Annotated in this window: 64 protein-coding genes (2 of these 64 running past the window's edge); 7 read left to right on the top strand and 57 right to left on the bottom strand. The window is 52.2% G+C overall.

The window, feature by feature from the left end:
• The 4 genes from buk to BJU60_RS00855 form a co-directional block, all read right to left on the bottom strand.
• Positions 1-702, bottom strand: the 5' portion of a protein-coding gene (gene buk / locus BJU60_RS00870) for a butyrate kinase (protein ID WP_070327066.1). It extends 390 nt beyond the left edge of the window; only the first 702 of its 1,092 coding nucleotides appear in the window; its start codon is at positions 700-702; the stop codon falls past the left edge of the window.
• 1 nt (position 703) lies between these two features.
• A complete protein-coding gene (locus BJU60_RS00865) occupies positions 704-1,825 on the bottom strand; it encodes a Glu/Leu/Phe/Val family dehydrogenase (protein WP_070327065.1) in 1,122 nt (373 codons plus the stop codon).
• A 24-nt stretch (positions 1,826-1,849) separates the two neighbouring features.
• A complete protein-coding gene (yqiS, locus tag BJU60_RS00860; RefSeq protein WP_070327064.1) occupies positions 1,850-2,746 on the bottom strand; it encodes a phosphate butyryltransferase in 897 nt (298 codons plus the stop codon).
• 122 nt (positions 2,747-2,868) lie between these two features.
• Positions 2,869-4,506 carry a sigma 54-interacting transcriptional regulator gene (locus tag BJU60_RS00855; protein WP_070327063.1) on the bottom strand — a complete coding sequence of 546 codons (1,638 nt, stop codon included), beginning with the start codon at positions 4,504-4,506 and terminating at the stop codon, positions 2,869-2,871.
• A 132-nt stretch (positions 4,507-4,638) separates the two neighbouring features.
• On the opposite strand from BJU60_RS00855, the gene BJU60_RS00850 reads away from it, so the two are divergent.
• Complete coding sequence (locus BJU60_RS00850) at positions 4,639-4,887, top strand: DUF2627 domain-containing protein (RefSeq protein ID WP_016510497.1); 249 nt, start codon at positions 4,639-4,641, stop codon at positions 4,885-4,887.
• A gap of 617 nt (positions 4,888-5,504) precedes the next feature.
• On the opposite strand, the gene spo0A is transcribed toward BJU60_RS00850, so the two are convergent.
• From spo0A to nusB, 10 genes are all read right to left on the bottom strand, one after another.
• Positions 5,505-6,236, bottom strand: coding sequence for a sporulation transcription factor Spo0A (gene spo0A / locus BJU60_RS00845; protein WP_016510942.1), 732 nt, complete (start codon positions 6,234-6,236; stop codon positions 5,505-5,507).
• The gene (recN, locus tag BJU60_RS00840) at positions 6,237-7,934 is read right to left on the bottom strand and encodes a DNA repair protein RecN (protein WP_070327062.1); all 1,698 of its coding nucleotides are present in this window, start codon (positions 7,932-7,934) and stop codon (positions 6,237-6,239) included.
• 13 nt (positions 7,935-7,947) lie between these two features.
• Complete coding sequence (ahrC, locus tag BJU60_RS00835) at positions 7,948-8,397, bottom strand: transcriptional regulator AhrC/ArgR (RefSeq protein WP_016510386.1); 450 nt, start codon at positions 8,395-8,397, stop codon at positions 7,948-7,950.
• Positions 8,398-8,545: 148 nt separating this feature from the next.
• On the bottom strand, positions 8,546-9,367 hold the full coding sequence (locus BJU60_RS00830; protein ID WP_070327061.1) for a TlyA family RNA methyltransferase: 822 nt from the start codon (positions 9,365-9,367) through the stop codon (positions 8,546-8,548).
• A 6-nt stretch (positions 9,368-9,373) separates the two neighbouring features.
• Positions 9,374-11,266 carry a 1-deoxy-D-xylulose-5-phosphate synthase gene (dxs, locus tag BJU60_RS00825; RefSeq protein WP_070327906.1) on the bottom strand — a complete coding sequence of 631 codons (1,893 nt, stop codon included), beginning with the start codon at positions 11,264-11,266 and terminating at the stop codon, positions 9,374-9,376.
• A gap of 124 nt (positions 11,267-11,390) precedes the next feature.
• Positions 11,391-12,266 carry a polyprenyl synthetase family protein gene (locus BJU60_RS00820; protein ID WP_070327060.1) on the bottom strand — a complete coding sequence of 292 codons (876 nt, stop codon included), beginning with the start codon at positions 12,264-12,266 and terminating at the stop codon, positions 11,391-11,393.
• Entirely contained in the window at positions 12,263-12,493 is a 231-nt protein-coding gene (gene xseB / locus BJU60_RS00815) for an exodeoxyribonuclease VII small subunit (RefSeq protein ID WP_016510387.1), read from the bottom strand. Before xseB ends, BJU60_RS00820 begins: the two co-directional genes overlap by 4 nt.
• Positions 12,462-13,811 carry an exodeoxyribonuclease VII large subunit gene (gene xseA / locus BJU60_RS00810; protein ID WP_070327059.1) on the bottom strand — a complete coding sequence of 450 codons (1,350 nt, stop codon included), beginning with the start codon at positions 13,809-13,811 and terminating at the stop codon, positions 12,462-12,464. Before xseA ends, xseB begins: the two co-directional genes overlap by 32 nt.
• Positions 13,804-14,640 carry a bifunctional methylenetetrahydrofolate dehydrogenase/methenyltetrahydrofolate cyclohydrolase gene (locus tag BJU60_RS00805; RefSeq protein WP_070327058.1) on the bottom strand — a complete coding sequence of 279 codons (837 nt, stop codon included), beginning with the start codon at positions 14,638-14,640 and terminating at the stop codon, positions 13,804-13,806. The genes xseA and BJU60_RS00805 overlap by 8 nt, the downstream gene beginning before the upstream one ends.
• Before the next feature lie 87 nt (positions 14,641-14,727).
• The gene (gene nusB, locus BJU60_RS00800) at positions 14,728-15,111 is read right to left on the bottom strand and encodes a transcription antitermination factor NusB (protein ID WP_070327057.1); all 384 of its coding nucleotides are present in this window, start codon (positions 15,109-15,111) and stop codon (positions 14,728-14,730) included.
• A gap of 252 nt (positions 15,112-15,363) precedes the next feature.
• Between nusB and BJU60_RS00795 the strand changes: the two genes are divergently transcribed.
• Complete coding sequence (locus BJU60_RS00795; RefSeq protein WP_070327056.1) at positions 15,364-16,479, top strand: RNA-guided endonuclease InsQ/TnpB family protein; 1,116 nt, start codon at positions 15,364-15,366, stop codon at positions 16,477-16,479.
• Between the two features lie 281 nt (positions 16,480-16,760).
• On the opposite strand, the gene accC is transcribed toward BJU60_RS00795, so the two are convergent.
• The 5 genes from accC to aroQ all read right to left on the bottom strand — a co-directional run bounded on the left by accC (position 16,761) and on the right by aroQ (position 20,770).
• Positions 16,761-18,104, bottom strand: a complete 1,344-nt coding sequence (accC, locus tag BJU60_RS00790) for an acetyl-CoA carboxylase biotin carboxylase subunit (protein WP_070327055.1) — start codon at positions 18,102-18,104, stop codon at positions 16,761-16,763.
• Between the two features lie 7 nt (positions 18,105-18,111).
• A complete protein-coding gene (gene accB, locus BJU60_RS00785) occupies positions 18,112-18,558 on the bottom strand; it encodes an acetyl-CoA carboxylase biotin carboxyl carrier protein (protein WP_070327054.1) in 447 nt (148 codons plus the stop codon).
• Positions 18,559-18,672: 114 nt separating this feature from the next.
• Positions 18,673-19,239, bottom strand: coding sequence for an elongation factor P (efp, locus tag BJU60_RS00780; RefSeq protein WP_070327053.1), 567 nt, complete (start codon positions 19,237-19,239; stop codon positions 18,673-18,675).
• Between the two features lie 30 nt (positions 19,240-19,269).
• On the bottom strand, positions 19,270-20,337 hold the full coding sequence (locus tag BJU60_RS00775; RefSeq protein WP_070327905.1) for a M24 family metallopeptidase: 1,068 nt from the start codon (positions 20,335-20,337) through the stop codon (positions 19,270-19,272).
• Entirely contained in the window at positions 20,333-20,770 is a 438-nt protein-coding gene (gene aroQ, locus BJU60_RS00770) for a type II 3-dehydroquinate dehydratase (RefSeq protein ID WP_070327052.1), read from the bottom strand. The genes BJU60_RS00775 and aroQ overlap by 5 nt, the downstream gene beginning before the upstream one ends.
• 141 nt (positions 20,771-20,911) lie before the next feature.
• On the opposite strand from aroQ, the gene BJU60_RS00765 reads away from it, so the two are divergent.
• Both BJU60_RS00765 and BJU60_RS00760 read left to right on the top strand, forming a co-directional pair.
• Positions 20,912-21,853, top strand: a complete 942-nt coding sequence (locus BJU60_RS00765) for a DUF1385 domain-containing protein (RefSeq protein ID WP_070327051.1) — start codon at positions 20,912-20,914, stop codon at positions 21,851-21,853.
• Between the two features lie 16 nt (positions 21,854-21,869).
• Positions 21,870-22,283, top strand: a complete 414-nt coding sequence (locus BJU60_RS00760; protein WP_016510385.1) for an SA1362 family protein — start codon at positions 21,870-21,872, stop codon at positions 22,281-22,283.
• A 26-nt stretch (positions 22,284-22,309) separates the two neighbouring features.
• On the opposite strand, the gene hpt is transcribed toward BJU60_RS00760, so the two are convergent.
• Both hpt and mntR read right to left on the bottom strand, forming a co-directional pair.
• Positions 22,310-22,837, bottom strand: a complete 528-nt coding sequence (gene hpt / locus BJU60_RS00755) for a hypoxanthine phosphoribosyltransferase (RefSeq protein WP_070327050.1) — start codon at positions 22,835-22,837, stop codon at positions 22,310-22,312.
• A gap of 174 nt (positions 22,838-23,011) precedes the next feature.
• Complete coding sequence (gene mntR / locus BJU60_RS00750) at positions 23,012-23,440, bottom strand: transcriptional regulator MntR (RefSeq protein WP_070327049.1); 429 nt, start codon at positions 23,438-23,440, stop codon at positions 23,012-23,014.
• A 164-nt stretch (positions 23,441-23,604) separates the two neighbouring features.
• Between mntR and BJU60_RS00745 the strand changes: the two genes are divergently transcribed.
• The gene (locus tag BJU60_RS00745) at positions 23,605-23,985 is read left to right on the top strand and encodes a rhodanese-like domain-containing protein (RefSeq protein WP_016510373.1); all 381 of its coding nucleotides are present in this window, start codon (positions 23,605-23,607) and stop codon (positions 23,983-23,985) included.
• A gap of 59 nt (positions 23,986-24,044) precedes the next feature.
• Here the strand turns inward: BJU60_RS00745 and BJU60_RS00740 are convergent, their stop codons facing one another.
• The 16 genes from BJU60_RS00740 to BJU60_RS00665 form a co-directional block, all read right to left on the bottom strand.
• Positions 24,045-24,272: a thioredoxin family protein gene (locus tag BJU60_RS00740; RefSeq protein WP_070327048.1), complete on the bottom strand. Its 228-nt coding sequence runs from the start codon at positions 24,270-24,272 to the stop codon at positions 24,045-24,047.
• 13 nt (positions 24,273-24,285) lie between these two features.
• Complete coding sequence (locus tag BJU60_RS00735; protein ID WP_070327047.1) at positions 24,286-25,230, bottom strand: permease; 945 nt, start codon at positions 25,228-25,230, stop codon at positions 24,286-24,288.
• A complete protein-coding gene (locus BJU60_RS00730) occupies positions 25,223-25,534 on the bottom strand; it encodes an ArsR/SmtB family transcription factor (RefSeq protein ID WP_236633684.1) in 312 nt (103 codons plus the stop codon). Before BJU60_RS00730 ends, BJU60_RS00735 begins: the two co-directional genes overlap by 8 nt.
• Before the next feature lie 167 nt (positions 25,535-25,701).
• The gene (gcvPB, locus tag BJU60_RS00725) at positions 25,702-27,177 is read right to left on the bottom strand and encodes an aminomethyl-transferring glycine dehydrogenase subunit GcvPB (protein ID WP_070327045.1); all 1,476 of its coding nucleotides are present in this window, start codon (positions 27,175-27,177) and stop codon (positions 25,702-25,704) included.
• Positions 27,177-28,514, bottom strand: a complete 1,338-nt coding sequence (gene gcvPA, locus BJU60_RS00720) for an aminomethyl-transferring glycine dehydrogenase subunit GcvPA (RefSeq protein WP_070327904.1) — start codon at positions 28,512-28,514, stop codon at positions 27,177-27,179. Before gcvPA ends, gcvPB begins: the two co-directional genes overlap by 1 nt.
• 25 nt (positions 28,515-28,539) lie before the next feature.
• Entirely contained in the window at positions 28,540-29,613 is a 1,074-nt protein-coding gene (gene gcvT / locus BJU60_RS00715; protein WP_070327044.1) for a glycine cleavage system aminomethyltransferase GcvT, read from the bottom strand.
• A 147-nt stretch (positions 29,614-29,760) separates the two neighbouring features.
• Entirely contained in the window at positions 29,761-30,099 is a 339-nt protein-coding gene (locus BJU60_RS00710) for a hypothetical protein (RefSeq protein ID WP_070327043.1), read from the bottom strand.
• Positions 30,096-30,581 (bottom strand): shikimate kinase, encoded by a 486-nt coding sequence (locus BJU60_RS00705; protein WP_236633366.1) that lies wholly within the window; start codon positions 30,579-30,581, stop codon positions 30,096-30,098. The genes BJU60_RS00710 and BJU60_RS00705 overlap by 4 nt, the downstream gene beginning before the upstream one ends.
• On the bottom strand, positions 30,574-30,834 hold the full coding sequence (locus BJU60_RS00700; RefSeq protein ID WP_145963149.1) for a hypothetical protein: 261 nt from the start codon (positions 30,832-30,834) through the stop codon (positions 30,574-30,576). Before BJU60_RS00700 ends, BJU60_RS00705 begins: the two co-directional genes overlap by 8 nt.
• A gap of 5 nt (positions 30,835-30,839) precedes the next feature.
• Entirely contained in the window at positions 30,840-31,334 is a 495-nt protein-coding gene (locus BJU60_RS00695; protein ID WP_131504703.1) for a hypothetical protein, read from the bottom strand.
• The gene (locus tag BJU60_RS00690; protein WP_070327040.1) at positions 31,270-31,506 is read right to left on the bottom strand and encodes a hypothetical protein; all 237 of its coding nucleotides are present in this window, start codon (positions 31,504-31,506) and stop codon (positions 31,270-31,272) included. Before BJU60_RS00690 ends, BJU60_RS00695 begins: the two co-directional genes overlap by 65 nt.
• Positions 31,493-31,930 (bottom strand): prepilin-type N-terminal cleavage/methylation domain-containing protein, encoded by a 438-nt coding sequence (locus BJU60_RS00685; RefSeq protein ID WP_070327039.1) that lies wholly within the window; start codon positions 31,928-31,930, stop codon positions 31,493-31,495. Before BJU60_RS00685 ends, BJU60_RS00690 begins: the two co-directional genes overlap by 14 nt.
• Positions 31,927-32,250, bottom strand: coding sequence for a prepilin-type N-terminal cleavage/methylation domain-containing protein (locus BJU60_RS00680; RefSeq protein WP_083273936.1), 324 nt, complete (start codon positions 32,248-32,250; stop codon positions 31,927-31,929). Before BJU60_RS00680 ends, BJU60_RS00685 begins: the two co-directional genes overlap by 4 nt.
• Positions 32,251-32,264: 14 nt before the next feature.
• Positions 32,265-33,242, bottom strand: coding sequence for a type II secretion system F family protein (locus tag BJU60_RS00675; RefSeq protein WP_070327037.1), 978 nt, complete (start codon positions 33,240-33,242; stop codon positions 32,265-32,267).
• The gene (locus tag BJU60_RS00670) at positions 33,212-34,030 is read right to left on the bottom strand and encodes an ATPase, T2SS/T4P/T4SS family (RefSeq protein WP_254281611.1); all 819 of its coding nucleotides are present in this window, start codon (positions 34,028-34,030) and stop codon (positions 33,212-33,214) included. The genes BJU60_RS00675 and BJU60_RS00670 overlap by 31 nt, the downstream gene beginning before the upstream one ends.
• A gap of 59 nt (positions 34,031-34,089) precedes the next feature.
• Positions 34,090-34,461: a Spx/MgsR family RNA polymerase-binding regulatory protein gene (locus BJU60_RS00665; RefSeq protein ID WP_016510368.1), complete on the bottom strand. Its 372-nt coding sequence runs from the start codon at positions 34,459-34,461 to the stop codon at positions 34,090-34,092.
• 265 nt (positions 34,462-34,726) lie between these two features.
• Here BJU60_RS00665 and BJU60_RS00660 point away from each other — a divergent pair, with 265 nt between their 5' ends.
• Positions 34,727-34,990, top strand: coding sequence for a DUF2626 domain-containing protein (locus BJU60_RS00660; protein ID WP_070327035.1), 264 nt, complete (start codon positions 34,727-34,729; stop codon positions 34,988-34,990).
• A gap of 39 nt (positions 34,991-35,029) precedes the next feature.
• Here the strand turns inward: BJU60_RS00660 and BJU60_RS00655 are convergent, their stop codons facing one another.
• Positions 35,030-35,650, bottom strand: coding sequence for an MBL fold metallo-hydrolase (locus BJU60_RS00655; protein ID WP_070327034.1), 621 nt, complete (start codon positions 35,648-35,650; stop codon positions 35,030-35,032).
• Between the two features lie 157 nt (positions 35,651-35,807).
• Between BJU60_RS00655 and BJU60_RS00650 the strand changes: the two genes are divergently transcribed.
• Positions 35,808-35,987 carry a DUF2759 domain-containing protein gene (locus BJU60_RS00650; protein ID WP_070327033.1) on the top strand — a complete coding sequence of 60 codons (180 nt, stop codon included), beginning with the start codon at positions 35,808-35,810 and terminating at the stop codon, positions 35,985-35,987.
• A gap of 91 nt (positions 35,988-36,078) precedes the next feature.
• Here BJU60_RS00650 and BJU60_RS00645 read toward each other — a convergent pair whose 3' ends face one another.
• The 19 genes from BJU60_RS00645 to BJU60_RS00555 form a co-directional block, all read right to left on the bottom strand.
• Entirely contained in the window at positions 36,079-37,992 is a 1,914-nt protein-coding gene (locus tag BJU60_RS00645) for an LTA synthase family protein (protein WP_083273935.1), read from the bottom strand.
• Between the two features lie 223 nt (positions 37,993-38,215).
• Positions 38,216-39,178 (bottom strand): ROK family glucokinase, encoded by a 963-nt coding sequence (locus tag BJU60_RS00640; RefSeq protein WP_251139060.1) that lies wholly within the window; start codon positions 39,176-39,178, stop codon positions 38,216-38,218.
• A 93-nt stretch (positions 39,179-39,271) separates the two neighbouring features.
• Positions 39,272-39,466 (bottom strand): YqgQ family protein, encoded by a 195-nt coding sequence (locus BJU60_RS00635; RefSeq protein WP_070327032.1) that lies wholly within the window; start codon positions 39,464-39,466, stop codon positions 39,272-39,274.
• Positions 39,467-39,468: 2 nt separating this feature from the next.
• On the bottom strand, positions 39,469-40,485 hold the full coding sequence (locus tag BJU60_RS00630) for a M42 family metallopeptidase (RefSeq protein ID WP_070327031.1): 1,017 nt from the start codon (positions 40,483-40,485) through the stop codon (positions 39,469-39,471).
• A gap of 15 nt (positions 40,486-40,500) precedes the next feature.
• Positions 40,501-41,559 carry a rhomboid family intramembrane serine protease gene (locus BJU60_RS00625; RefSeq protein WP_070327030.1) on the bottom strand — a complete coding sequence of 353 codons (1,059 nt, stop codon included), beginning with the start codon at positions 41,557-41,559 and terminating at the stop codon, positions 40,501-40,503.
• 148 nt (positions 41,560-41,707) lie between these two features.
• Positions 41,708-42,664 (bottom strand): L-lactate dehydrogenase, encoded by a 957-nt coding sequence (locus BJU60_RS00620; RefSeq protein WP_070327029.1) that lies wholly within the window; start codon positions 42,662-42,664, stop codon positions 41,708-41,710.
• Between the two features lie 169 nt (positions 42,665-42,833).
• Entirely contained in the window at positions 42,834-43,604 is a 771-nt protein-coding gene (locus BJU60_RS00615; RefSeq protein WP_070327028.1) for a DUF92 domain-containing protein, read from the bottom strand.
• On the bottom strand, positions 43,583-44,137 hold the full coding sequence (locus tag BJU60_RS00610; RefSeq protein WP_070327027.1) for a 5-formyltetrahydrofolate cyclo-ligase: 555 nt from the start codon (positions 44,135-44,137) through the stop codon (positions 43,583-43,585). Before BJU60_RS00610 ends, BJU60_RS00615 begins: the two co-directional genes overlap by 22 nt.
• 56 nt (positions 44,138-44,193) lie before the next feature.
• A complete protein-coding gene (gene rpmG / locus BJU60_RS00605; protein WP_016510885.1) occupies positions 44,194-44,358 on the bottom strand; it encodes a 50S ribosomal protein L33 in 165 nt (54 codons plus the stop codon).
• An 84-nt stretch (positions 44,359-44,442) separates the two neighbouring features.
• Positions 44,443-46,644 carry a 1,4-alpha-glucan branching protein domain-containing protein gene (locus BJU60_RS00600; protein ID WP_070327026.1) on the bottom strand — a complete coding sequence of 734 codons (2,202 nt, stop codon included), beginning with the start codon at positions 46,642-46,644 and terminating at the stop codon, positions 44,443-44,445.
• Positions 46,645-46,656: 12 nt separating this feature from the next.
• On the bottom strand, positions 46,657-47,421 hold the full coding sequence (locus BJU60_RS00595; protein WP_070327025.1) for a DUF4912 domain-containing protein: 765 nt from the start codon (positions 47,419-47,421) through the stop codon (positions 46,657-46,659).
• Between the two features lie 118 nt (positions 47,422-47,539).
• Complete coding sequence (phoU, locus tag BJU60_RS00590) at positions 47,540-48,202, bottom strand: phosphate signaling complex protein PhoU (RefSeq protein ID WP_070327024.1); 663 nt, start codon at positions 48,200-48,202, stop codon at positions 47,540-47,542.
• A gap of 15 nt (positions 48,203-48,217) precedes the next feature.
• On the bottom strand, positions 48,218-48,979 hold the full coding sequence (pstB, locus tag BJU60_RS00585; protein WP_254281653.1) for a phosphate ABC transporter ATP-binding protein PstB: 762 nt from the start codon (positions 48,977-48,979) through the stop codon (positions 48,218-48,220).
• Positions 48,980-49,082: 103 nt separating this feature from the next.
• Entirely contained in the window at positions 49,083-49,994 is a 912-nt protein-coding gene (pstA, locus tag BJU60_RS00580; protein WP_070327023.1) for a phosphate ABC transporter permease PstA, read from the bottom strand.
• A gap of 1 nt (position 49,995) precedes the next feature.
• Positions 49,996-50,940: a phosphate ABC transporter permease subunit PstC gene (pstC, locus tag BJU60_RS00575; protein WP_016508080.1), complete on the bottom strand. Its 945-nt coding sequence runs from the start codon at positions 50,938-50,940 to the stop codon at positions 49,996-49,998.
• An 84-nt stretch (positions 50,941-51,024) separates the two neighbouring features.
• On the bottom strand, positions 51,025-51,963 hold the full coding sequence (locus tag BJU60_RS00570) for a PstS family phosphate ABC transporter substrate-binding protein (protein WP_070327022.1): 939 nt from the start codon (positions 51,961-51,963) through the stop codon (positions 51,025-51,027).
• Between the two features lie 152 nt (positions 51,964-52,115).
• Positions 52,116-54,173 (bottom strand): peptidoglycan D,D-transpeptidase FtsI family protein, encoded by a 2,058-nt coding sequence (locus BJU60_RS00565; RefSeq protein ID WP_083273933.1) that lies wholly within the window; start codon positions 54,171-54,173, stop codon positions 52,116-52,118.
• Between the two features lie 153 nt (positions 54,174-54,326).
• The gene (locus BJU60_RS00560) at positions 54,327-54,935 is read right to left on the bottom strand and encodes a superoxide dismutase (protein WP_070327021.1); all 609 of its coding nucleotides are present in this window, start codon (positions 54,933-54,935) and stop codon (positions 54,327-54,329) included.
• An 84-nt stretch (positions 54,936-55,019) separates the two neighbouring features.
• A protein-coding gene (locus BJU60_RS00555; protein WP_070327020.1) for an alpha-amylase crosses the window boundary here: on the bottom strand, positions 55,020-56,001 show its 3' portion. It continues 488 nt past the right edge of the window; 982 of the gene's 1,470 nt are visible here — the last part of the coding sequence; its start codon lies off the right edge, out of view; its stop codon occupies positions 55,020-55,022.

The raw sequence follows: 56,001 nt of genomic DNA, 5'->3' as shown, positions 1-56,001 counted from the left end.
TTTATTATACCTGGTACTATAACATAGTTCTACTACCTGTCCAACAGGAATCGAGCCGGCTCGTTCCGGTGCGAGCGGACCGTCCCCATCGAGTCCATTGTTCACATCGATGACGTTCCCGGACGCGTGCGCCCCGACCGTGATGCCGCCCCCGAGATGCGCGATAATCAAGTTGAGCTCGTTGTAATCGCTTCCATTTTCTGCTGCGAAGCGCTTGCCCACGGCTTTTTGATTCAAGGCGTGGAAGATGCTCCGTCGATTGATTTCCGGCATGCCCGTCGCTCGAGCGAGGTCATGCATCTCGTCGACGACTACCGGGTCGACGATAAAATTCGGTACTTGAAATAATTCTCCGAGCTTATAGGCGATCAAGCCGCCCAAGTTGGATGCGTGCACGCCGTAACGCCCGCTCGTGAGATCTTCGCGCATGAGTTCATTGACGGCATACGTCCCCGAAGTCATTGGGGCGAGCAGTCCGCCGCGACCGACGATCGCCGACAACGATTCGCCGGCGATGCCCGATTCAATTAACAAGTCCCGTACTTCTTGCTCCCGGTGAGGCAATTGTTCCGGGAGTGACAATCCTGTGACATCTTCTCCGTGGCGGACCGTTTTCGACAAAATTTCGTCTGAGCCCTCAAATAAACCGACTTTCGTTGACGTCGATCCCGGGTTGATCGCTAGAACGAGCTGTCTCGTCATGTTAGCGCCCACCTAACAGGCTTTTTTCGACTTTCAAGAACTGGCTGCGCGAGCGCGACATCATCTGGATGCGCTCTTCGGCCATCTTCTCTGCCGCGACGTGAGTCGGTACCCCGTCCCGTTCAGCGATTTCGAACACACGCTGCATGTTGTCATAAATCAAGTCGACTTTCTTCATGGCCCGCTCGCGGTTGTACCCTTCGAGCTCATCGGCCACGTTGATGACACCGCCGGCATTGATGACGAAGTCTGGTGCGTACAAGATGCCTCGCTCCTCTAACACGTCGCCGTGACGGTCTTCAGCGAGTTGGTTGTTGGCCGCACCGGCCACGATTTGAGCTTTCAGTTGCGGGATCGTCGCATCGTTGATGACCGCACCGAGCGCACATGGCGCGAAGATGTCACACTCGACCGCATAAATCTCATCCGGTTTGACGACTGTCGCCCCAAAGTCCGTCTCGGCCCGTTTGAGCGCGTCTTCGTTAATGTCCGTGACGATCAGATGCGCGCCTTCCTCATGCAAGTGGCGGCACAAGTTATAGGCGACGTTCCCGACACCTTGGACGGCGACCGTCTTGCCGGCGAGCGAGTCGGAACCGAACTTCCACTTCGCGGCCGCTTTCATGCCGCGATAGACACCGTACGCGGTAACAGGAGACGGGTTGCCGCTCGAGCCAAACGCAGGGCTGACGCCCGTCACGTAGTCGGTCTCCATATGGATGAAGTCCATATCGGCGACGGTCGTGTTGACGTCTTCAGCCGTGATGTAGCGACCGCTGAGCGACTGGACGTAACGGCCAAAGGCACGGAACAACGCTTCCGATTTGTCCGTCTTCGCGTTCCCGATGATGACGGCTTTCCCGCCGCCGAGGTTAAGTCCCGCCGCCGCATTCTTGTACGTCATCCCTTTGGCGAGACGTAGCACGTCTGTGAGCGCCTCTTCTTCTGATGTATAATTCCACATCCGCAGTCCGCCGAGGGCTGGTCCGAGCGTCGTATCATGAATCGCGATGATCGCTTTCAAGCCTGATGCTTGATCTTGGCAAAATACGATCTGTTCATAGTCCTCAGCCTGCAATACGTCAAAAATTCGAAAGCGTGGTTCCATGTTTGTTTCCATCATTTTTTATTCCTCCTGAGTCATCAGTTATTTTTTAGCGTGCAGTAGGGCGAACGCGAGCGAATAAAGTTTCGCCTCGGCCGTATCGGCCCGGCTCGTCAAGACGACGGGGGCACTGGCCCCGACGACGATCGCCGCAACGCTGGCCCCGGCGAAGTACATGATCGATTTATAAAGGACGTTGCCGACCTCTATGTATGGGACGAGCAATAGGTCGGCTTGTCCGGCAACTTCACTAGCGATCCCTTTTTGTTTGGCGGCAATCATGTCGACGGCGTTGTCGAGTGCGAGCGGTCCATCGACGACGCAACCCTTGATTTGGCCGCGCCGGTTCATCTGGGCAAGGAGCGCGGCGTCCATCGTCGCGGTCATTTGCGGATTGACCACTTCAACTGCCGCGATTGCAGCGACACGCGGCAACTCGTAACCGATGTCTCGCATCGCGCCGACCGCATTATGAATGATATCGACTTTTTCTTCGAGCGTCGGAGCGATATGGATCGCCGCGTCGGTCACACCGATCAACCGCTCCCGATTTGGAATTTGGAACAAGGCGACGTGGCTTAGCGTCCGGCTCGTCCTGAGTCCCGACTCCCGACTGAGCACCGCCTTCATGAAGACCGAGGTCGACACCATTCCTTTCATGAGGACATCAGCTTCACCGTTGCGAACCGCGAGCGTCGCTCGTTTGGCGATATCGGCTTCTCCCTTGACGTGCAAAATATCGATCGTCGACTCGGCAATGTCATGTTCATCACACAAGCGTTTAATCTCCCGGGCGTCACCGAATAGGATAAATCGTGACAATCCATGGTCGGTCGCAAGTTTGACGGCGCGGATCACTTCCACGTCGGCCGCCCCAGCAATCGACACGGTACATCCATCTAACCGTTTTGCCCGTTCGAGCATCCTGTCAAAGTTCATCGTTGTCCCCCCTAACCTGTCTACACTTTATATTATGCAAGTTTGTTTCCATTTTTGAAAGCGCTTTAAACAAAGAGCCACCCTGCAATACATTGCATAGTAAGCAGAATTATGCATGCATATTACTGCAGACGTTCAAGTTTATTATACAGCGTCCGGATCGAGATGTGTAACCGCCGCGCTGCTTCTGATTTGTTCCCGTCCGCTTCAGCGATCGCCCGGTCGATCAAATCTCGTTCATAGCGAGCGACGGCGTCTTGAAGCGATACGGCTTCGACTGATCGCGCCGTGACGGTCCGTGTCGATAGTTGAAGGTGATGGGGAGCGATCCATTGCTCAGAACTCGCCATATAAATCATCGCCCGGCCAATCACATTCTCAAGCTCACGGACGTTCCCTTTCCAGTATTGACTCTTTAATAGTTCAATCGCAGCTTGATCGACCCCGTGGACGAGTCGACCGTACTCTTGATTTAGTTTACGGATGATCCGCTCGCAAAGCGGCTCGATCTCTTCAAGTCGGTCACGGAGCGGCGGGATGTGGATCGGCATCCGGTTGATCCGATAATATAAATCCTCGCGAAACGTCCCATCCGCCACTTTCTGTTCTAAGTTCGCGTTCGTCGCCGCGATGATCCGGACATCGACCGGGATCGCGTTCGTGCCCCCGACTCGAACGACTTCATGTTCTTGGAGGACACGGAGCAGCTTGACTTGAACGTCGACCGGGAGTTCGCCAATCTCGTCTAAAAACAAAGATCCGCCGTCCGCCTCCTCGAAATAGCCAACTTTCCCGCCGCGCCTTGCCCCGCTGAACGCACCATCCTCATACCCGAACAGTTCGCTCTCTAACAGCGTCGGCGAGATGGCTGCACAGTTGACCCGGACAAACTTTTTAAACTTCCGCGGCGATTCGCCGTGGATGGCGTGGGCGAACAGTTCTTTGCCGGTTCCGGACTCGCCGCGTATGAGCACGGTGACCGGCGTGAGTGCCGCTAGGCGGGCTTGTTCGATGACGAAGCGCATCGCTTCGCTCGTCGCAATGATATCTGTAAATTGATATTTCGCCTCCAAGTTGCGAATCCGCGTCTTCGCTTCCTTCAACTCATCACGCAACGCCCGAATTTGGGACACGTCGCGAATGACGCCGACGGAACCGCGCAGCTTCCCTTCGACCACAATCGGTTCGGCGTTGACGAGGATGTCTCGGCGCGTCGCCCCGATCTGCATCCGAATATCACGTACGCCTTGACCGGTCGATAAAACTTTCAAGTGCACGCTCTCCTGCATTCCAATGTCGGCCGTCGCCGGTTTATCAACGACATCTTCTTTTTTAAATCCGGTCAAGCGGGTATAGGACGGATTGATTAAAATCGTATTCCCGTTATGGTCGGCGACCGAGATCGCCTCGCTCGTACAGTCGATGATCGCTTCGAGCATCTGTTGGTTCTGCTTCAGCCGCTCGACGACGATCCGGATAAACTCGCCTGGTAGCACGACCGCCTCCGAAAAGTGGTCCTTCAGTTCAACGAACGTCTCGCTCTGTCCGGTCGTCTCGATCACAAAGTCGACTTTTTTGTCGGCACACGCGCGCCAATCGCTCGAAGTCTGGATCCCCCAACTCCGTGCAAGCTTCAATCCTTCTGCCTCTATGTCCGAGTCGATGACGGCAGCGACGGTGACGAGCGGGGAATCAAGGAGCATCTTGAGCACCTCGGTCCCGCCTTTCCCCGCTCCGACAATCAACAATCGTTTATTCATTTTTAAAATCCCCCATTTTCCTAATCTATATTCATGCTACTCAACCGCCTTCCTTTTCGCAACTCTTCGAAAAAGGCAGTGTCTCCGCTCTCGTTTTCTGTTAAAATAATGAGTGGAAAAGGAGGAGATACTATGCGTGTGATCGCGCTTCTGATCCTAATCATCCCAGGCCTATTCGGCGTTTACGGCATCAAGCTTTTACGTGACAGCTTCTTTTTAAAAACGAGTGCCCCATTCACATGGATCGAGTCGGTTGCTGCAGCATCGATGTTGCAAGGAACGTTCGGTCTGTTACTGGCAATGGGCGGTATCGGTTTCGTTGCAGGGTATATCTTTAATCGCGACAAAAAGACAGGAAAAGTCCCACGAATAGATTCTTGAACACACAAAAAAAAGGTTCCCTAACTTGACTTCATTTCAAGTGCGGAACCTTTTTATTCATATTGAATTGTGATCACTACGGATGATCTCCTTTCAGACTTGCTATACTGCTTTGACATGAGATCCAATGGTCTTCTTAATGAAGAAGTTTGAAAGAAATTAGTAACTGCCGTCTTGCGTGAACGGAAACGTACTCATTCGAGTTACTAACAAATGTTCATCGGGTCATGTCCAACCATCCATTGTGAAGTCGAACGCTTGCCATGAGATGTTCAACGATTGACAACACTCCTTTTGGTCAACTGAACGATTCGTTTTACCCTGACATGGGTCCCTAGCTTCGAACCGATGTCGGAATCGTCTCGCAAATGAGCGAATGTCGCGACCTCTCGTCGGAACAATAACGATTTGAGATGTCGTTCGCACCTCTGAGCTATTAACGGATAGCGAGCCGAGATGATTTCTTGCTCTAACCTGTTCCGGAACATGTTAGAAAGCGTTCATCTGACGCTCGTACAAGTAACTTGGTACACCTTTATTATAACAAGAATCATCAAAAATGCAAGCGCTTTCTTTATAAAAAAAGAAAAGAAATCAGGGGGATTCCCCTGACTCCTTCACTGTTGTTTGAACGATTGGTACGTTACGAAATACGAAATAAATTCTGAGTTTTTCGGGCTGCGCTCTCGCTCCGGACGACCGTCAAACATCTCGTGATCCCGCATCCCATTTTCCCAAGCCGTCTTAATCGCGTGACGCATCGCCCGCTCGACCCGAGACGACGTCGTCTCATGTTCTTTGGCGATCATCGGATACAATTCCTTTGTGATCAACCCTAAAAGTTCTTGCCGCTCCCTCACATAGACGACCGCTTGGCGGATATACTTAAATCCTTTGATCCGCGGCGAGATGCCGAGCTGTTGCAACAAGAGCGAGATATCGAGTTCTTCTGGCGACATCGGCTCGAACTCGCGGCTTGAACCCGCAGCCAGCTCGCGAATTTTAGAGATCAGTTGTTGAATGTTGAACGGTTTGACCAAGAAATAAGAAGCACCCAGTTGAACGGCTTGTTTCGTGACTTCATCTTTCCCGAAAGCGCTGAGCATGATCACTTCCGGCTTCGTGTTCGGAAAGTCTACTTGAAGCCGTTCTAGCACACCGATCCCGTCAAGATGCGGCATGATGATATCTAGCAGTAGCACATCCGGCTGGTGTGTCTTGACGACGTCTAAGCATGCTTCGCCGTCGAAAGCGGTCCCTACGACTTTCAAGTCGGACTCGGACTCAAGTTGTCGAGTCAACAAGTCGACGATTTCACGATTGTCGTCCGCAATGCATAATGTAATCAATTAAGACACTCCTTCGATAAACTTCCGTTTTAATTGGAGGGACATATCAAGCAGCTCCTCCACATGCTGTTTCGTCAGATCGGTCATTTGCGCACCGGCAATCATTCTTCCGAGTTCATCGATGCGGTCCTCATGGCTAAGCGCGGCGACGTTTGTCTTCGTCCGTTCGTCCGTCTCGGTCTTCGTAATATACAAGTGATGATCCGCCATGGCGGCCACTTGGGCCAAATGCGTGATACAAAGCACTTGTGAACCGACCGACAAGCGGAAAATCTTCTCCCCCATCGCTTGGGCAACCCGTCCCGAGACACCCGTATCGACTTCGTCAAAAATAATTGACGCGACACCGACCGTCCTTGAGAAAATCGATTTTAACGCGAGCATGACCCGTGATAGCTCTCCGCCTGAGGCGACTTTCGCTAGCGGCTTGAACGGCTCTCCGACGTTCGTCATCATATAGAATTCGACTTGATCGAGCCCGTCCGCCTTGCACGACACTTCTTTGAATCGGACCTCAAACTTCGTCTTCTCCATATAGAGCTCTTTCAACTCACGCTGAATTGCCTTCTCAAGCTCGCCGGCTGCTCGTTTCCTTGCTGCCGACAACTCGAGGCCGGCCGAACGCATCAAATGTTCGAGCCTGTCGAGACGATCTGTTATTTCTTGAAGATGTTCTTCCCGATTTGTCATCGTTTTTAACTCTTCTGTGATTTTTTCTCCGTACGTGATGACGTCGTCAATCGTCGCCCCGTATTTCCGTTTCAATTGTTGGAACAACGCGAGGCGCGTTTCAATCTCATCGAGCCGGATCGGATCAAATTCAAGCGAATCGAGTTGGTCGCGCAATTGGAACTTGGCGTCTTCAAGCAGGAAGTATGCGTTCGAGATCATCTCGGCCATCGGCGCAAGTGATGCCGTGAGCGCCGAACCTTCTTCCATCTCCCGCATCGCGATGCCGATTTGATCAATCCCTTTCCCCTCGTCCGCAACGGCGTCGTAGGACAAGCGGACGTGCTGATGAATCCGTTCAAAGTTTGCAAGTTCGTTCCGTTCTTCAGTCAACGCCTGCTCTTCCCCGACTTTGAGCTCGGCCGCGTCGATTTCATTCGTTTGAAACGATAATAAGTCCATTCGTTGGGCCAATTCCTGCTCGCTCTGACTGAGTCGTTTCAGTTCATCAGCGACACGTTTCCAATCGGTGTACGTCTCGTGATAACGCGCTAACAACGGGGCCAGATCCGTTTCGCCGAAACTGTCCAATATGCCGAGATGATGCTCGGCATCCATCAAATGTTGGTGCTCGTGTTGTCCATGAATATCGACCAAGAGACGTCCCAACTCACGCAACGTCGACAGCGGCATCATTTTGCCGTTGACACGACACACACTCTTACCGCTACTATGTAAATCACGGCGCAAAATGACGGTCCCTTCCTCGATCTCGATTCCGTACTGCGTCGCCGCCTCGATGATCAAGTGATCGGGTTCGACTACGAACAGCCCTTCGATTTCCGCTTTATCTTGACCGTAACGCACGAATTCACTCGAACCTCGTCCTCCGACGAGCAGTCCGATCGCATCCAAGAGAATTGATTTTCCCGCCCCGGTCTCTCCGGTCAATACGGTCATCCCGCGCTTGAACGTGACGTTCAATTCATCGATGATCGCAAATTGTTTGATCGATAGTTCTGCTAACATCTGATAATTCACCTCATAACATTCCGAGTAGTCGTTCGATGATCTGCTTCGCCTGGTCCTCATCCCGTGCAATCATCAAGATCGTATCATCCCCGCACACTGTCCCGATTAATTCATCCCATGACAAGTGGTCAATCAAGACGCCGATCGCGTCCGCATTACCGGGCAACACTTTCATGACGACCAAGTTTTGGGCCGAGTCGACTGAGACGAAGCTGTCTCCGAGTATCCGTTTCATCTTGCCATACGGGTTGAAGCGCTGGTCGGCCGGCAGACTATACTTATAGCGGCCGTCGTTGAGCGGCACCTTGACGAGATGAAGTTCTTTAATGTCACGCGACACTGTCGCCTGCGTCACTGGGTAACCAGACCGATGGAGTTCGTCCACGAGTTCATCTTGGGTCTCAATTTCACGATTCGTAACGATTTCTCGAATTTTAATCAATCGTTGTCCTTTGTTCATACGCCCTGACACCTCATTTTTCGTTTCACATATACAGTATCATTCTAAAGTATTGACGAAAAAAGGTCTACCATTCCAAGGTTGAAAAGGAAAGATATGGTGAGCAACCACCTTTAAAAACAGCTGCAGACAAATCGTCTGCAGCTGTTCATACGGTTTTCTTCAGTTGAGTATGTGCCTTGTCGATGACCGCTGACACGTCGAGAGCTGGTTCGACCCCACCGATCCCCGTGTAACGGGCGAACAGCAAGAATTCGATATTGCCGTCACCGCCAGTGATCGGTGAGAAGTCGAGCCCTTCGACCCAGAACCCTTCAGATGCGAAGTAGCGGACCATCTCATTGACGACGCGTTCATGAATCGACCGGTCCCGAACGATGCCTTTTTTTCCGACATCCGCTTTACCGGCCTCAAATTGAGGCTTGATGAGCGCCATGACGACACCGTCCGGTTTTAAAATTTGTTTTAACGGCGGAATCATCAGCCGAAGCGAGATGAACGAGACGTCAATCGTCGCAAAGTCGGGTTGAATCGGGAACTGCTCGTTCGTCGCGTGCCGAAAGTTCATCCGTTCCATGACGACGACACGTTCGTCGCTCCGAAGCTTCCAAGCCAACTGATTGTAACCGACGTCGACCGCATACATTTGCGTCGCCCCGTTTTGAAGGGCACAGTCGGTAAAACCACCCGTCGACGAGCCGATATCGATCCCGATCCGCCCGGAGACGTCGAGCGGGAACACTTGGAGTGCTTTTTCAAGCTTTAGCCCGCCACGGCCGACGTAAGGCATTGTCTGCCCTTTGACTTCGAGCGGGATGTCGTCAAACACTTTATCGCCGGCTTTATCGAGCCGCTCCGTCCCGCTGTATACGATTCCGGCCATGACGGCCCGTTTCGCTTTCTCTCTCGTCTCCGCTAATCCGCGATCGACGAGCAATACATCTAATCTTGTTTTATTTCGTTTTTCCATAATTCCTCACACATTCTGTCGATTTGTCATTTGAATGAACTGCTCTACCGATTCCGCGATTTGAGATGGTCTGAGCCCGATCTCTTCTAGCAGTTGATTGACCGCGCCATGTTCAATATAACGGTCCGGAATCCCTAGACGAAGGACGCGCGGGAACTGTCTCGCATCACTCGCATGCTCGAGCACGCTGCTTCCGAATCCTCCGGCAAGAACGGCCTCTTCGAGCGTGACGAGCGGGATGCCTTCCTCATAGAGCGCGGTAAGCATCGCATCGTCGAGCGGTTTAATCGTACGGCAGTTGATGACCCGTACGCTCCGTTGTCCTTCGAGGAGCGTTCTCACTTCTAGCGCATCTTGTACTTGCGGCCCGAACGTCAAGATAGCCACGTCCGTCCCGTCAGCCACGACTTCCCACTCATCGAGCGGAAGTTCACGCAACGTCTCACTCATCGGGGTACCGATGCCTTCTCCACGCGGGAACCGCACAGCGATCGGTCCATCATCGTATTTTAACGCCGTGTAGACGAGATGTTGCAATTCTTCCTCATCTTTCGCCATCAAAATCCGAATGTTTGGCACATGGCGCATGAAGGCGATATCGAACACGCCTTGGTGCGTCTCCCCGTCGGCGCCGACAAGGCCCGACCGGTCAATCGTGAAGACGACGTTCAAGTTTTGGCGGCAAATATCGTGCACGAGCTGATCATATGCGCGCTGGAAGAACGTAGAATAGATCGAAACGACCGGTTTGAGACCTTGTGTCGCTTGACCTCCGGCGAGCGTGACCGCATGTTGCTCGGCGATGCCGACGTCAAACATGCGTTCCGGGAATTGCTTGTTGAAACAGTCCAGTTTCGAACCGACGCTCATCGCTGGCGTGATCAACGTCACACGCTCATCCGTCTCCGCGACTTTCGTAATCGTTTCGGCAACGACTTTTGAATAACTCGGTCCTTTGACTTTCCCTTTAATGACTTCACCAGATTCAATCTTGTACGGTCCGAGACCGTGCCACGTCCCGATGCCGTCTAGTTCGGCCGGGCGATAGCCTTTGCCTTTTTTCGTGATGACATGGACGAGTACCGGTCCATCAATTTTTTTCGCATACTCGAGTGTCTCGAGCAAATCTTTCAAATCGTGACCGTCCGTCGGTCCAAAGTAAGTGAAGCCAAGTTCTTCGAAGAACGTACCCGGTATGAGTGCCGACTTCAACATATACTTGACTCGTTCGCCACTGCGTTCGAGCGAACTTCCGACAATCGGGATGTGCTTGATGAGCGCTTCGACTTCCTCGCGGGCATGCTTCAGTTTACGTGACGCCCGCATCCGGCCGAGCATATTATGCATCGCCCCGACGTTTGGCGCGATCGACATTTCATTGTCATTTAAAATGACGATGACGTTTTGTTTCTCGGCCCCGATGTGATTGAGTGCTTCGAGCGCCATTCCGCCCGTGAGAGCACCGTCTCCGATGATGGCGATGGCGCGATCATTCGCTCGCCCTTTTAGCTCGTTGGCGATGGCAATCCCCATTGCCGCCGACAACGAGGTCGAACTGTGCCCCGTCTCCCATACATCGTGCTCGCTCTCACAGCGCTTCGGAAACCCACATAAGCCATTATACTGGCGAAGCGTGTCGAACTGGTTCGTCCGTCCCGTTAAAATTTTGTGGACATAGGCTTGATGCCCCACGTCCCATACGAGTTGATCTTTCGGACTGTCAAATACACGGTGCAAGGCAAGCGTCAACTCGACAACGCCGAGGTTCGGCCCGAGATGCCCTCCCGTTTCTGCCAATTTTTCAATCAAGAACCGTCTGATGTCTGCGCCAAGCGCTTCGATCTCGGTCACCGACATTTTCTTTAAAAATGACGGGTCTTGAATGGATGTCAGGTCCATGATGACCATCCTTTCTCCTGTCGTATTACTGATTCGTACCTTACATTTTACAAGAATGTGTCCATATATGCTATACATACAGAAAAACAAAGGTGACACGATGTGCTCATCGTGTCACCTAAAGTCAATGATTGCGTTTGACGACAAAGTAAAGTAGCTCATGCAAACGAGGTGAAGCGACCGACAGTTCGGCGAGCGCAGCTTCAGCTTGTGCGACTTCTTGAGCGAGCGCTTGTTTCGCACCGTCAAGACCGAGCAGCTTCGGATACGTCGATTTATCGTTCCCTTCATCCGAACCGACACGCTTCCCAATCAACGCCTCGTCGCCTTCGACGTCTAAAATGTCATCTTGGATTTGGAACGCAACACCGAGATGCGCTCCGAAACGCTTCAATGCCGCTTGGTCGCTTGCGGACGCATCGGCCAAAATCGCTCCTGCTTCGAGCGCATAGACGAGCAGCGCCCCGGTCTTGCGGGCATGAATCGACTGAAGCGTCTCTAACGATACGTGTTGTCGTTTCTCGGCTAGCATATCGTCTAGCTGTCCACCGACCATCCCGGCACTACCGGCCGCCTCGCTGAACCGTGAAATCAAACTCACTAGTTTTTCAGGCGCGGCGTGCGTGCGGGTGATCACTTGAAATGCGTCCGTCAAGAGCGCATCGCCCGCAAGGATCGCGGTCGCTTCATCAAACTGACGATGGTTCGTCGGACGGCCTCTGCGGACATCGTCGTCGTCCATCGCCGGCAAATCGTCATGAATGAGTGAATACGTATGTACCATCTCGAGTGCGACGGCGGCTTCGTGACCGAGTTCAATCGGTCGGCCGTATGTATCGAGGACGGCGTACAGGAGGGCCGGACGAATCCGTTTCCCACCTGCCTCTAATGAATAGGTCATCGCTTCGAACAGTCGCTTCGGCATGGCCGCGTCGTCAACGAGACGACTCATCGCCTGTTCGACCGCACGTTTCCACTCATCGAGCATCAACTGACTCATACGGCGCCTCCTTTGTCACGGAGCGTACCGTCCAGTTCTAAAATTTCGTCCATTTTCTTTTCGGCAGCCGTCAATTTTGACTGACAAAGCGCCGACAGACGAACACCTTCCTCATAGAGCGTCATCGCTTCTTCAAGCGCGACTTCTCCAGTCTCAAGTTTCGCCACGATGTCTTCGAGTCGGGCTAGCGCCGTCTCAAACGTCTGTTCTTCTTGTTTCTTCGCCATAATGTCTCTCCTTCACTTCCGCGACGGCATGACCGTCACGGAAACGGATCGTCACGACTCCGTCATGTAGTTGTTTGACATCTTTCACGTACGTCCCGTCTTGCTCGGTAAGCGTATAGCCTCGGGATAGGACCGCGAGCGGGCTGACCGCATGCAACCTGCCGACCTGCGCGGCAAAGCGTTCGGTCGGCCGTTCGAGCGGCCGAATCCGGTTCAGTCGTCCTTCAAATTGACGGTACCGTTCATCGTTCGTCCGCAGTGCCCGAGCCAAATTCCGGACATCGAGCCGCTGCTGCGATTGAGCGAGACGATGGCGGGCGAACGTCAGTTGTTTGGTGACACCTTGCTCGAGACGGATCTCAGCCTGAGCGAACCGGTCCCGCTTTTGTGAGAGCGTGAACCGCGGCGACTTCAACCCGTAGCTGTTCGCCGCCCGTTCGAGCCGGTCGCGCACAGCTGTCATTTGATTCGTGACGGAACGCTGCAACTGCATCGTCAAACGCTCGACGTCTTTTCGCTGCGCATCGATCGTCGCCGTTGCGAGTTCCGCCGCAGCCGTCGGTGTGGCCGCACGTAAGTCGGCGACGAAATCGGCAAGCGTGAAGTCGGTTTCGTGACCGACGGCCGAGATGACCGGAATCGTCGAGTTGTAAATCGCTTCAACGACGATATCTTCGTTGAACGCCCACAGTTCCTCGATCGAGCCGCCGCCCCGGCCGACGATCAAGACGTCACAGTCCGTCCGTTCGTTCATCCAGCGAATCGCACTCGCCACTTGCGGGGCCGCCAAGTCACCTTGGACGGCAACCGGGGCGAACGTGATGGCTACGTGTGGCGCCCTGCGCCGCAGTGTCGTCGCGATGTCGTGCAAGGCAGCACCTTTGGGGGACGTAATGATCCCGATTCGTTCAGGGAAGGCCGGGAGCGAACGCTTCCGTTCCGCGTCGAACCACCCCTTCGCTTCGAGTTCGCGTTTTCTCGCCTCGTAACGTTCAAACAATAGACCGACACCGTCTTGACGCATCAGTTCAACGTACAGCTGAACGTCACCCGTTGCCTCATACATCGTCACGCGAGCGACGACGACGACGTTCATCCCGTCTGTCGGTTCGAACGTGAGCGTTCTGGCGTCACGTGAAAACATGACGGCTTTCATACGAGACGCCTCATCTTTCAACGTGAAATAGCAATGACCCGAAGCGTAACGTTTAAAGTTCGAGATCTCACCGACGACCGCGATTTGTTGTAAAATCGGATCGTCGTCAAGCTGTCGTTTGACGTAACGGACGACTTCGGACACTTGAATCGGATTAGCCACGCGAAGCGACCTCGACCGTGTTATGCATGAGCATCGTGATCGTCATCGGTCCGACGCCGCCAGGTACAGGCGTGATGGCGCTCGCCACATCTTTGACACCTTCATAGTCGACATCCCCGACGAGACGATTGTCGACACGGTTGACACCGACGTCGATGACGATCGCACCTGGTTTGACCATGCCGGCCGTGACGAGTCCGGCCCGTCCGACCGCGACGATCAAAATATCGGCCTGTCTCGTCATCGCTCCGAGGTCAGCCGTCTTCGAATGGCAATACGTGACAGTCGACGACTCGTTCAAAAACAGCATGCCGACCGGTTTGCCGACGATCTGGCTTCTCCCGACGACGACGACATGCTTCCCGACGAGGTCGGTCTGCGTTTTGACGAGGTGTAAAATCCCGTGCGGCGTGCACGGCAACAGCGTGTCAAGACCGAGCATCATTTTCCCGACGTTCTCCGGATGGAAGCCATCGACGTCTTTCTCCGGCGAAATCCGCATGATGACGCGAGATTCATCGATATGGTTCGGTAACGGGAGTTGGACGAGAATCCCATGTACCGCTTGATCTTCATTCAATAAATCAATCAGCTTCAGTAAATCCGCTTCGGTCATGTCATCATCAAATCGAAGTATTTGCGAGTCGATGCCAATCTCTTTGGCCGCTCGCTCTTTCCCGCGAACGTAACTGTGGCTCGCTGGGTCGTCCCCGATTAAAATGACTTTTAATTTCGGGGTGATGCCGCGCGCCCGAAGAGCTGTCACCTGATCTTTCAACGTTTCCCGATACGATGCTGCGATTTGTTTCCCGTCGATCACTACTGCCATCTCTCTCATCCCCCATTGTCTTAGGTTTCTCTGTAGTTGGTGTGGTGTCTTCTCTATTTGTTTAACAGACCGTGTGCTTGTCTTCGCTTACGCTTTAATGATGTTACCGAGCACGCCGTTGACGAGCTTGGCCGCTTCTTCATCGGCGAACGATTTGGCGAGTTCGACCGCCTCGTTGATCGTGACTTTGTCCGGAATCGTCTCGACGTAGAGCAACTCGTACGTCGCCATGCGGAGAATCGTCCGCTCGACATTTCCGAGTCGGTCAAGCCGCCAGTTCTTTAAGTTCTCGATGAGCAACGCGTCGATCTCGTCTTTCTTCTCCAACGTTCCAACGACGAGTTGTTCGTAGAATGGATCAGAGTCCATGCCATCAAGGGCAAATTCGATAGCCTCGTCTACCTCAAGTTTTGATACTTCGATTTGAAAAAGCGTTTGAATCGCTTTTTCCCGTGCTTCATGACGTTTCATTCAGATACTCTCCTTTTGCTTGCTTTCATCTTTAATCGGCAAGGATACCCCTACTTCGATCGTGCTCCGGGCACAGCCCGACGATAAGTGGGGGAGAAATTGCCGCCGGGACTGAATCACGCATGTCCGTTTTGGCAGACAACGTCGCTATCGATACCGGCCTCATCTCTTGCCCATCCTCTCCGGTTGTTCGTTTGTAAACTGTTCTCTACGGGAAAAAAATATTATCTCTAGTGAAAGGCGGTGAACCCAATGTCCACCATCACTGCGAAGGTCCAACTCTTCGTCCCGCCCCCTCAAGCGGCTATCCTGAGGGCAACGATGGACGCATACCGGTCGGCTTGTGACTGGCTGTCGGGACACGTCTTCGAGACGAGGGACCTGAACCAGGCGAGCCTCAACGACTCGCACTATGCCGAGCTCCGGCAACGGTTCGGCCTGAAGAGCCAGATGGCCCAGTCGGTCATGAAGACGGTGATCGCTCGGTACAAGTCGGCGAAGTCGAACGGGCACGCGTGGTCCCGTGTGGAGTTCAATCGTCCCGAATACGACCTCGTCTGGAACCGCGACTACTCGCTCACCCAGGACCGGTTCAGCGTGAACACGCTGGACGGACGGATCAAGCTGGACTATGCGCGTAAGGGCATGAGGCAGTACTTCAACGGGACGTGGCGGTTCGGCACAGCCAAACTGGTGCACAAACACGAGAAATGGTTCCTACACATCCCCGTGACGAAGGCGTTCCCCGAACTCGACGACGCTTGCGTCACCAACATCGTCGGTGTGGACCTCGGCATCAACTTCCTGGCGGTCACGTACGACAGCCAGGGCGAGACCACCTTCTACGACGGAAGAATGGTGAAGCACAAGCGAGGCACGTTTAAAGCCACCCGCGAACAGCTCCAACGACGGCAGACCCCATCGGCCCGCAAGCGGCTGAGACAGCTCGGCTCGAGAGAAAACCGTTATGTGACCGATGTGAACCATCAGGTCACGAAGGCACTCGTCGACCGATACCCGAGGGGCACGCTGTTCGTGTTGGAGGACCTGACCGGCATCCATGCCGCCACAGAGAAGGTGCGGGCGAGAAACCGCTACGTCTCCGTGTCGTGGGCGTTCTACCAGTTCCGTCGCATGCTCGAGTACAAGGCCGCACTGAACGGTCAGAAGGTGATCGTCGTCGACCCGAGACACACCTCCCAGACCTGTCCGACATGCGGGCACACCGAGAAGGCGAACCGGGACAAGAAGCTGCACACGTTCCAATGCAAGAACTGCCGGTACCGATCGAATGATGACCGCGTCGGCGCGATGAACCTGCATCGGAAAGGCATCGAACACATCGGTACAGGTGCCACGGGAGCATGACCCCCATGGAAGGGGCGAGGTCAACCGTCCCGATGTTCCGCCACGCGAAGGTAGGAGGCGCATGAGCGCCGTCCGCACTACCGGGCAGGAACGAGCGTAACCGTACTCTACGAGGGTAGAGGCGCCGTCGAGTCCTCGATGGACGCAAGCCCCCACCTCAAACGGACCGTCAAGGCGTTAAGTGGCGGGTTGTTGACTGTGATAGTTTAGCATAAAGCACTCACAAATTCAGTACAAAAAACGAGGAAGACCGAAATAATGTTCGGGCTTCCTCGTTCGACTCATTTCGTCAGTATCATTTCTTTTTCGACAAATTTCGTGTCGAACGCACCGTTACGGAAATGTTCGTGCGCCATGACTTGTTGATGGAACGGGATCGTCGTATGAATGCCCGATACTGTGAACTCGTCAAGGGCACGAAGCATCTTCGCGATCGCTTCTTCACGCGTCGGGGCGTGGACGATCAACTTCGCCACCATCGAGTCATAAAACGGCGGGATGACGGCGCCTGCGAACAGGCCGCTGTCGACCCGTACCCCCATTCCTCCTGGAACGATATATTGATCGATCTTGCCGGCCATCGGACGGAAGTCGGTGAACGGGTCTTCGGCGTTAATGCGGCATTCGATCGAATGACCGCTAAAGACGATATCGGCCTGTGAGATGGCGAGCGGATGCCCGAGCGCGACTTCAAGTTGCGCTTGGACGAGATCAAAGCCGGTGATCATCTCCGTGACCGGATGCTCGACTTGGATTCGCGTGTTCATTTCCATAAAGTAAAACTCGTTCGATTCAGGGACATAAATAAACTCGATCGTCCCGGCGCCCGAATATTGGATCGCTTTCGCCGCTTTGACGGCCGCTTCTCCCATCGCTTGACGCGTCGCCTCGTCGATTGCAGGCGACGGGGCCTCCTCGATCAGTTTCTGCATCCGGCGTTGGATCGTGCAGTCCCGTTCTCCTAAATGAATGACGTTCCCATACTGGTCAGCAAGCACTTGCACCTCGACGTGACGGAACGATTCGATATATTTCTCTAAATAGACGTCACCGTTCCCAAAAGCTTGTTTCGCTTCTTTACGGGTCGCGACGAGTCCTTTGATGAGCTCTTCTTCATCGAAAGCGACACGAATCCCGCGTCCGCCGCCTCCGGCCGTCGCCTTGATGATGACCGGATAACCGATTTCTCGAGCGAGTTCAATCGCCTCATCATCCGTCACGACACCGCTCGATCCCGGGACGACAGGCACACCTGACTCGATCATCGTTCGTTTCGCTTCATCTTTAATGCCCATCTTCCGAATCGCATAGCTGCTTGGACCGACGAACTGGATCCCGCACGCTTCGCTCATCTCGGCGAATTCGGCATTTTCTGCCAAAAATCCATAACCAGGATGGATCATCGTCGCATCGACCGCACAAGCGACCGACAAGATGTTCGGGATATTCAAATAAGAGTCTTTCGACGGGTTCGGTCCGATACAATACGCCTCGTCCGCGAGACGAACGTGCAACGACTCACGATCTGCCTCCGAAAAGACGGCGACTGTCGGGATATTCATTTCTTTGGCTGCCCGAATGATTCGTACCGCGATCTCGCCGCGGTTTGCAATGAGTAATTTCATAGCACCCTCACTTCACGCTAAAGAGCGCTTGGCCATATTCGACTAGATCGCCGTCGGCGACGAGGATTTCAACGACTTCCCCGCTGATTTCGGCCTCGACATCGTTGAACAGTTTCATCGCTTCTAATATACAGACGACCTGACCCGTCTCGACACGGTCGCCTACTTTGACGTACGAGTCTTTATCCGGGGCCGGGCGTGAATAAAACGTTCCGACCATCGGTGATGTGATGGTACGTAAGTTGCTCACTTCCGCTTGAGGCGCTTCGCTCTCTTCTACGGCTGGTGCAGATAACGGAGCAGTAATCGGTTGAGCAAGCGGTGTGCTCGCGACGATTTGCTGCGCCGTTTCTTTTTTTAATGACAGTTTGAACTCGGACGTCTCGAGCTCCATCTCATGGATAGACGTCTGGTCGAGCAGTTCAATCAGCTCTTTAATATGATCGATTTGCATGAAATAAACCCCCTATTTATACCTGGTACTAATCTCTACTCTACTATAACTGGTCAGACCAGTGAATGCAACGACAAAAAAAGTGCCCATTCGTTTGAATGGACACTGCTCGTATTACCCGTTATAACGTCCCATGAAGTCGCCGGTACGTGTGTCGACCGTCACTTTTTCACCTGGCTCGATGAAGAGCGGGACTTGAATGATATGGCCAGTTTCGACCGTAGCGTTCTTTTTGACGTTCGACGCCGTATCCCCTTTAACACCTGGGTCAGCTTCTGTGATCGTCAAGACGACCGTCGTCGGAAGTTCGATCCCGAGGATCTCACCGTTATAATCAGCGATGCTCACTTCCATGTTCTCGAGCATGAACGGAAGCGCCGCTTTCACTTGCTCGCCCGTCAATTCGAGCTGCTCATACGACTCCGTATCCATGAAGACGTACGTGTCGCCCATCGGATACAAATACTGCATTTTTTTACGTTCGATGTGAGCGCGTTCGACCCGCTCGCCGCCCCGGAACGTCGTCTCTTGAATCGCGCCAGAACGTAAGTTGCGCATTTTCGTACGAACGAACGCTGCGCCTTTACCTGGTTTGACGTGTTGGAACTCGATGACTTGCCAAATCGAACCATCTGATGTTTTGACTGTTAACCCTGTCTTTAAATCGTTTACTGATACCATAGTGATTTCCTCCTAAAAATGAGCTGAGACTCAAGCCTCGATCGTGATTAACTCTTTTGGCGACTGCGTGAGACGGACATTTCCATCCTTCGTGATGACGACATCATCCTCGATACGGCAGCCACCGATGCCGGCGATGTAGATCCCAGGCTCGATTGTGACGACCATCCCAGGTTCGAGCACCGTGTCAGACCGGAACGACAACCCTGGCGCCTCATGTACTTCCATTCCGAGTCCGTGACCGGTTGAGTGGCCGAAGTACTCGCCGTACCCGGCTTCTTTGATGACGTCACGCGTCAACGCGTCAGCCTCGATGCCAGTGATACCGGCCCGAGTCCCTTCCACGCCTGCCAGTTGGGCACGCAACACCGTGTCATAAATCTCGCGCAATTTGTCTGAGATCTCGCCGACTGCGAGCGTACGCGTAATATCCGAACAGTACCCTTTGTAGTACGCTCCGAAGTCGAGCGTCACGAGTTCACCGGCTTCGATGACTTTGTCACTGGCCACACCGTGCGGCAATGCCGAACGATGACCAGAAGCGACGATCATATCGAATGAAGACGAATCCGCACCTTGGCCGCGCATGAACATCTCCAACTCATTGGCGACTTCTTTCTCAGTGCGTCCCGGGCGAATGAACGTCTGGATGTGGGCAAACGCCGCATCAGCAATCGCCGCAGCTTCCTTCATTATCTTAATCTCTGCCTCGTCCTTAATCAAGCGCAGCTTTTCCACGATCCCTGACGTCTCGACCAGTTCAGCCGCTACCTCTTTTTCATACGTCCGATACGTCCCGACCGTCATGTCATCTTGTTCGATTCCGAGACGCTTCACCCCTTCTCGGCTCGCGATGTCAGACACCGACTTGATGAGCGATGTTTCGAGCTCGATGATGTCATAACCGGTTACTTGGCTAGCTGCCTGCTCGGTATAGCGGAAGTCCGTGATGAAACTCGCCGCCTTCGCTGTGATCAAAATGACCCCACTCGACCCGGTAAACCCAGACAAGTAACGAATGTTCTCTCGTTTCGTCACGAGCAATCCATCGATCCCGTTCATTTCTAACTGAGCTTGTAGCTTGTTGACGCGTTCAATCATGTCGATTCCTCCAATGTTCGATGAGTGCATGCAACGCGAGCGTATAGCTCGTCAATCCGAAGCCGCTGATGACGCCGAGGCAGACACCGGCAAGTTTCGATTCGTGACGAAACGACTCACGGGCATGCACGTTCGAGATATGTACTTCGACGACCGGGGCTGAAATAGCGGCAATCGCGTCCCGCAATGCAATCGACGTATGCGTATACGCCCCGGCGTTCAAGATGACGCCCGCGTAATCATACGCCTCATGCAGCGCATCGATCAGCTCACCTTCATGATTGGACTGGATGAACGTGAGACGAACATCTCCCGGTGCTTCGAGCAACAGTTCTGCCGTCAAGCCTTTCAGCGAGACATCCCCGTACACATCCGGTTCCCGTCTACCTAGCAAGTTCAAATTCGGTCCATTCAAGACAAGTATATGCACAAGCCTTCCCCCTCATTCGTCAAGTCTTTCTTATTGTAACAAATTTATGCGAAGAGCGATAATTGCGTCACCTGAGGTTTCGTTTTTCGATCGAATCACGTTATAATTCAACTATATACTTGTCAGAATCGAGGAGAACCTATGAAAAATAAAAAGTTGATCCCCGTCGGCGGTCAAGCACTCGTCGAAGGCGTCATGTTCCAAGGACGCACCGAGAGCGCCTCGGCCATCCGGCGTAAAGACGGATCGATCGAGACGTTCAAACAGCCTCGACTCCTCGTCCCGTGGGTCCAATCGTTGAAAAAAGTCCCGTTCCTTCGTGGCATCGTCGCTTTATACGAGTCGTTAAAGAACGGCTCGGCCCACATGAACTTCGCGAGCGATCGCTATGACGTCGACCCGAGCGAAGACGTCACGGAGAAGCCAGAGCAAAAGCAAAACATCCTCATGGTCATCATGATCGCCATCGTCGGTGTCATTTCTTACATCTTCGGCAAATTGATCTTCAACGTCACCCCGGCGCTCCTTGCCGCTATGTTCCAAAACGTGCCCGCACTGTCCGGTCACGTGATTCAAAACCTGCTCGAAGGGGGAATTAAACTAGTATTACTGCTCAGCTACCTATACTTGATTTCATTGACCCCGCTCATCAGACGCGTCTTCCAATATCATGGCGCCGAGCATAAAGTTATCAACTGCTACGAATCCGGACGACCGATCACCGTTGATAACGTCCGTTTAAGCTCACGCCTCCACTATCGGTGTGGTTCAAGCTTCATCCTGTTCACCGTTTTTGTCGGCATCGGCGTCTATATGGTCGTCCCGATCGACCCACTTTGGGTCCGGCTCGTCAGCCGGATCGCGCTGTTGCCGGTCGTCATCGGCATCTCGTTCGAGGTGCTTCAATTCACCAATCGCTTCCGGGAGCATCGGTTTTTATCCGTGCTCGGTAAACCAGGACTTTCATTGCAACTATTAACGACGCGAGAACCGAACGACGAACAGATCCGCGTCGCCATCGAAGCGTTCGAGACGTGGGAACGTTCCGAACTCGGTCAACCGGACGTCCAAAGAGAGGGATAAAGAGGAGGAAAACACCATGATCAGACAAAGAATCGGCTCGACCGCGGCGACCATCGTGTTCATCTTAGGCTTCATCGGAGTCGGACATATGTTAGCGACCGATCCTGGTCGATTGTTCAGACAGCTACTCTTCATCGGTATTTTCGGGTTAATCTTTTACGTGATTTACCGGGTCTTCATGGCTCCTAAAATTTCGGCCGAGGACGTGCGTTACCGGAAGACCGCGCAAGCGTCGAAAAAACGGATGGCGCGACCGGGCAATAGCCCTAAAGTCAAACCGTCCGCAGCGGCCGCTAAGAAAAAGAACACCAAACCAGGCTCGAACGTCACCAAACTGTCGAAGCGCACGAGCGTCCATCGCAGCGACGCCCCTCACCTGACCGTCATCGAAGGGAAAAAAGGCAAGAAGAAAAAGAAAGCGAACATGTAAAAGGAGCGCCTCGAGAGGCGCTCCTTTTAGTCTGTCTCGACAAATCCGATATACGGTAAGTTGCGGTATTGTTCCGCGTAGTCGATGCCGTACCCGATGACGAACTCATCTGGAATCTCGAATCCGACATAATCCGCGTCAAGTTGGACGAGGCGACGAGCCGGTTTATCGAGCAACGTGCAAATTTTCAACTCTCCCGGTTGATGCAGCTTCATATGCTGACACAAAAACTTGAGCGTCTGGCCGGTATCGATGATGTCCTCGATAATGACGACATATTTCCCTTCGACGTCGAGGTCGAGGTCTTTCCGAAGTTGGACGTTCCCGCTCGAGACCGACTTTTTCCCGTAAGACGAAGTCGCGACCGTGTCCAGTTGGACGCTCCCTTTCATCTGTCGCATCAAATCAGCGGCGAACACGAGTGAACCTTTTAACACGGGGACGAGGACGATCGGCGTCCCGGCCGCATCACGTTCGATCTGTTCCGCGAGTTCAGCGACGCGCTGTTTAATCTGTGCTTCATCAAATAACTTCCCTTTGATTTGAATGTTCATTTTTCGGCGATTGTTCGCCGTCACCCCCTCATTTATCTATCCAGCAACCATTCTATCATACAATCACCCTAAAAATAGACTTTAATTCAATAAAACGATGTTAATGTTCGGCTTTCGCTTCGAATGCCTAAAAAAAGACCACCATCCGATTCAACGATCGGATCGCGGTCGATTTCACTCATCCCGTGTCATATTCAGTTCTTGAAACTGTCGAAACTGCTCCATCAGCTCAGGTTTGTCTTCGAAGAATTCGACGAATTGGGTCATGCAGTCGAGCGTGTTCGAGCTCAAATGATGTTCGATGCCTTCAACATCCTCATAGACGTGCGCTTCATCGACCCCGATCAGCCGTAGGAACGACTCGAGCATCGTATGCCGCTCGACGAGCCGCTTGCCGATTTTCTGCCCTTTATTCGTCAACATCAGGCCTCTGTATTTTTCATATACCAAATAACCTTCCCGGTCTAACTTTTGCACCATTTTCGTGACTGAGGAGGGATGCACCCCTAAATGTTCGGCGATATCAGATACACGAGCGTATCCTTTCTCGACCATCAGTAAGTAGATTCGTTCTAAGTAGTCTTCCATACTCGGTGTCGGCATGGGCGTAGCCTCCCCTTATGTTCCGTTCTCCAATCTCCATTTTAGCGTAACCCGTGTAAAACCGAAAGCAGAACGGGCAAATCGTCTAGTCAATCATTGTCTCATGACCTTAAATTCTTTATAATGAATGTTGGTGAAACTTAATAGAGAAAGGGAGAACATCAATGGGAATCGAAACAATCCTCGTCATCATCCTCTGGGCTGCGCTCATCGCATATATCGTCTGGCGCTTCATGCCGGCTCGTGGTTTGAAAAAAATGAAACAAGAAGAATTTCGCGCTTCGCTCCGCAAAGGACAATTGATCGACGTCCGTGAACCGAACGAGTACAAGGGAGGCCACATCATCGGGGCCCGTAATATCCCGGTCGGCCAGATGAAACTTCGAATGAAAGAGCTACGGAAAGATCAACCGATCCTCATGTACTGCCAAGGCAAGTCACGTACGAACCAGGCGGCCAAACTGCTCATGAAAAATGGCTACACCGACATCTATATGCTTGAAGGCGGATTTAAAAACTGGAAAGGGAAAGTCAAAAAAGACTGACCCTCACAAACAAGCGTTGCTCCAACATTCGTTGGGGCAACGCTTGTTTGATTGAACGTTCAAAAGAATTTAGCGATTGATTTCGGTGCTAAAACTTTCCCTACCGATTTGATTTCCTCATTGACGACGAGGCCAGGCGTGCTCATAATTCCATACGACATAATTTGCTCGATGTCCGTCACTTTTTCAACCGTCGCCGTCTTCCCAGTTAATCGTAGCGCTTCTACGACATTTTGCTCCAGCGTTTTGCAATTGCGACACCCGGTCCCTAAAATTTTTATGTTCATGTTCGACTCCTCCTCATAGTATAAAGTTGAATAAGTAACCAATTATCGTGATCCCCAACGTCACAATGACAAAGAAAATGATGACGAGCTCTTTCTTCAACACTCGGCTCAACAGTAGACCTTCAGGTACAGACAAAGCGACGGTCGACATCATGAACGCAAGAGCCGTTCCGATCGCCATTCCTTTCCCTACGAGCACTTCGATGACTGGCAACGTCCCGATCGCATTGGAATAGAGCGGGACTCCGATCAACGTTCCAACGATTGGGCCATACCAGTTATCTCCCCCTGCGACACGCATAATGAACTCGGCCGGGATGAACCCGTGAAACCCTGCCGCGATTGCAATCCCAATCAATAAATAAGGTCCCACTTTTTTCACGGTCTCATAGACGCCATTGAGCGCTGTCACTAAACGATCTGCTTGTGATAACTCAACCGTGACCGCGACTTGTTGACTTTTGATTTGATATACGTAGTCTTGCACATACTTTTCAAGATGTAACTTTTCAATTAGCAGGCCAGCGAACAATGCGACCATCACCCCTGCAAATACATATAAGAACGCGATCTTCCAACCGAACATCGAGATGAGAAGGACGATGGAAATTTCATTCACAATCGGTGACGTGATGAGAAACGTGAACGTCATTCCGAGCGGAATACCCGCTTCCACGAACCCGATGAAAAAGGGGATCGTCGAGCAGGAACAGTATGGTGACAAGACGCCTAGACCAGCGGCACCAATATATCCGCCAATTTTCCGCTTGCCACTCAAATAGTCGCGAACTTTTTCTACAGGGAAATAACTGCGAATATATCCGATCACAAAAATCATAATGCTCATCAGCACGGTTATTTTCACGACGTCCATCACGAAAAATTGTACAGCTTCACCGAAACGGCCACTTAGATCAAGGACGTCGTATGCGATAAAGTCTCCAATCCGATCAAACATGTTCACCCACTTCTTTCTCTGTCAATTGGAAAACGGTGTTCCGTCCCAAGCGTGTCGAGCGAATGACTTCACCACGCTCTAGCAAACGGAGGTGATGTGTCAACGTAGAGTTCGGCACCTCGAGCGCGCTCGACAGTTCACATAAGCACATCGGGGCTATGCCTAACAGGCGGACGATCTTTAACCGAGTTGGATCTGCCAGTCCTTTATGGAAGGCAGCTTGTCGCTCGAGCTCTCCCTCATCAAATTGACAGATACGTAAGGATTCACGAAGTTCTTCGTCTGTTTTCAAAGTCCATTCCATCTTCATCACCTCCTCTTATATAACTAGTTTGCTAGTTATATAGTTTCAAGTCCACACACTTGTTCAACTATTCACATTTAAGACATTTTTTAGTTCATACAATCGTCACAACCCCTCATCTTGGCACAAATCAAAAACCCGCTCGCGAATTGCGAGCGGGTTTTGGCTTAGTTGATTGACGATGGTTGGCGTCGCTCATACTTCAATACCGGCTTACGGGCAGCGAGCGTCTCGTCGAGTCGTTTGACGACCGTCGTGTGCGGCGCCGTCTGAACGATCTCCGGATTCTCTTCTGCCTCTTTGACGATTTGGAGCATCGCGTCACAGAACGCGTCGAGCGTCTCTTTCGATTCCGTCTCGGTCGGCTCGATCATGATGCACTCCTCGACGTTGAGCGGGAAGTAGATCGTCGGCGGATGGTATCCGAAGTCGAGCAATCGTTTGGCGATGTCGAGCGTACGGACACCGAGTGCTTTTTGACGTTTACCCGACAAGACGAATTCGTGCTTGCAGTACGTGTCGTACGGCACATCGAACGCGTCCTTCAAACGGGCGAACATGTAGTTGGCGTTCAACACTGCTTCGCGCGAGACACGCGTCAGCCCTTCGGCGCCCATCGTCTTAATGTAGCTGTAGGCGCGTACGTTGATGCCGAAGTTTCCATAGAACGGTTTGATGCGTCCGATCGACTGTGGGCGATCGTAATCGAGCGTAAAACCTGAATCCGCTCTTTTTACGATCGGTGTCGGCAAGTACGGGATCAAGTCGCGCTTGACGCCGACCGGTCCCGAGCCCGGGCCGCCGCCGCCGTGCGGTCCTGTGAACGTCTTGTGCAAGTTCAAGTGGACGACGTCAAAGCCCATATCACCAGGACGGGCGATCCCTAGAATCGCGTTCGAGTTGGCCCCGTCGTAGTACAGTTTACCGCCTGCCTCATGGACGACTTTGGCAATTTCAAGGATGTCCGCCTCGAACAAACCGAGCGTATTCGGGTTCGTGAGCATGAGTGCTGCCGTGTCGTCCCCAACTTTCGCCTTTAAGTCAGCGAGGTCGACAAGTCCCCGCTCATCCGATTTGACCGTGACCGTCTCGAATCCGGCGACGACGGCCGAGGCCGGGTTTGTCCCGTGCGCCGAGTCCGGGACGAGTACTTTCGTCCGATTCATATCGCCGTTATGCTGGTGGAACGCTTTGATCAACATGAGTCCGGTCCATTCCCCGTGGGCACCGGCTGCCGGTTGGAGCGTCACTTCGTCCATCCCTGTGATTTCAGCGAGCTGGTCTTGAAGGTCGACCATCATCTCGAGCGCCCCTTGCACCGATTCGATCGGTTGGAGCGGGTGGATGTGGGCGAACCCAGGCAGACGTGCCATATCTTCGTTCACTTTCGGGTTGTATTTCATCGTACATGATCCGAGCGGATAGAAGCCGGAATCGACACCGTGGTTCCGCGTCGACAGCGACGTATAGTGACGAACGACATCTAGTTCCGACACTTCCGGCAGTTCGGCCGCCTCTTGACGAATCATCGACGCCGGTAACAGCGCCTCGATATCAACTTCGGGCACGGTCGGTGTCGGCAAGTTATAACCGGTCCGTCCGGCACGTGACACTTCAAAAATGAGCGTTTGTTCGTGTTGCATCAGTTCGTCCCCCCAACCACTTCAATAAATCCGTCAATCTCTTCTTTCGTGCGCAGTTCGGTCGCACATAGCAACATCTGTGTTTGACGATCAGCATCATACGTTCCGAGCGGCAATCCACCGATGATCCCATTGTCAAGCAAGCGGCGTGACACGGTTTCGGCATCGATACCGAAATCGACGACGAACTCGTTGAACATCGGTCCTTCGTCGATGATCGGGTAACCGGCCGACTTCAGTGCCTCTTTCATATAGTGGGCCGTTTGAATGTTGCGGACGGCCATGTCACGAATCCCATATTTCCCGAGCGCGGACATCGTGATCGAGGCGGCGAGCGCATTGAGCGCCTGGTTCGAGCAGATGTTCGATGTCGCTTTATCGCGGCGGATATGCTGTTCCCGTGCCTGTAGCGTCAAGACGAAGCCGCGTTTCCCGTCCTCGTCAACCGTTTGACCGACGAGACGACCCGGCAGTTTACGCATGAGCGCCTTTTTGACGGCGAAGTAGCCACACGATGGACCACCGAAACTTTGCGGGATCCCGAACGGTTGGGCATCGCCGACCGTGATATCGGCCCCGAGCGCACCAGGAGACTCTAAAATACCGAGTGCGAGCGGGTTGCTCGATACGACAAAGAGCGCACCGGCATCATGGGCCGCTTTCGCGAGCGTCGCCAAGTCCTCGACGCGACCGTAGAAGTTCGGGTACTGAACGACGAGACACGAGGCGTCCGTCAAATCGACGTCCGTCAAATCCGTCACGCCGGCCGCAACATGCGTATATTCAACTGAAAGTCCCGGTCCATCCGCGTATGTGCGGATGACGTCTTTCGCTTCCGGGTGAACAGCACCGGAGACGATGACACGTTTCTTCTTCGTATGAGCGCTCGCGAGGTAAGTCGCTTCCGCGAGTGCGGTAATGCCGTCATACATCGACGAGTTGGCGACGTCCATCCCCGTCAGTTCACAAATCATCGTCTGGAACTCGAACATCGCTTGCAGTTCACCTTGTGAAATTTCAGGTTGATACGGCGTATACGCCGTGTAAAACTCAGAACGGAGCAACATGTGGTTCATGACGCTTGGCGACAAGTGATCGTACATGCCGGCTCCTAGAAAACTCGGATGTGATTTCGTGTGAAGGTTCTTCTCGGCAAGCTTCGTCATGTGGCGGACGAGATCGACTTCTGGGAGCGGAGCGCCGATGGCAGATAACGATGCCGTCTCCCGGAGCGTGGCCGGGATATCTTCAAGCAAATCTTCGATCGATTCGACACCGATCGTCTGGAGCATATCGCGTTCGTCTTGCTCGGTCATCGGTAAATAACGAAATTCCATTCTGTTCATTCTGAATCCCCCTGTATCATTTACGTTTATAGAACGGTGTCGGCACACGTTCGGCTTCTATTTGTTTGCCCCGAACTTCGACGATGAAGTTTGATTGTTCGACAAACCGGCGATCAATCCGGGCCCAAGCGATCGATTCGTTAACGGTCGGCGGCATCGTTCCCGTCGTGACGACGCCGATCGTCTCGCCGTCAAACAAGACGGGCGCACCTTGTCGGGCAATCCCGCGGCCGAGCAGCTTCAAGCCGATCAGACGGCGCGGAATATCTTCTTTTTGTTTGACGAGGGCATCTTTCCCGACGAAGTCGGTATCGAGCTTGACCGCAAAGTTCAAGTTGGCCTCGAACGGCGTCACCGTCTCGTCTAACTCATGCCCGTACAGCGGCAGACAAGCTTCAAAACGGAGCGTGTCACGTGAACCGAGCCCGCACGGCGTCACTTGTTCTGCTTCGAGCGCAGTCCAAATCTTCGCGACATCTTCGGCCCGGGCGTATACTTCGAACCCATCCTCACCTGTATAGCCACTCCGCGAGACGATTGCTGGCACACCGGCAACGTCGCCGCTCAAAAACCGGAAGAACTTGATCTCATGTAGCGGTAAGTCCGTGATTCGTCCGAGTACTGTTTCTGCAATCGGACCTTGGATCGCGATTTGACCGTACGCATCCGATTCATCGGTCACAGTGACGTCCCCTGATACGTATCGACGGACGTGGGCCACGTCTTTTTCAATATTCGAGGCGTTGACGACGAGCCAATACGCGTCTTCATCGAGCCGATAGACGAGCAGGTCGTCGACGACCCCGCCGTCAGGTAAACAAAACAAGTTGTATTGCGCTTGCCCGATATTCAGCTTCGAGACGTCATTTGTCACAAGACGTTGGACGTTTTCGAACGCGTCCGGACCTTCAATCCGAATTTCCCCCATGTGCGATACATCGAACATGCCAACCCGCTCCCGAACCGCTTGATGCTCTTCTTTGATTGACGAGAACATGATGGGCATCTCAAACCCCGCAAAATCCACCATCTTCGCCTTCGTAGAAATAAGGTCGTACAAAGGCGTACGTTTCAACGTTAACTTCTCCATAATATCCCCCAATCCCGAACGTAAGTAATGCATTTGATGAAATATTTCGTTTTCTATTCCACTCTATCAATTTTTTGACGCGCTGCCTAGCAAAAATGGGCAAAAATAAAGAGGATTGAAAACGAAAACGTTTTCATCCTCATTATTTCATATTTCAGTCTCAGTGGAAACGCCTGAACGATCGATTCCAGCGGTCCGCTTAATTTCCTTCGTAAGGCCGACCGTTGCCTGTTTCAGTTCGAGCGATTCGTCTTTCACTTTAACCGAATAAGCCTTCATTTGCTTCACCGATGCGTTGACCGTGTCGATGTGCTGTTTGATTTCACCGACCAAGCCTTGAATCACATTCATTCGAATCGTAAACCGTTCCGTCAACCGTTTCACACGGCGCAGATCGGTCTTCATTTTGTTCCGATACAATAAAAATCCGTATCCACCTAGCCCGACGAGTGCGAGCACGATAATACCAAGATTAATCCAAATCATCTGTCTTCCTCCTTCAACCGATCTAGTTCACAAGCAATCGCTTCCGAGCTCAATGAGGCGTCGATTGTCACATCGGCGTAAGCGTAAAGCGGACGCCTGCGCTCGTATAGAGCCTCGACGCTCCTTTTACCAAGTTGCACGAGCGGACGGTCCGAGTCTTTAATGCGCCCCCAACAAAGTTCGAACGGCAACTCAAGGGCAACGATGCGCCCATGCCGCCGCATCCATTCGATATTTTCTGAGCGCTCGACGATTCCGCCACCTGTCACGATATAGTCCGCATGAACGTTTCGAAGCATCGCCGTCTCTTCGGCCCGAAACGCGCTCTCACCGTGTCGGGCGAAATAAGCAGGTAAACCCATCCCAAGATGCCGTTCGAGCGCTTCATCCAAATCGATGACATGATTCGATTTTTCAAGATATCGTTTTAAGCTTGATTTACCTGTACCCATAAACCCGATGATGTAAAACGGTCTAGTCATCGAAATAAATCACCTCTTTATGCTTTTCTCCCGTCTTCAACCGGATCTCGACCTCCGTCGTACCTGGCCCGAGCGGTCGGCAGAAAATCGTACCGGTCGGTTTGACGATGATCTCTGCTTCTGTCTGGCACGAATGTTTGGCGACCATGAGATGGGATTCGAAGCGAATCGCCAAAATTTCGAGCGTCAGACGTTCCGTGCTTCGTTCGATATCAGTATACCAAAACAAAGCTGCAGCTAATAGCCACGTCAAGAGGACTAACGTAGAGATGACGAAGAACCCGAGCGCATGCACATCACGGACTTCTCCCGCGGGCCGATCGAGTCGGTCCACTGAATCCGGTAGCCGTTTCCTAACGGTTCGACGCGATAACCATCGATTCCTCTTATAAATAACAAGTTCCCTCCTTCTTCGCCTACCATGACTAAGTTCCGATTGATCTGCTTGAGCGTCCACGTCCACGTCGTCTCATCGGGTCGAACGTACGTACCGACGAGTCTACCTTCTTGCACCTGACAGTCACGACTGTCGAACAGTTTGCGGACGATGAGTTGTGGTGTCGTGTTCACTTGACCGCGCGGTTGTTCGTAAAACGCCTCCCCGAGCGCTAAAAAGTGGACGAGCAGCCCGATGAACAAGGGGAGCAACAATAATGTGAACGTCATCTCGAGCAACGTGAAGCCACCCTCAGAGTGTCGGCAGACATATGTCTTGTTCACAAATTTCGACTTCACCGCTTGGATCGGCCGCATCGAGCAACACCTCCCCTTGAAGCCGTTCATAAGTCCGAACCGTCGCCTCGAGACGCTCCACCCGCTCCGTACCGGCCGTAACGAACGGCGCAATCACACCGACCCATCCGAGCAGGAGGGCTAGACTTAAACAAACTTCCCAAAACGTGACGCCTTGCTCATCCTCCCCCACTACGGATCACCTCCGGCTCATACGTGCCCATCCTGAACTTCAACGTGACCGCGACTTGGCCCGTGTAAAATTTCCACTGCCCGGCATACGTCGCCGCCGACTTTGAAAAGACGATTTCGTTCGTTGCCGGCAGGCTCATCTCGACACCGTCGGGAACGACGCCTGAAGTGATCGACGTCGTCCCGCACGTGATGTGATACCGCCGTTCTTTCATGTACCATCTCAAGCGCGGGACACATTTTTCATTGGCGGCCACATACGGATACTGGCCGACCTCGGCGATGTCTTGGACGAGCGCCTCCGTGAAGTCGATGAGCGCGAGCCGGTCCATCGAACGGACGGTAGGCGTCGCCACTAAAAGGAGTAGCGACAGGACGACGAGTACCCAAGCCATCTCGACGAGCGTATAGCCGTCTTGTCTCATTTCAGCGCCAACGCACCTGTGCTCGGCGTGTACGTGTACGTCATCGACTGACAGCTATATTCGAGCGGGTTCTCGGTCGAAGCACGTTTGATGACGGCGAGTGATTCTGGATACGCCTTATGTTCCGCATAGTATAAATTGATTTCAGATTCGACAATCCGTACGCTCCCTTCACAGCTGACGCTATCCGCCCGTGACTTCCCGTCCGACATAGACGGGACGAGTAGCAGCAACAAGACCGAGATGATCAGTAACACTGCCGCCATTTCAACGAGTGTGAATCCTTGCTCTGCCTGACAGTCTGATTTGAGTTTTGCCACGATAATTCTCCTCCTCATAGTTGGGCCATAATTAGTTTGACCGGCAAATAAATCGTATAGAACATCATCGTCACCATGACGGTCAAGAAGCCGTACAAAAGCGGCTCCGTCTTGGCGATTAGTTGCTTCCAATACAGTTCCATCTCTTCAAAGATCAAGTCTCGATGTAACGCCATAATCAATCCGAGGTCTCCACTCACCGTCCCGACCCCGAACAAGCTGACGACTTCATGATCGAGCAGACGTTCCTCTCGGGCCGCCGCCTCCAACTCGATCCCACCAGACATCCGGTCATGGATGCGCCGGGCGATTTGCGCCACTTCCCCGTCCCCGTGAGAGAGACGCTCGATGACGTGACGAACCGAAATTTGCCCTTCACTCAGTAAGGACAGTTCGCTGACAAACAAATACGTGATATACAGTCGTCTTCCCCGCTCGACGAATCGGATCGGGACGGACCGGCCTCGCTTCACGACCCAATAGCCCCAGCCACCTGTCAAAACGAGCGCGACGAACAAGCCCGGGAAAAAACTTCGTGACAAGAGGATAGCGCTGATTCCGTCTAAATCGTCGACCTGCACCATCGAGAGCAATTTCGGAAAGATGTACAGCGCATAAATGGCACCAAGCCCTAAAAGCATCGTCAAGATGACGAGCGGATACCTCGCCAGTTGTTTTAACTCTTGCTGCAGGCCTCGACGCATCATCGATAAGGCAAGCACTTGTTCTAGACCTTCAATGAAATGATGTCCCCGTTCCGCCGTGACGAGCATGTCTCGCATGCGGGCATCCGTGACGAGTTCTGAGAACACGTCGGCGAGTGCCAGACCACTCTCGAGCTTTTGCCGCATCGCACGAATCAGTTGTTTTTGCTTCCCCCGCTCATGCAACTCGAGCGTCTCGAACGTCTTTTTCAACCCGACCCCTCGTGCTTGCAGTCGCAGGAAGCGCCGGATCGTGTTCAGCTCCCTACTGGAACGGACATCGACCATGAGCAAGTCACCTCCTCTCTCCGCTGCAACACACACCAATGGCGCGGCACCTCTACTTTGCCGATCAACTGTTCGAGACGGCGTTCACCGTCTTCGATACTCGCCGTATGAAACGTCGCGATCGTCAAATGTCCGCTCAGTGCCGCATCATGCGCGACACGCAGTTCTTCACTCGTCCGCACCTCCCCGACAACGATGATATCCGGGTCGGCTCGCAACGTTTCTTTCAACAAACGTCTATGATCCAGTCCTGCCAATACATTCACCTCGAGCTGGATCACACCCGTCAATTGCTGTTCGGGAGGGTTTTCGATCGTCACGATCCGGTGGTTCTTCAAACTTTCAAGAAAAGCATAGAGGACTGTCGTTTTTCCGGCCCCCGTCGCGCCACCGATTAAAAACAAGCCGTGCCGCAGCTCAGCCATGCCTTGAAAACGCAACACATCCACTTCAGATAACAACTCTCGAAGTTGGAACGAGACGTTCGGCAGACGCCATGACATGAGCACATCAGTAAATGACGGCAAAAACGTGACCCGGATCATTTCTTCGTTTCGATCATATATCCCGGATTGCGGAACCCGATGATCCGTTTCAGCGAGCGAACACCAATATTTCATATGTAATGTGAGCCGTTCGTAGTCTGGACGTGGTATCGTCTCAAGCTTTGTGATCGACGTCCCGTGACGCGCCTGTACGATAACGGCGTCTTTGCCTGGCATGAAATGGACATCGCTCGCCTCGAGCCGTCGCGCCGCTTTAATCAATCGATCAATCACCAGTTTCATTGTCCCCACCTCATAAATGAGCATAAAAAAAAGCCCACTCTTAGGAAAGTGGACTTGTCTTATGAAACGTTTACGGAAGTCAAATCATGGCGGCGGGCATACGTCTCGATTGACGCCTTGTCGTAGCCGACAATGACTTCTTTACCGTCTGTCAAAATCGGGCGTTTCAACAGCTTCGGATTTTCGCTCATCAACTTCAGCAATTCGCTCAGTTTCAATTCATCGACGTCAACGTTGAGCTGTTTGAACGCTTGACTTCTCGTTGCTAGGAGTGAATCGACTCCGTCTTCGCTAAGTGCAAGTAGCGTCAAGAGTTCGTCTACCGTCGGAGCGTCTCGGAAAATATGGCGTTCGTTCACATCAAGTTGTTGCTCTTGTAAAAACGCTTTCGTTTTTCGACACGACGTGCAGCTTGGATACGTATAAAACATAAGTTCACTTGCCACTTTCAGCGCCTCCTTTTATTTGACAACCTTTTCCGTTCAATGCTTGTAAGTTGATTATACAACCTATCCTGTACTTTGTACATAGTTTGTACAACTTTTTTTGATTTTTTGTACAACTTTGTACAACATCTTGATTTCACATATTTTTCACGATTATTTTGCTCAATTCACACGTTTTCATAGCATTTTTCTGAATGTGTTGGTAAAATAGTGAATGAGAATGGAATAATGTACGTATGGGGGGATTAACATGGCGAGAATGTTCCGTGTCCTAGGCTTTTGGACTGGGTTGATCGCGGCGCTGGCTTTCGTGGGCGCACTCGGTGGAGATCAAAGCAGTAGCGAACATACTGGTGACTTCGTCGTAATGGGTCTTGTCTTTTTAGCTCAAACAATTTTCTTTGTCGCACTAGGCTACTTGAAACTGACTGAAAAAACGTATGTATACGTGTTCGGCGCTTACTTGACTGTTTTCTTCGTCGTCTTCACGTATTGGAGTAACTTCCAAATGTAAAAAAAGATTGTCTCTCGTTGAGACAATCTTTTTTTATGTTCACCGTTCAAAAAATGGATTTGAACGAATTTCAGCTTCGAGTGTCGTCTTCGGTCCGTGACCTGAATAGAGCACCGTCTCGGCCGGCAATAATTGACGCATCCGATCGATCGATCCGAGGAGCGTCGATTGGTCGCCGCCGAATAGATCGGTCCGGCCGACCGATTGTTTGAAGATCAAGTCCCCGCAAAAGGCAACACGTTCGCTCGGGATGTGCAAGGTGACACTCCCCGGTGAATGACCCGGCGTGTGATGCAACTCGATTGTAAACGCACCAATCTCTAGCTTCTTACCTTGATAAGTTCGTTCGGCCGGTCGCATCGATGAGTGCGGAAGATGGAATTTTGCCGCCCCGTTCTTTTCGCCGTCGGCGAGCCATGACCGCTCGGCTTCATGAACATAGACCGGCACCGGATAGCGATCGCGCAGCGCGTCGATTCCGCCGATATGGTCAAAGTGGGCATGCGTCAACAAAATGGCGTTCAATCCGCCGAAACGTTCCACCGCCTCAAAGAATTTCGGGTCGTCCGTGCCCGGGTCGACGATAACGACCGTTCCGTCTTGTTCGAGCACGTATCCGTTCTCTTGGGCAAGGCCCGATGTGATTTTTACAATATTCATCTAAAACACCTCCACAACCATTCTAAACGATATTGTGGCAAAATTGTAGCGGTGGCAACCTTTGCTCGACAGCGTGTGTTATTTCGGATAAAATAATAGTGATATTTCAGTGAAATTTTTATGAATTTCATGACGTATAATAAAGGGGGAACTCGTCATGCATTTGTATGAGCCATTTGGATGGATTTCACTCATCGTAGCACTCGTTGCACTTTGGGGGATGGCCCGTTCATTCAAAAAACGCCAATTCTTTCCACTTGCGTTTGCCGGAATCACCGCGCTCGTCTTTGGATTCTTTGGCGTCGCAACATTGATTTTCGGTGGAATCCCAGGTTAATGTTGACTTACCACGAAGACGACTGCGGTCGTCTTTTTTTATTCCGCAAAAAAAACGCTGACGTTTAACGGTCAGCGCTAGCTCTTGATTATTAATCGGTTTGTTCTTTAAAGCGAAGCAAATCCGAATAGATCAAGTCATCGTTCATTTGCAGGATTTTTTCGGCTTCTTCCGTGACCGGTCCGCAAAGTGTCGTATCTTCAACCGCTTCTCCAGTCGTCGCATCGTAACACATCGATTGCGTCCAAACGTAATCTTCCGTGACGACCGTGCCGTCTCGGAAGATGGCGCGACTGTTGCGGTCTTCAGCGAACAAGTCGTTCCCGAACCCGACCAAGTCCGACGTATCGATGCCGAGCAAGTGCAGGAGCGTCGGCTTCATGTCGATATGACTTCCGATCGTCTCATGGACTTCGCCTGTTTCTTGGCCCGGCAAATGGATGGCGAACGGCACTTGTTGAAGTTTCGCCACATCATACGGCGTCAACTCTTCTTTACCGAGCAAGCCGGCCACCGCGTCGTTATGGTTTGTCGAAATGCCGTAGTGGTCACCGTACACGACGAAAATCGTATCTTCCCACATCCCGTTCTGTTTCAGTTGGTCGATGAACAAGCCAAGCGCATAGTCTTGGTAAGCGAGTGCCTGCGGGAAGTTGTTAAGCGTCGTCGAGTTCGTCTCGAATTTCGGCACGAGTTCGTAATCCTCGCTCGGCATCGTATACGGGAAATGGTTCGTGAGCGTGATGAACTTCGCATAGAACGGTTGCGGGAGTTCCTCGAGCATCGGGATCGATTGTTCAAAGAAGCTATCGTCCAACAAGCCCCACTCCGTCATGTCCTCAGGATTCCCAAGGTCGTAACTCTTCTCATCATAGAACATGTCGACGCCGGTGTTCTTGTACATCAAATCGCGGTTCCAAAACGATTTGTTGTTCGCATGGAACACGGCCGAATAATAGTTCTCTTCTTTGATCAGTTCAGGAAGAGCTTGGTACTCATTATCGGCGTTCGTGAAGTAAACGGCTCCACGCGGCAGGCCATACAGCGAATTATCGAGGGCGAACTCGGCGTCTGACGTTTTCCCTTGCCCGACCGTATGGTAATAGTTTGGCCAGTAATGGGATTCTTCGATCAGCTTGTTCAAGTTCGGCGTGATATACTCGCCGTTCGCGGCTTTCATATTGTGCGTGAAGTTTTGTGTCGACTCGAGCGAGACGACGACCACGTTTTTGCCTTTATATTTTCCGAACAAATCCGGATTCGGCGCCGCATAGTTTTGGCGGGTATACTTTTCAATCTTGGCTAACTCCGACCCATCGGCCATCGCTTTCTGCGCGGACGTCTTCGTTTGAAGCATCGCGTCATAGACGTGGAAGTTGAACGTCCCGATGTTTTTGACGAGCAGCTCACGGTCGAACGAACGCGTCAACAGTTCAGGGCGTTCCGTCTCCGCAAGCGACAAGTTGAACAAGAACACGGCGACAGCTGCCACGAACGTGATGAGCGCCCGGCGGTGAGACGCGGCGGTTTGCAACGTATTAATCTTCCATAGTACGAACGGCAAGACGAGCACGTCCCCAAGAATGATCAAGTCTTTCCATTCAAGCAGTGATATGAATGAAGTCGACAGCGTCTCCATGTTCGACGGTTGCAAAATGACAGGCATCGTCAAGTAGTCCGTAAACTCGCGGTAGTAGACAGCGTCCGCGAACAACAGGAACGAGGCGACCGCATAAAGGGTGTACAGCACCCACTTTTGCTTATTTCCTTTAAAGAAGAAACTAAAAGCGAACAAGAACAAGGTCGAGCTGATCGGACTGATCAACAAGATGAACGCTTGAGCTGTGTTTTCAATCGGGATGTCAAAGAAAAATTGGTAAACTACGTACGTCTTCGTCCAAAGTAATAAACTAAATATCCAAAATAACCGATATTCTTGAAACGAAGCGCGGACCGTTTCATTCAGTCGCATAGTCAGCTTCGATAAGCTTTGAGATGACTTCATCTGACGGCCTCCTCCTCTTTTCAGTTTTAAGACGTCCTCAAGCAGGATGCGCCATGAATAAGTTCAATAACATGTAGTTGGCTTGTTATCTATTTCACTAACGGTAACAGTCCAGTATCAAGTCCAAATCTTACCCCTTTTTTAACAAAAAATCAACCACACCTTTACAATTCCCTTTGTACGTCAAAAGCACACATGCGAGATCGCATGTGTGCTTTACAGGTTAGACTCTAGTCGGCAAAAAATGTTTTCGTGCCAGCCAAGCGCAGCCGATGACCCCGGCGTCATTCTCGAGTTCGGCAATTTTGAACGTCGTCGACGTATATACCCGTTCAAGGGCAAACCGCTTAAATTGTTCATCGAGCGGCTCGAGCAAAGCTTGTCTCGCTTTTGAAACGCCGCCGCCGATCACGATCATTTTAGGGTTCAACGTGTTGGCGATGTTTGAAATCGTCAACCCGAGATATTCCGTCATCTCTTCAACGACTTCTGTCGCGACCTCGTCTTTCGCTTTATAGGCTTCAAACACATCGCGAGCCGTCACTTCACCTAACTCGTTCAATGACGTCGTTCTCCCTTTACGCTTTTGTAAGGCGAGACGGGCGATGCCGGTTGCTGAGGCGATCGTCTCGATGCAGCCTTTGCGCCCACATCCACACATGACCGCTTTCGCCTCGTCGCGCTCGACCGTGATATGTCCGATCTCACCAGCCATGCCGGCCGCCCCATGGACGATGTTCCCGTTCGTGATGACACCGCCGCCGACACCCGTACCGAGTGTGATCGCGAGCAGTTCAGACGCTCCTTCACCTGCGCCTTTCCACATCTCACCGAGCGCGGCCGCGTTCGCGTCATTCTCGAGCACGGCCGGCAATCCGACCGCTTTCTCGAATTCCCCGACGAGCTCAAAGTTCTTCCATCCGATGTTCGGCGAGTACTCGACGACACCTTCTGAGAAGTTGATGAATCCCGGAGCTCCGATTCCCGCACCCGCAAAATCATGCTTCGCTTTTCCCGATTGCTGAAGATACGCTTCAAACGAGGCGGCGATATCTGTCGGGATATGTACCCCATTATCACGAATGTCTGTCTTGATCTCCCACTTGTCTGAAATGATCCCATTCATGTCTAGGACGGCCATTTTCACCGTCGTCCCGCCAATGTCGATTCCTAATAACCACTTCATGCATTCCACTCCTCGTCTCAAATAAATCGCTTTCATTCAATAGTCTACACTATAAAACCTCTTGTGCAAACATTTGCACAAGAGGTTTTTCTGTCAATCTATTGAATTTTTTAGTTCATGCGTCAAAATAATCTTTGCCGTGTCATACTCGCGCTGTTCGATCATCCCACCGGCGTTCAATTCGTCTAACTCCATCATCATGAGACCGATCTCGGCGTCACGCTCTCCGATGTAAATAATCGTGCCAAACGATTTTAAAAACTGTTGCACGTCATAAAAGTTTCTCATTATTATTCCCCCATCGCGGTCAATACGTAGCGATACAGCAACGCTCGTGTCGCCTCGAGCGATGTTTGGTGCGTCCGTTCATAGCTGTGGCTCGACTCGATCCCAGGACCGACGAGCGCATGTCTTACGTCATAGCCGGCCCGGATCGCAGCCGATGCGTCCGAACCGTAGAACGGATAAATATCGACTTTGAACGGAATGTCGTGGTCGCGGCAAAGCTTCGTGAACTGACGACGCAACTCGAGGTCGTACGGCCCTGAAGAATCTTTGGCACAGATCGATACCGTGTACTCGTCCGAGTGTTGCCCGTCCCCGAGCGCGCCCATATCGACTGCGATGTACTCGTCGACTTCGTCCGGGATTCCGGCGTTCCCGCCAAAGCCGACCTCTTCATAGTTGGAAATCAAATAGTAGACCGTATGTGGCAAGTCCGCTTTGACCAAGTCACGCGCCAAATCGAGCAGGATGGCGACCGACGCCTTGTCGTCAAGATGACGCGATTTAATATAACCCGTCTCCGTCTGTTTGAAACGGGGATCGAACGAGACGAAGTCCCCGACTTCGATGCCTAACGCCCGGACGTCGTCTGCCGTATGAACGTCGGCATCGAGACGTACTTCAATGTTAGTCGCCGTCCGCTCGGCACTGTTCGTGTCTTTATAGACGTGCACACTCGATTGATGAACGAGGATCGTCCCGTCCACCGCCTCGCCCGCCTCGCGATGGACGAGACAGTTCTCACCTTCGATCGCCGTCCAGGCGTAACCGCCGACTTGCGTCAGCCGCAAGCGTCCGCTCGGCAACACTTCCTTCACCATCGCACCGAGCGTATCGACGTGGGCGGTCAAAAGACGGGCCGGCCCGCTTTGTCCAGGAAACTTGGCCAACAATGCACCTTTTCTCAACCGGCTCGTCTCAACCCCGAGGTCCGTGAGCTCACGTTCGACGTAACTGACTGCTTCGTGCGTCATTCCAGAAGGACTCGGGATCTCTACTAATCGTTTTAACGTATCAATCATATTGTTACTCCTTTGTCATCGATGATATCCGAGCCAGTATAGTGTCCCGGTCAATAAAACTGCCAGCGCCGTGAACAACAGGCGCCATTTTTTTGTCGTCTCGTCAGGTAATCCGACCACGCCCGCCATCAAAAATCCACCGATGAGGCCCCCGGCATGGGCCGAGTGGTCCAAGCTGGCACCGAGGACGAAGGCGAGCCCTACGTTTAATCCTAACATAATAAACAGCGGTGGGCCGAGCGTCTTCATGAACAGCGAGCGGTCACGAAGTCCGAAATAGAGCAGTGCGCCGACGAGACCGAACAATGCACCGGACGCGCCTGCCGAAATCGCCTCACTGAACGCGTAGGAGGCGGTCGACGCGATGACGCCCGCCAACAGATAGATCGTCAAGAACCTCGGTGACCCATACATGCGTTCGACGAGCGGGCCGAGCGACCAGAGCGCGAACATGTTGATCGCAAAATGAAACCAGCCGATATGAAGGAACATCGGTGTGACGAGGCGCCACCATTCGCCATCGTCGATGAGCGGATTGACTTTGGCGCCGAATCGGATGAGCGTGTTCGGATCGAGCGTCGAGCCGAGCGATTCGGCGAGCCACATGACGACAAACGTCAACATCATGAGCGCATAGACGAGTTGCGGTTCACCGAATGAGAATCGCTTCTTCAGTTCGGCTTTTCGCTGTTTATCGAGTGCGAGCGCGAGCGACCGAAACCGGGTCTCATCTTGTTCATCGCCACACGCGTGCCTGTCGAGTCTCACCTTGGCCGCGACTTGGAACGACAACGTCTCAAGTCGCTCCTCATCGACGAGAGGGTCGCCGTATATATGGACGTGAAGCTTCGCACGTCCGAGTCGTGCGAGTCGGAACGAGCTCATAACCGCCTCGATCTCGATCGCGACATGGTTCGCCCACGCCTTATCCGTCTTTATGTACAGGTGATAGAGGTCTCCAGCTTTCGTGTCGAACAATAGCAGCGCGCGCGAAGGCTCGAGTATACCTTCGACCCGACCGCCCGCCTCGACCGCATGGTAAATGTCTTCCCAAAAACATCCCGGTTGCGTCAACTGAATCCCCTCCTTTCCTTCTGTCTTAATTGTAATCCAATTCGATCATGACGACAAAAGTTGGCGCTTTCTGAATCTGTCCGGCGTCCGTACCAACACATAAAAAACGTAGCCGGCATACGCCGACTACGTCTATATCGCGAATATATTATAAAACAGGTTGCATCGTTTTCAACAACACGTCTGCCGAATGGAGCATTTTCTGCTTCTCTTCTTCTGATAACTCGATTTCGACGACTTGACGCACGCCTTGGCGGTTGATGATTGCCGGCACACCGATATGAATATCGTTCAAGCCGTACTCTCCGTCCAAGTAGGCACCGACCGTGAGTAGCGTGTTCTCGTTACGGAGCACCGCTTTGACGAGACGAAGCAAGCCGAGACCGATCGCATAGTACGTCGCGCCTTTACGTTCGATGATGTGGTACGCAGCGTCACGAACGTTGACGTAGATGTCTTCAAGGTCTTCCCACGTATACTCGTCGTTCTCTTCGAGCAACTGTTCGACCGATTTGCCGTAAATCCGGGCGTTGCTCCACGCCGCGAACTCGGTATCGCCATGCTCACCCATGATGTAAGCGTGGCAGTTGCGCGGATCGACGTTGAAGTAATCACCTAGCATGTAGCGGAGGCGTGACGTATCGAGTACAGTCCCTGAACCGAAGACACGATGTTTCGGAAGACCCGAGTATTTCCAAGCCAAGTGTGTCATGATATCGACCGGGTTTGACGCGAGGATGATGATACCGTCGAAGCCAGAAGCCATGATTTCAGTGATCATCGATTTCATGATTTTCGCATTTTTCTCAACGAGGTCGAGACGTGTCTCACCTGGTTTTTGAGGAGCGCCGGCCGTGATGACGACGATATCTGCAGCACCGCAGTCCGTGTAATCTCCAGCCCAGACGCGCATCGGTGACGAAGCGAACGAGACGCCGTGGTTCAAGTCCATCGCTTCGCCTTCTGCCTTCGCCTTGTTGATGTCGATGATGACGAGTTCTTCACATAGGCTCGCTGTCGTCAATTGATACGCGAAGCTTGCACCGACCGCTCCGGCCCCGACGAGAGCGACCCGTGTTACTTTTGCATGATTTAATGTTTCCATGTTGTTTTTCCACCCTTCAAACAATCTGTTTCATGTTTTTGTTTTGTCTGTTACACCTAGATTGTAACATCATTCACAAACAGTCAATACAAGAGAAACCGTTTTCAGTTTGGCAATATTGTGACAAAATTCACATTCGTTTGAAACATCCTCATTCTCTGTACTACCCTTATGCGAAAACAAGAAAACCAATCGCTGCCGCGGAGGCGATCGCCAAGAAATTGACGGCATCGTTGCCGAGAAAGCGCCATCCAGATACATAGTCGGTCGCTTCACCGTGATGCAGCTTTTTCTCCGTCAGTTTTCGGCACGTCCGACAGCGATACTTGCGTTGCACGGTCGCACCGAGCAACGTATCGACGACGCTGCCGCTCAGACCGAGCGCAATCAATAGAAATAGCGTGCCCATCGTTATATTTAAGAACGGGAGCGATGCCAGGACGATGATCGTCGCGCCGGCGACGGACATGAGCGTACCGAACGGTGACACCCCACCACTCGTCCCCGGTTCAACTTCACGCAATGTCAAAATAGAGCGCGGTCGGCGCGATGCGAGGACGCCGAACTCGGACCCCCACGTGTCACTCGTCGCCGCCGCGATTGAAACGACGTAAGCAAATAGCCACGCCTCGTTCGAAGTCATCGCCATTCCGACGGCGGTGAGCATAGCGATTCCTCCGTTCGCAAGCACTTGCACGAAGTCACGCGGTCCGGATTTTTCGACGATGTCATCGACCGACGCCTTGTCGCGGGCGCGATATTTTGAAGCGAGCGAGGACGTCGAAAAGAACACACCGAGCAAGTACAGCCCGAACCAGCCAAAACCAAACCCGATGACCGTCCCTGTCACGATCGTCAAGATCGCCCCAGAGAACGTCAACGACCGGAGACGATATCCGGCCAGTGCAACTAGACAAGTTACGAGGACGATTGAGAGCATCGAATCATTTCCCTTTCTGTCACGATCAGTTCGACAGGTATGTCGTGTGGTTCGATCGGTATTTCGTCGAGCACTTGTACGTCGTAGGCGAGCGCGATCGTCGCACCGCGATATGTCGCTAAGAAACGGTCGTAATAACCCCCGCCCCAACCGATCCGATATCCAGAACGGTCAAAGACACGGCCTGGGACGATACAGGCATCGATGTCGAGGTCGGTTTCCGCGGTCGTCGGCTCGAGAATACCCATTACTCCCGGCTCGAGGTCGCTGAACGTCCTGATTTCGTGGAACGTGAGCCCCTGTTCCGTTACTTTCGGCACCAACACCGATTTTCCTGCTTTTAAAGCTGTATCGATGAGCGGACGCGTATTCACTTCAAGGTCGAGTGACAATGTGAGTGCGACCGTATGCGCTTGTTGCCACTCAGGAAGCGACGCCACGGTATGTAGGATCGCTTCATCACGCTCGTCACGATCGGTGAGCACGCGAATATTCACATGAACCGCTTTTCGGAGCTCTTGTTTAGCTGTCATTTGTTATTCCTCCTATCGAAAAAAAAGGCCGCCACATGAGTGACGGCCGGTCTCAATTATTTCACTTCGCGGTAAAGCGTGTGACGACGGAGACGTGGGTTGTATTTGCGCAATTCGAGGCGCTCTGGGTTGTTACGTTTGTTTTTCTTCGTGATGTACGTGCGATCGCCTGTTTCTGTGCAAGCTAGTGTGATTTTAACGCGCATATCTTTCACTCCCATCTTACTAATGTTGTATCAAGTGCTTTTGCTTTACAGTCTAAGCATACTCAATTATCCTACCAAGTTTTTTTTGAAAAAGCAAGGTTATTTCACGTTCTTTTTCAAACGTTTCTGCCCGTACGGTGACGCGTCGAGCGGTAGGCACGTTTTTACGTTATCGCCAATCACATACCGCGTCGCGAGCTCCTCGATCGAGAGCTGTTCACCGACATAAACCGTATCAGCTTCCGAGAGGACGCCGTTCTCAATGCGATGGATCGCATCGAACAGGCCACCGTGCCCGTGCGGGTTGCGGGTCGTTTCAAATGACAACATAGTTGAGTATAACGGAACATCTAGTGACTTCGCAAGTGAACGTGCCGCTGGAATCGTCATCCAATCAAAATGATGGACCGCTTTGAAGTTGACCATCGTCTGTAACTGTTGGACGAGTTTCACGTAGGCGACGTTCTGAGCAGCGATTTGGTTCATGACATGCTCTAGAAACGGACTCGTGAGTGGGACCCGGTACACGTGCACGCGATTGTGGCGCTCGTATTCAGGCAGTCCTTCACTGTGCGGCGTGAGGACGTAAACGGTCTCCCCGTCAGCCGCTCGTGCCTCGACTTCAGCGACGACGCGGTGACCGAGGTCGCCCACGATATTGCCTGTATATTCTGGCGTGAGGACGAGAATGACCTCACCTTCTTCGCCACGCTCCTGCGTCACATAATAGTCGTGTGGAGATAGGAACGTATCAATATCAATGTCAACGTCGTCTAAGAACGGATAGACCGTGTAGTGCTCGTCTAGCAAGCGATCCGATAGCTTGCCTTCGTAGAGCGCCGTCTCGAGTTCGGCAAACAGACGGGTATGTTCGCGGAAACGTTCGGCGGCGTATTGCGCCGTCGTCTGGCCGTCCAAGATAAACGCCCAATCGCTCGAGACTGAGAGCACATAATGACGAATGAGCTGTCTCAAAGCCCGGTCGGCGAGTGGCGAAGTGTTCCGATAGTCGGCTACGTCTTTGACAAGTTGCGTTTCCATCGTGTGCAAATGTCTGAGCATCCATTCGTTGCGTTCGTTGATCCAAACATCGCCGTAACCTTTCCGGCCCCACGTGTTCATCGAAACTTGTACTGTTTGCAGGTCTTGGAAATGACGCTCGAGGAAGAGTGCCGGCGTGATCGTCTCAATCCCGTACTCCTCTAGCCGCTCCGCGACTTGCCCTAAAAATTCAGGGCCCTCAAACCACCAATGGCCGAACAGTTCGGCGTCAAACGGTGCCGTGACGAGGAACGGCGGGAACGTTTGTCCACCGTGCGCTTCTAAATGCGCTTCGAGCGTCTGGGCGAAATCAGTCGCGTGATTATCGATTTGATGTTCGGCCCATCCGCGGACGTAATAGTCTTTTTCGTCGCTGTCGCCCGTGATACGATGCATTTTCAAACCTGTGTCGAAACGGATGCCCTCTGGATGCATGAACGCTTGAATGTATTCCCAGTCCCGGTCGTAGGCGAGATCGCGATAAAACTCGCGATAGTCCGGATGCCCCGGATAACCGATCATCGAGCTCCAAATCTTCCCGGAGATGATTTGATCACGTGGGAACAAAGCGACTCCGTGCGGCGAATAGACAGGCGCACCGATGCCTTTGTCTGGCGTCGGGTCGGCTTCGAGCAACGCGTGCTCATCGACGAACGTGTAGCGAATCCCTTCCTCATAGAGGATGCGGTCGACTCCTGGCGTATACGCACATTCCGGTAACCAAATGCCGGTCGGACGGAAGCCGTAATGCCGCTCGAAGCAGTTCAATCCAGTCCGAATCTCGGCCCGTGCCGCCTGATCGGTGAACAGATGCGGGTTGAAACCGTGTGTCGCCGTACATGTGACCATATCGATGAAGCCTTGCTCACGATATGTACGGAACGCATGGTTCAAATTTTTCTCCCAATGGAGGAACGTGTTCTTCAAGTCTTGATAACGGCGTTCGTAAAAATGAAGCGTCTCGACTTCTTGTTCGCTCCGACCCTCAGCCAGTTCGATTGAGATCAGTTCAAGCATCTCATCTAAATGCCCGAGATAGCGATCTTGGACGAGTGGGTCGGCGAGCATTTCGATGACGGGCGGAGAGATACTGACCGTCCAATGCAGGGGCCGTTGAAGTCGATCGACTTGCCACAGAATCGGGATGTATGTCTCCGAGATGGCTTCATATACCCAGCGTTCTTCTAGCCGGTGTTTCTCTTCATGCCTCACGTACGGAAGATGGGCATGTAGGACGAGTGAAAAATAACCTGGTTTCATAGTGTGTCCTCCTCAGCGTACGCAGCGGTATGCAGAATATTTTGGTAACGTATCGAGTAGTTCTGGTGACTCGACTTCACCGAATTGCCAACGTCTGACCGGCTCGGAAAAACGTCCGACTCCTGCCGGTTCGTTCCGCGGCGTATCAATCGGCATCGAGGCGACGAGCGGAAGAAATTCGCCTTCCATCGTCCGAATCCCGAATTCGAAGACGTACGTCGTGTTCGGGTCGAGCGGACGGACGAACCAGCTGTTCGTCATTTCCGGCAACTCGAACGTATAAGACCGGTTCGCATGACCAGATGTGTAATCGAGCAGTGTGATGTCTAAGATGCGGAACGCCTTCGGCAAATCTTCCCACGGCCGCATGAACTGCATCGTCAGCGTCTCTTTCACAGCGTCTGACACTTCCCAAAAAACATAGACCGCGTTCGGGGATTGGACGACCGCGTGCATGAGGTCGACATCGTAGCGGTCTGGAAGCTTCCAAAAACCGTCTGGACCTGTTTCAAGGAGCGGTGACTGCTTCGGCTCTTCATGATGGAGTGTCGAGGCGACCTGCCCCACTGTTGGAGCTTCTTTCTCGTTTCGTTTCATTCTATCCTTCCCTTCATTAGAAGATTTTTTAGGAGCGGTTGTCGGCTTGGTGACCTCACCGTTCTGGGAACGCCATTTACGCCATGCGTACTGGACTTTTCCGACTGGCATGTCTAATTGTTCTGCAATCTGTTTTAACGTAAGCCCTTGTTGTTTCAAGGATACGATTTTTTCTTCCATTTATGTCTGGCTCCCTTCCAAAAAAAAATCCATATGCTCTACGTATTCGTTCTTTTTCAGTGAATTCCTGCACAAAAAAAGTAAAGAACAACAGACCTGTTGTTCTTTACCACTTTTATCACTGATTTAAATCATAATGCTTCCCTTTTTCGAGAAAAATCAAATGTTCCCCGAAATTGGTCACATGGTCGCCCATCCGTTCGAGATAGCGGGCGATGTTTGCAAACTCATAAACATCGTTCGTTCCGACCGTCATCGTCGGTAGACTTCCGATATATTGCTTGATCACCTGTAAGTTGAGATCATCGATGACTTTGTCCATCTCATTCAACTCACGGACCCGGCTGGCTTCACCTTTACGATAGGCACGGGTTGCGAGTTCAAGCATATCGATCAACTGTTCGGCCATCTGTTTGAGCGGCTTAATGTCAAGCAAGTACGGGACGTGCTCGATTCGCGTCACGGCTTTGGCGATGTTTGTCGCGTAATCCGCAATCCGTTCAAGATCGGTCGCGGACTTCATCGTCACGATCAAGCGACGAAGATCGGTCGCGACCGGTTGTTGTTTGGCAATCAAGAGAATCGCCTGGTCGTTGATTTCGAGTTCGAGGTCGTCTAGTTCGTTATCGTTGTCGATCACCGTCTGAGCGAGCGTGAGGTCTCGTTTCTCAAGTACCTCGATCGCTGTCGCCGTTTGGCGCATCGTCAAGTTCGCCAAGTGAACGACTTTCTCTTCTAGTTCGTGTAATTTAACATCAAAAAATGCGCGATTTTGTGCCATAGTAATCTCCCCCTCTTAACCGAACCGGCCAGAAATGTAATCTTCAGTCCGCTTGTCCGTTGGATTCGAGAAGATTTTATCGGTCGCATCGAATTCGATGACTTCCCCGTTCAAGAAGAACGCCGTCTTGTCAGACACACGTGCTGCCTGTTGCATGTTGTGCGTGACGATGATGATCGAATATTGTTCTTTCAACTCTTGGACGAGCTCTTCAACTTTAAGTGTCGAGATCGGGTCAAGCGCTGACGTCGGCTCGTCCATAAGAATGACGTCTGGTTCAATCGCAAGTGTCCGGGCGATACAAAGACGCTGTTGCTGACCACCTGAGAGACCGTAGGCGTTCTCGTTCAAGCGATCTTTCACTTCTTCCCAAATCGCGGCGCCGCGCAGTGAGCGTTCGACGATCTCGTCGAGCACTTTTTTATTTTTGATCCCGTGTGTGCGTGGTCCGTAGGCGACGTTGTCGTACACGGATTTTGGGAACGGGTTTGGCTGCTGGAACACCATCCCGACCGACGTGCGGAGATCTTCAACTCTATAGTCACGATCAAAGATGTTACGGCCATGGTAAAGAATCTCCCCGTTCGTCCGTACCGTCGGGACGAGTTCGACCATCCGGTTCAACGTCTTGATGAACGTCGATTTCCCACAACCAGACGGACCGATGATGGCCGTCACTTCGTTTTTCTTAATGTCGAGATTGACGTCGATCAATGCTTGATCGTCGCCGTACCATAAGTTCAAATTGTTCACGACATAGGCACTGTCTTTTTGCATCACGGTCTCGGTCGGTTGGGTCGTCGTTGTATTCACGTTATGATCTCCTTTAAGCTCTGTTTGTTTCATCATCTCGAGAGTCCTCCTCGTTTACTGCTACGACTTAATGTCGATTTGTATACTTGTTGCGGATATAGATTGCGGCCGAGTTCATCGTGATGAGCAGTGTCATCAAGACGATGATGCCGGCAGCGGCAAGATTTTGGAATTCAGCTTGCGGACGGCTCGTCCAGTTGTAAATTTGGATCGGGAGCGCCGTAAAGTCTGAAAATACATTGTTCGGTGTCGTCGAGATGAACGTCGCCGCCCCGATCATGATGAGCGGTGCCGTCTCGCCGATGGCCCGGGATACGGCCAAGATGATCCCGGTGATGATCCCTGGAATGGCTGACGGTAACACGACGTTGAACGTCGTCTGCCATTTCGAGGCACCCATTGCGAGCGACGCGTGACGTAGCTCCATCTTAACAGACCGTAACGCTTCTTGTGACGCGACGATGACGATCGGCAAACTCATCAGACCGAGCGTCAGCGCACCCGTCATGACCGAGCTGCCAAGTCCGGCCGTCCGGACGAAGAACGTCAATCCGAGCAAACCGAACACGATCGACGGGACACCCGCCAAGTTCGAGATATTCACTTCGATAAACGACGTGAGCCGGTTTTTCGGTGCGTATTCTTCTAAGTAAATCGCGGCACCGACACCGACGATAAACACCATCGGCACGATTAGCATCATGAGCCAAAGCGTCCCGATCAAAGCCGGATAAAGACCGGCCTGTTCGGCGCGGCGTGACGGGAAGTTGCGGAGGAAGTCGAGATTGACCCATCCGCCACCTTTTGAGATCACGTCATAAATAAGCGTCGATAAGACGAGCAAGGCGAAGATGAGCCCCGCTAAAAAGATGTACTTAAAGATTTCGTTCAATCGTAGGCGACTTTTAATCCGTCGCGATACGGTCTCATGGTCAATATAGTTCTTCGTATTCTTGAACTCACTGTTCGGCAAAGCCATATTAGTACTCCTCTCTGAAGCGGCGCGTCACCCAGTTCGCGAACAAGTTCATCACGAGCGTAAAGATGAATAGAAGCGCACCGACCGCATAGATACTATAGTATTCGATTGTCCCGTAACCAGCGTCACCTTTGGCGATCTGGACGATATACGCCGTCATCGTTTGGATCGAGTCGAGCGGGTTGAACTCGAAGTTCGGTTGCGACCCACCCGCGATCGTGACGATCATCGTCTCACCGATCGCTCGACTCATCCCGAGGACGATCGAAGCGATGATCCCTGAGAGCGCGGCTGGCATGACGACTTTGAGGGCGACTTCTAGACGTGTCGCACCGAGGCCAAGTGCCCCGTCACGAATCTTTTTCGGAACGGCACTCATCGCGTCTTCCGAAATCGACGCGATCATCGGGATGATCATGATGCCGACGACAATCCCCGGACTGAGGGCGTTATAGATCTTCAACCCTGGAATGAGCGACTGCAAGATCGGTGTGACGAATGACAAGGCGAAGAACCCGAAGACGATCGTCGGAACACCGGCGAGCACTTCAAGGATCGGCTTGAGAATCGTCCGAGCCCGTTCAGACGCGTACTCGCTCAAATAAATGGCTGACGCGAGTCCGAGCGGCACCGCCACGATCATCGCGATGAGCGTGATTTGGAGTGTGCCCATGACGAGCGCCCAAACACCGAAACTCGGGTCCGCACTGAGCGGGTACCATTCGGTCGAGCCTAGGAAGTCGCGTACCGGGACTTTTTCAAAGAACTTGAACAGTTCGAAGCCGAGCGTCAAAGCAATCCCGATCGTCGTGACGACCGAGACAAATGCGCTCAAGAATAATAAGAACGGCATGATTTTGTCAAACACGTTCGTCGTACTATATTTTTTTTGCTTATTCGCGTTAATCATCTCTCGAATCGAGAACTCATTTTTTGATTCGTTCATCTCGTTTATCGCTCCCTACCTCTTCATACTAGAAAGCATGGCGAGAAGGCGAGAGAATCTCTCACCTTCTGCCATTTGCTCTATTTATTCACCAGCGAGTTCATCAATCAGTTTAGCGTTCTCATCGTAACTTGCTTGCTCCATCGCGACATAGCCGACTTCTTCAGCAAGTGCTCCGGCATTTTCGTTCATAAAGCGTGCGAAGTTTACAACTTGCGGCTTTTCTTGCATCGATGCGTTGTTCACGTACGTGTAGATTGGACGTGACAGTGGGTATTCGAACGATGTCACGTTCTCAGCTGTCGGCTCGATGCCGTCTACTTTCAACGATTTCAACGTGCCTTCGTTTTCAATGTAGTACGCGTATCCGAAGAAACCGATCGCATTTTTCGTTCCGGCAACTCCTGTTACGAGGACGTTGTCGTCTTCTGACAACTGGGCATCTTGGCGAACGTCTGTATCATCGAGAACTGCTTCGTTGAAGTAATCGAACGTACCTGAGTCTTTACCAGGTGAGAAGAATGAGATCTCTTCATCTGGCCAATCCGAGCGGACGTCTTTCCATGTCTTCACGTTCATATCTGTCCACATCTTGTTAAGCTCATCCATCGTGATGTCATCGGCCCAATCGTTCTCAGGGTTGACGACAATTGCCAATCCGTCAAGCGCGACCGCGATTTCTGTGTATTCGACACCGTTCGCTTCAGCTTCGGCTGCTTCTTCTTCTTTGATTTCACGTGATGCGTTCGAGAAGTCTGTCTCCCCGGTCACGAAACGTTTGAAGCCGCCGCCCGTTCCAGATACACCGACCGTTACTTCAACGTCTGGCTGTTCAGCTGAATACTCTTCAGCGACCGCTTCCATGATTGGGAATACGGTAGACGAACCGTCCATGACGACTTTACCTGAAAGTGCGTCTCCTTCGGCTCCACCGTTTCCTTCTTCATTGTTTCCACACGCGGCACCGACGATGGCCACCGAAGTGATTGAAGCGAGTAAAGCTGATTTTTTCATCCAAGACATTTCTGACGTCCTCCTTGAGTTTGCTTTGATTTGTGTTGTGGGTCTGTTGTTTCGTCCTACAATTAACATCCTAATAAACTACTATTAACGATAAATAAACGGAACGTAAAAGAATTGTAAAGATAAAAAAAGAAGCCACCGAAGTGACTTCTTTACTGGAGCTGTGCTTGGACGTCTTCTAAATCAAAATATACTTTCATGATGTCATGGGCGACGCGCGTGTTGACGCCTTCCGCCTCAAGACCTGGCATGATGATCGCCCACGCGATCTCTGGGTCGTCGTACGGAGCCCAGCCGACGTGGTTCGAGTTGAGCGTCTTGATCGGCTCACCGTTCGCGTTTCGTTTCGCTTGGCCGTCCGGCCCTTCCGCGATCGCTTGCGCGGTCCCGGTCTTACCGGCCGCCGTCATCCCCGTCTGTTGGAGAATCCGTGACGTCCCGGTCTCGACCCCTTGACGGAAGCCTTGACGCGAACGCTGGATGAACTCGTCGCGGATGTCGACTTTGTTCAGCGCTTTCGGCTGGAACGTGCTGACGACTTGTTTGTTCATCTCATCGAGCGAGCCCGGTTCAATGATCTCTTTTAACAGATGCGGCTGCACGCGATATCCGCCGTTGGCAAGCGTCGACGTATATTGCGCGAGTTGGATCGGCGTATACGAGATAAACTGACCGATCGACATATCCATCAACAGTGTGACGCGGTCGGGTACGCTCCGGAAACCGATCGATTCGTAAGGAAGATCGATGCCCGTCTCGATCCCGAGTCCGAACTGTTTATAGTAGTGCTCCATCGTATTGAACGCCTCGGTGACGTTATCACCGACGATTTGGCCGGTCGAGTAATAATCGGCGAGCCTGAGCGCGATCTGGAACATGTAAATGTTCGACGACATGGCGAGTGCATCGAGGTCGTTGATATTCCCCATGTTCCGGTAAGACGATTTGAGCGAAGACCCGATGCGGATCGGCGCGTCGTAAATGTATTCGCCCGGCTTGACCACTTCTTCTTCAAGTCCGAACGCGACGGTCGCTCCTTTGATCGTCGAGCCGATTTGGCTCGCCCGGAGCACGGTTCCTGTAGAGACGTCTTTAAACTCGTTCGTCTCAAGATCTAACTCTTGCCCAGACAAAGCGAGCAGCTCGCCCGTCTTCGGATTCATGACGACGACGAAAGCCCGATCGAAGTGCGGACTCCCCGAACGCCCGGCACGGATTGCCTTCTTCAAGATCTCATCGACTTCTTTTTGGAATTCGATGTCCGTCGACAAGATGATATCTTTTCCGGGATTACCGCTCACGCGCGTAGGCTCACCAACCGGTTGGCCTTTATACGTCGTAAACACGTCATAAGCCGGGGTCCCACGTAAAATATCTTCATACTGTTGCTCGAGATAAGACGTACCGACCCGATCGTTCAACCCGTAGCCTTTCGCCTGATACGAGGCCCGTTGCTCGGCCGGGATTTGACGATAGCTTCCGAGGAAGCTTTGGAACGTCTCTTTGAACGGATATGCCCGCTGGTAATACGGTTCGACGCTGACGCCTGGCAACAGCTCCAAGTTTTCTTCGATCAAAGCCATCTCTTTCGGCGACGCGCCGATTTTGATGACTTGCGGGTCTAACGCGTACCCACTCTCCATATTATGTTTGATGGCGATGATCTCTTCGGTCGCATCATCGAACGTGATCTCTGCTTGCGTGATTGAATCAAGCAGCAACTGATCGACTGCCTGGTTCGACAAGGAGGCCCGCTCTTCTTCCGGCAGCTCGGCGAGAAGCGATTGGACCCGTTCTTGCGAGCGCTCGGGATCGATGGCGATCCAATAGTCCTTGCGGTCCCGTTCGGTCACTTTGCGGTCTTTCTCCGGAATGTCGACGATCTTAGCAAGTTTGACCGCAACATCGAGACGCTCCTCCGTTTTCGTCACTTGGGAGCGACGGTACATGACCGAATAGTTCGAGATCGTGTCGGCCAACACTTGCCCGTTCCGATCGTAGATTTTGCCGCGAGGCACCTCGTACTTGATTTTGCTCGACTCGGTCTTTTGAACCTCTCGGGCGATCAACTCTCCGTTGACGATTTGGACGACGCCTAACCGAAAGATCAACGTCGCAAACAAGATGAAGACGATAAAAAACAATAAATTTAACCGTAACGGAAGGTGGTTACGCCGTTTTTTCGGCACTTTCACACGGTGTCTAGCCAATTCAGTTATCTCCTTCCACTTTCAGTTGCTTCTATATTATACTTTTCTGTATTTCTATTTTCAGACTCGATTTTCACTATATCATAATTTGTTTACAAATTAATGAAATGTAGAAAAAATCCCGAGATTCAACCGAATCTCGGGATCGTGTCATTATTTGGCGTCAGTGTAAAGCTTCGCGACGTAATCCCAGTCGATGACGTGGAAGAACGCTTGGATGTAGTCCGGGCGACGGTTTTGATAGTTCAAGTAGTACGCGTGCTCCCAAACATCGAGTCCGAGGATCGGTGTGATGCCTTCCATGATCGGTGAATCTTGGTTTGGTGTCGACGTGACTTCGAGCTTGCCGCCTTTGACGACGAGCCAAGCCCAACCTGAACCGAAACGAGTTGTAGCGGCTTTCGTGAACTCATCTTTGAACGCGTCAAAGCTACCGAACGCTTCGTCGATCGCCGTTGCGAGTTCGCCCGTTGGCGTACCGTTCTCGTTTTTCTTCAACAACTTCCAGAAGAACGAGTGGTTCCAATGGCCGCCGCCGTTGTTACGAACAGCTGTCTGAATGTCAGCAGGAAGCGAATCGAGTTTTTGGAGCAAGTCTTCAAGTGAAGAGTACTCTACGTCTTTTCCTTCGAGTGCATTGTTCACGTTCGTGACGTAAGCGTTGTGGTGTTTCGAATGGTGGATTTCCATCGTGCGTGCGTCAATGTGTGGTTCGAGTGCATCGTATGCGTAATCAAGTTGTGGTAATTCAAATTTAGCCATAACTAAAATCCCCCTTAAAATTGGTTTGAACAACGTTCGTTTTAAATGTAACAGATTTGTGACGGCTTACTCAATTGTAAAGGCTTATTCCACATCTTCGTCCGGCAACGCCCAGACCGAGATCGATCCTGCCGCTACTTTAAATACCCCTTTTCCATCTTCGTCAATCTCGATGATTTCATCGATCGTCTGCGTCAAGTCGACCCATTTCTCACCGGCACGATGCTCCCCGACGTACATCCGTTTCTCCGCCTCCTCGTTATTCGAGATGATGACGGCACAACCTGAACGCTCGATGTCCTCGCTACCGTGTCGGACCCAGCCGATCACGTGCTCGTTATCGAAGTAGTCGTCTTGTTGCCCGTACGCTTTTTCGCGACGTGCGTAAAGAAGCGGATCGATGGCCAGTTTCTTCCCTTCGGCCGGGTGGGGCCCGTTGATGCCGTAGTAGTCCCCGTAGAAGACACACGGATAACCGTCTCGGCGAAGCAAAATCAGACCGTAAGCACTTTGTTTGAACCAATCTTTGACCCACGACTCGAGCGCCTCGGCCGGTTGTGAGTCATGGTTGTCGACGAACGTGACCGAGTGAAACGGGTGGGACTGGACGAGCGTGTCGTCAAAGATCGTCCGCAAATCGAACGATGCGCCTTCAATCGAGGCACGTTGCAAATTGTAGTGGAGCGGCACGTCGAACAGATCGACGTGATAGTCGATATTGTCTAAAAAGGCGCGGCAATCTTCGAGCTCTGACTTCCAAAACTCACCGACCAAGTAAAAGTTCTCGCCTTTTTCATCTTTCATCGTTTGGCTGAACTCTTTGACGAAATCATAGTTGATATGTTTGATCGCATCGAGACGGAAGCCGTCACATTTCGTCTCTTCGATGAACCACTTGCCCCAACTTAACACTTCTTCCCGGACTTCCGGATGATGATAGTCAATGTTTGCGAACATCAGATAATCGTATACGCCGAATTCACTATCGACGTTGTCATTCCATTTTTTGTTCTCGCCTAAAATGAAGAAGATACCCTTATGCTCGCTCGCTGCGTCATAGTCCGTG

It is taken from the genome of Exiguobacterium aurantiacum, from assembly GCF_001766415.1.
Lineage (GTDB): Bacteria > Bacillota > Bacilli > Exiguobacteriales > Exiguobacteriaceae > Exiguobacterium > Exiguobacterium aurantiacum_A.
Note: the sequence above shows the minus strand (reverse complement) of the source record. Positions and strands in the feature narration are given on the sequence as shown.

What these genes read in the sequence shown, in the direction of transcription:
- xseB (WP_016510387.1), bottom strand. Translation starts at nt 12,493, where the DNA reads ATGGCGAAGAAACAAGAAGAACAGACGTTTGAGACGGCGCTAGCCCGA.
- hpt (WP_070327050.1), bottom strand. Translation starts at nt 22,837, where the DNA reads ATGAACATTCAAATCAAAGGGAAGTTATTTGATGAAGCACAGATTAAA.
- recN (WP_070327062.1), bottom strand. Translation starts at nt 7,934, where the DNA reads ATGTTAGCAGAACTATCGATCAAACAATTTGCGATCATCGATGAATTG.
- BJU60_RS00710 (WP_070327043.1), bottom strand. Translation starts at nt 30,099, where the DNA reads ATGATTTGGATTAATCTTGGTATTATCGTGCTCGCACTCGTCGGGCTA.
- phoU (WP_070327024.1), bottom strand. Translation starts at nt 48,202, where the DNA reads ATGGCACAAAATCGCGCATTTTTTGATGTTAAATTACACGAACTAGAA.
- BJU60_RS00865 (WP_070327065.1), bottom strand. Translation starts at nt 1,825, where the DNA reads ATGATGGAAACAAACATGGAACCACGCTTTCGAATTTTTGACGTATTG.
- BJU60_RS00620 (WP_070327029.1), bottom strand. Translation starts at nt 42,664, where the DNA reads ATGGAAACATTAAATCATGCAAAAGTAACACGGGTCGCTCTCGTCGGG.
- BJU60_RS00650 (WP_070327033.1), top strand. Translation starts at nt 35,808, where the DNA reads ATGCATTTGTATGAGCCATTTGGATGGATTTCACTCATCGTAGCACTC.
- BJU60_RS00760 (WP_016510385.1), top strand. Translation starts at nt 21,870, where the DNA reads ATGATCAGACAAAGAATCGGCTCGACCGCGGCGACCATCGTGTTCATC.
- rpmG (WP_016510885.1), bottom strand. Translation starts at nt 44,358, where the DNA reads ATGGGAGTGAAAGATATGCGCGTTAAAATCACACTAGCTTGCACAGAA.
- gcvPA (WP_070327904.1), bottom strand. Translation starts at nt 28,514, where the DNA reads ATGGAATTTCGTTATTTACCGATGACCGAGCAAGACGAACGCGATATG.
- BJU60_RS00745 (WP_016510373.1), top strand. Translation starts at nt 23,605, where the DNA reads ATGGGAATCGAAACAATCCTCGTCATCATCCTCTGGGCTGCGCTCATC.
- BJU60_RS00660 (WP_070327035.1), top strand. Translation starts at nt 34,727, where the DNA reads ATGGCGAGAATGTTCCGTGTCCTAGGCTTTTGGACTGGGTTGATCGCG.
- BJU60_RS00735 (WP_070327047.1), bottom strand. Translation starts at nt 25,230, where the DNA reads ATGTTTGATCGGATTGGAGACTTTATCGCATACGACGTCCTTGATCTA.
- BJU60_RS00805 (WP_070327058.1), bottom strand. Translation starts at nt 14,640, where the DNA reads ATGGCAGTAGTGATCGACGGGAAACAAATCGCAGCATCGTATCGGGAA.
- BJU60_RS00820 (WP_070327060.1), bottom strand. Translation starts at nt 12,266, where the DNA reads ATGAGTCAGTTGATGCTCGATGAGTGGAAACGTGCGGTCGAACAGGCG.
- BJU60_RS00765 (WP_070327051.1), top strand. Translation starts at nt 20,912, where the DNA reads ATGAAAAATAAAAAGTTGATCCCCGTCGGCGGTCAAGCACTCGTCGAA.
- ahrC (WP_016510386.1), bottom strand. Translation starts at nt 8,397, where the DNA reads ATGAACAAAGGACAACGATTGATTAAAATTCGAGAAATCGTTACGAAT.
- efp (WP_070327053.1), bottom strand. Translation starts at nt 19,239, where the DNA reads ATGGTATCAGTAAACGATTTAAAGACAGGGTTAACAGTCAAAACATCA.
- BJU60_RS00640 (WP_251139060.1), bottom strand. Translation starts at nt 39,178, where the DNA reads ATGAAGTGGTTATTAGGAATCGACATTGGCGGGACGACGGTGAAAATG.
- mntR (WP_070327049.1), bottom strand. Translation starts at nt 23,440, where the DNA reads ATGCCGACACCGAGTATGGAAGACTACTTAGAACGAATCTACTTACTG.
- BJU60_RS00665 (WP_016510368.1), bottom strand. Translation starts at nt 34,461, where the DNA reads ATGTTTTATACGTATCCAAGCTGCACGTCGTGTCGAAAAACGAAAGCG.
- gcvT (WP_070327044.1), bottom strand. Translation starts at nt 29,613, where the DNA reads ATGGAGAAGTTAACGTTGAAACGTACGCCTTTGTACGACCTTATTTCT.
- BJU60_RS00595 (WP_070327025.1), bottom strand. Translation starts at nt 47,421, where the DNA reads ATGGAAGAAAAAATCGTATCCTTGAAACAACAAGGGCTTACGTTAAAA.
- BJU60_RS00645 (WP_083273935.1), bottom strand. Translation starts at nt 37,992, where the DNA reads ATGAAGTCATCTCAAAGCTTATCGAAGCTGACTATGCGACTGAATGAA.
- BJU60_RS00830 (WP_070327061.1), bottom strand. Translation starts at nt 9,367, where the DNA reads ATGGAAAAACGAAATAAAACAAGATTAGATGTATTGCTCGTCGATCGC.
- BJU60_RS00730 (WP_236633684.1), bottom strand. Translation starts at nt 25,534, where the DNA reads ATGGAATGGACTTTGAAAACAGACGAAGAACTTCGTGAATCCTTACGT.
- accB (WP_070327054.1), bottom strand. Translation starts at nt 18,558, where the DNA reads ATGCAAATCGATCATATTAAAGAGCTGATTGAACTGCTCGACCAGACG.
- dxs (WP_070327906.1), bottom strand. Translation starts at nt 11,266, where the DNA reads ATGGACCTGACATCCATTCAAGACCCGTCATTTTTAAAGAAAATGTCG.
- BJU60_RS00795 (WP_070327056.1), top strand. Translation starts at nt 15,364, where the DNA reads ATGTCCACCATCACTGCGAAGGTCCAACTCTTCGTCCCGCCCCCTCAA.
- BJU60_RS00635 (WP_070327032.1), bottom strand. Translation starts at nt 39,466, where the DNA reads ATGAGAAACTTTTATGACGTGCAACAGTTTTTAAAATCGTTTGGCACG.
- BJU60_RS00675 (WP_070327037.1), bottom strand. Translation starts at nt 33,242, where the DNA reads ATGGTCGATGTCCGTTCCAGTAGGGAGCTGAACACGATCCGGCGCTTC.
- pstC (WP_016508080.1), bottom strand. Translation starts at nt 50,940, where the DNA reads ATGAACGAATCAAAAAATGAGTTCTCGATTCGAGAGATGATTAACGCG.
- pstA (WP_070327023.1), bottom strand. Translation starts at nt 49,994, where the DNA reads ATGGCTTTGCCGAACAGTGAGTTCAAGAATACGAAGAACTATATTGAC.
- BJU60_RS00560 (WP_070327021.1), bottom strand. Translation starts at nt 54,935, where the DNA reads ATGGCTAAATTTGAATTACCACAACTTGATTACGCATACGATGCACTC.
- BJU60_RS00685 (WP_070327039.1), bottom strand. Translation starts at nt 31,930, where the DNA reads ATGAGACAAGACGGCTATACGCTCGTCGAGATGGCTTGGGTACTCGTC.
- BJU60_RS00655 (WP_070327034.1), bottom strand. Translation starts at nt 35,650, where the DNA reads ATGAATATTGTAAAAATCACATCGGGCCTTGCCCAAGAGAACGGATAC.
- BJU60_RS00670 (WP_254281611.1), bottom strand. Translation starts at nt 34,030, where the DNA reads ATGAAACTGGTGATTGATCGATTGATTAAAGCGGCGCGACGGCTCGAG.
- nusB (WP_070327057.1), bottom strand. Translation starts at nt 15,111, where the DNA reads ATGAAACGTCATGAAGCACGGGAAAAAGCGATTCAAACGCTTTTTCAA.
- BJU60_RS00615 (WP_070327028.1), bottom strand. Translation starts at nt 43,604, where the DNA reads ATGCTCTCAATCGTCCTCGTAACTTGTCTAGTTGCACTGGCCGGATAT.
- gcvPB (WP_070327045.1), bottom strand. Translation starts at nt 27,177, where the DNA reads ATGCAACACGAACAAACGCTCATTTTTGAAGTGTCACGTGCCGGACGG.
- BJU60_RS00695 (WP_131504703.1), bottom strand. Translation starts at nt 31,334, where the DNA reads ATGCGGCCGATCCAAGCGGTGAAGTCGAAATTTGTGAACAAGACATAT.
- accC (WP_070327055.1), bottom strand. Translation starts at nt 18,104, where the DNA reads ATGAAATTACTCATTGCAAACCGCGGCGAGATCGCGGTACGAATCATT.
- BJU60_RS00855 (WP_070327063.1), bottom strand. Translation starts at nt 4,506, where the DNA reads ATGAATAAACGATTGTTGATTGTCGGAGCGGGGAAAGGCGGGACCGAG.
- BJU60_RS00610 (WP_070327027.1), bottom strand. Translation starts at nt 44,137, where the DNA reads ATGACAGCTAAACAAGAGCTCCGAAAAGCGGTTCATGTGAATATTCGC.
- BJU60_RS00705 (WP_236633366.1), bottom strand. Translation starts at nt 30,581, where the DNA reads ATGACTAGACCGTTTTACATCATCGGGTTTATGGGTACAGGTAAATCA.
- pstB (WP_254281653.1), bottom strand. Translation starts at nt 48,979, where the DNA reads ATGCAAAAAGACAGTGCCTATGTCGTGAACAATTTGAACTTATGGTAC.
- BJU60_RS00740 (WP_070327048.1), bottom strand. Translation starts at nt 24,272, where the DNA reads ATGAACATAAAAATTTTAGGGACCGGGTGTCGCAATTGCAAAACGCTG.
- BJU60_RS00850 (WP_016510497.1), top strand. Translation starts at nt 4,639, where the DNA reads ATGCGTGTGATCGCGCTTCTGATCCTAATCATCCCAGGCCTATTCGGC.
- BJU60_RS00630 (WP_070327031.1), bottom strand. Translation starts at nt 40,485, where the DNA reads ATGATTGATACGTTAAAACGATTAGTAGAGATCCCGAGTCCTTCTGGA.
- BJU60_RS00570 (WP_070327022.1), bottom strand. Translation starts at nt 51,963, where the DNA reads ATGTCTTGGATGAAAAAATCAGCTTTACTCGCTTCAATCACTTCGGTG.
- yqiS (WP_070327064.1), bottom strand. Translation starts at nt 2,746, where the DNA reads ATGAACTTTGACAGGATGCTCGAACGGGCAAAACGGTTAGATGGATGT.
- BJU60_RS00600 (WP_070327026.1), bottom strand. Translation starts at nt 46,644, where the DNA reads ATGAAACCAGGTTATTTTTCACTCGTCCTACATGCCCATCTTCCGTAC.